Below are 57,671 nucleotides of genomic sequence, written 5' to 3' on the forward strand. Positions count from 1 at the left end.
GAAAAATAAAACGCTTATTGATGCTTCTGTAAAATATCAATTTAAAATATAAGAATAAGATTAATATGTCTGAATCCGCACTAATCCCATTAAGTGATATACAACAGAATTTAATTCAAATCATACAATTGCTAAAAAAGGTATATTTTACAATTAACTATTGTTCTGATTTTATAGATGTAAAACATGCTGTGCAGAGACATGTTATTGAAGCTGGAAAATACATTATTATTTGCCAAAATAGCATCGCTGAAAAATTTTCTGACTTTACCTATACTGATATATCAGAAGTCAAAAATGATTTTGATTTATCCCTCCAAAACTTCAATGATCTGTCTCTCATAGAGTCACAAGATATTTTTAAGATTGAAAGAATTCACAAAAATATTTCAAACATCAACATTTTGATGGATCGATGCGCGATTAACTGTAAATTTTGCAAAGAATTAGGCACGCGACCTTATGTTAAACTTCTTGCCCAAGCGATGACTGAAATAATGGAACTAGAAAATTTCTATATTTATCCCATCAGTAAAGATTTAGTACCTGAATATCTTCAAAATTTTGATTTTAAAAGTGATCGCTTTCAATATAATGCAAAATAAATCACCTAAAGCAAAGAGCCAGACATCACATTACTCTTTGCTTTAGACTTCTGTTCTTTTATTCAGAGTATATTTTAACCCCGTTTTTTTACTTGCAAAAAACCTGTTGAGTTAAAACTTTGTATGGCTAAGTGCATAACGGCGACAATGATCTAAATAACTGGCTTCATGAATACTAATCAACTCTACGATGCTACGCCATAACCAAAAAGGTGCATCAATACTTTTTGCTTCAGTACGTTTCAATTCACTGATCCATGATTTTCGTGTTGTATCATCCATTTGACGAACATGCGCACGCCCCACAACAAAGGCAAGATAAAATGCCAAATCTTTGGCTTCTTGTTCATTCATTCCTTCTATTTCAAGTTTTAAATCTTGAGGTAAAAGCTCTCGAACAACCAAAGATTTATCCATAAAACGAATGGCTTGCATACGCTCACCTAAATGTGGTGATAAATGTCGCGCACCTTCAACGACACGCTTGGCATTGTCCTTTGGCATTTGCACATCTGAATAACGAGGCGCCAATGCGGTTGTGCCCTCTTTTAAATCCATTAGGCAAAGCCCCTGACCTTTCACCACATGATCATCAACATCAACCAACACTGCATAGCGTAAACGTCCAAGTGAACTACAGCCTTTGACCCAATAAGCAGCATCTAAAACCGTGACATCACTTTTTTGATTACGACTTTCAAGCATGGTGACGAGATCAATCACTTCAGGTTTTTGAAATACTGATGCAATTTCTTTTTGTTCAACTTTGAGCAAAGGCCAAAACTTTCTACTTAAAGTGATTTTGGGGATTAAACCTTCTAAACGCTCTTCTGCTAAATTTCTCCATGTGCGATTCATTGCTGTTCTCATGACACTTTGAATGAGTAAAGGACGGCGTAACCTTTTCGAAGGTCGCCCCTTTACCTCTAAAGCATGAAGATAACCTGCATATAATGCTTCAATCATTTGTGCAGTCACAACACCTGGTAAATCTGAACTACGCACTGCTGTCGCTAAAGATAAACCTAAACGAATGATGTCATTGGCAGGGTTACCAATCACTGTTTGGTCTAAATCCCGAATTTCAATTTCGATCTCGCCTTCGGCATTAGCAACGGGTCCTAAATTTCCTGTATGACAATCGCCACAAATCCAAATGGCAGGTCCTTGTGGAATAGAGGAAATAGAAGCTGCTTTTAACCATTCATAATATTTTGCAGTATTGCCTCGTACATAAGCATGAATAGATCGTGCCATTTTTAAGTTACGACGTTCATTCAGTTCAGCTTGTCTAAATCTGGGTTGTTTAATTTCAGTATTTTGTTTTTTTGGCATGACTTTTGTTTGTTTTATCATAAGGTGAACGAAGTCTGCGCTTATTTTTAGCCAAAATAAAATGATGCGTGTATATTTAATGTTGCTGTTTTTTAAACATGTTTTACTTACAGTTCTTCATCTAAATACATCGCCAAGTACTTTTTAAGCAATATAAAATAGGCTTCACTCAACACACCATTTTTGTGAAATTTTCTGTGAGCTTTTTTGTGAAAATCGATCGTGAATAATCTACAACAGCTTTTTCAAAACTTTAAGTCAAATTCAATTTTGATTTATTGCCTACAAATTTTTATTGTGCTGAGTGGTACTACGCTTGGGCTTTATTTTTTAGGTTTTGAAAAACTCATTGTTCCGATTACCTTAGGTGCAATCGCAACTGCACTCACGGACTTTGATGATCGATTAAGTATACGACTACGGAATTTGGGCTACGTCTGCATTCTCTTTTTTAGTGTCAGCAGTATTTTAGAATTTCTTTATCCTTATAAGCTATTATTTCTGACTTATTTATCCTTGTCTAGTGGTGCTTTTATTCTGATGGGCGCACTTGGACAACGCTATGCCACCATATCTTTTGGTACAGTTTTACTGTCTATTTATACGATGTTTGGTTTAGGTGAATATCAAGAATGGTATCAACAACCGAGCTATTTTGTGATGGGGACGTTGTGGTACGGTTTAAGCTCCATTGTTTTTTACTTGCTTAAACCAACTCAAGCCATACAAGACAATTTGGCGCAAAGCTATCTAGCCATGAGTCAATTACTACTCAGTAAAGCACGACTTTTTGATCCTGATAATACTGACAATGTTGAACAACTTTTATATGAATTATCCTTACAAAATAGTTTGGTCGTACAACAATTAAATATCACAAAATCTTCATTGCTTACTCGATTAAAAGCTTCTCGTGCCAATCAAAAAACCATTTACTGGCTCAATTTATACTTTTTAGCACAAGATATTCATGAACAAGCGACTTCAAACTATCTACATTATGAAAATATTCAGAAAAATTTTAGTCGTACCGATTTAATTTACCGAATTCAAAAAAATGTTCGATTGCAGGCGATCAATTGCCAAAAACTTGCCGAAGCAATTTTGCGACAACAAAACTTCCAAGCCAATCTAGAAAACACCACCGTTTTAAATCATTTAGAAAACTCAATGCGAGAATGGATTCAAAAGAATCCTCATAATTTAGAAGTGAAAAACTTACTGTTGGTGCTTAAAAATCTAAAAAATGTAGAAGAACAATTTAGCAATTTAAGTATCGAACAAGATAACTATCAGCAAAGTTATAGTAAACATCAAGATAATCTAAATCTCTTAGATGATGACATTCATGGTATTCAAGATTTATGGCTGAAAGTAAAACAGCATTTAAGCGCTGAATCTGCTTTATTCCGCCATGCTGTGCGTATTTCTTTTGTCTTTGCCGTTGGCTATGCCTTGTCTTTACTGCCTTTTGCAAAGAATGGGTATTGGATTTTATTGACTAGTTTATTTGTCTGCCAAATTAGTTATTTTGCAACCAAAAGTCGATTAAAACTGAGAACTTTAGGCACCGTTTTAGGCGTTATTTTAGGGATTCCTATCCTTTATTTTGTGCCAAGTATTGAAGGACAATTAGTTTTAATCGTTATTTGTGGTGTGTCGTTTTTCTATTTACGTTCAAAAAAATATGCCATGGCAACCCTGATGGCAACATTAATGGTTTTACTGATCTTTAACTTAAAAGGTTCAGGCTATGCCATCATTTTACCGAGGATCATAGATACCCTTTTAGGCTGTTTAATTGCATGGTTCGCGGTCAGTTTTATTTGGCCAGATTGGAATTTTCGGAATATCTCGAATAATATCCGTAAAAGTAGCCAAGCAACATTGGATTATTTTGATGCGATTGTTGAGCAATATCAACAGGGCAAAAACAATAGTGTAGATTATCGTAAAGCTAGACGCTTTGCACATAATGCCCAAATTGAACTTTCGAATATGATTTCAAGTTTGAGTACCGAGCCAAACCCAAATCAGACGTTAATTCACAATGCTTTCCGCTATTTGGTTTATAGCCATAGCCAATTGAGTTATGTTTCTGCTTTGGGTAGCCATCGTGAATTGATTCATGATACTCAGGTTTTAGATTTAATGTTGTGGTGTCAACAAACCTTAAATGATGCTCTCATTCACTCTAAACCCTTAGATCAAACACTCATTCAACAGAAATTAAATGAAATTCAATTCATCAGTACACAAGATGATTTATCCGATAATCTTTTATTGGCTTTAAAACAAATTAGCTTATTATTAGAAACATTGCCTGAACTGTTAAAACTTAAAAATACATTATTAGAATTAGAGATTAAATAAACTTCGAATCCACCTAAAAGAGCATATAAAATGCAATTCATTCATAAAATTTTCATCAGTAGTATCTTTATTTTAGCAACTAATTCAACTTTTGCTGATGCTCAATTCAATACCAATATGCAGCAATTTCTAGAATGTAAAAAGACACTTAAAGACTATTATGACCTCGGTTTTGAATTTGAAGATGACTTAAAAAAGAATGGTTGGATAAAATCAGATAGCAATTTACTTTCATATACTTTCAAAAGCAAAGTGCCTATAGAAGTATATGGCATGAAAACCAATGAAATGGTTTTAACTCTTGGAGGTATGTTAGCTACGGTCAAAAATCAGGATACAAAAGCACTAGCAAAAAAATACGGCATTCAACAAAGTCCGATGTTTCAAAATGCTCCTTATTTTTCAGGCGAAAAAATTGTTAAAACTGATCAAGCAAATGCTAAAGCAGAAAAATCATTTCGTAAAATGACCTTGGCGGAATCAAATCCATTAGCAGAAGATGGCGATCATAAGACTTATATTGGCTGTGTTTATATTTCAGAGTTTGAACAAAAAGAGCAAGAAGCTAAAATGAAAGCATGGCTAGAATAATGATTTAGATCAGATATTCATTCGACTTTTTATCTTTTTAAGCTACACTCGATATTCATTCTCATTTACTGAAGTGACCATGAATATTCAAACTTTACGTGCTGTTGGTTTTTTAGAAGGTCTGTCTTTTTTACTTCTTTTGTTTATTGCAATGCCAATGAAATATATGTGGGGTAATCCTATTTTAGTGAAATATGTCGGTATGGGGCACGGCGTACTTTTTGTTGCTTTTTTAGCTGTTTTATTTGTGGTTTGTGAAAAACAAAAATGGTCACTTAACATGTTTGTTTTAGGCTTAATCGCTTCAATCATGCCTTTTGGACCATTTGTTTTTGATCATAAACTTAAGAAATTAGAACAATCGAAAGTTGAGGCTTAACCTCTTTTTTTGATTACTGATGGTGATGATTCTGTTCAATAACCATTTTGTATCAAGATGATAAAAACGACTAGGATCTGTTGAAATGGAAAGAATGCTTTCCATTTCAACACTCATATAGGATAGTTGTTTTAGATGAAATTAATATTCAATTAAAACTCTCCTCTCAACTTTCTGCCTTGCATAATCTTATTCAACATCATCCGTGGAAAACTAAACCACAAGGCAATTAAAGCAACACAAGACAAGCTAAACGCCCATAAATGGAAATGTTCATACAGTACACGAACCAATTCAATAACAAAGAAGAAACTCAACATCATCAATACTGAAACTGCTGCAGCAACTGTTCCTTTAGAGACTTCAGAAGACATTAAAGCAAAGCGATAAAGAACAGAAAAGCTAATCCCCTCACCAAAACTTATCAAAGTCATACCTATAATCAGACAATGGAGGAAATAATCTTTCCAAACCATTCCTAACAATAGAATGAGTGTGCCAATCAACATCAAAGGAAGACCCATTAATACAGTTTTGCCCAATGCCCATTTATCAATGACTTTGATCAGTACGATATTACCCACAATCAAACCACCTAAAACTGGAAATTGCGCCAAGCCATATTGCATACTACTTAAGCCCAATTCTTCCACTAACATGACTGGAGAGATTGCGATCCAAAGCATCAATGGCATTGCCACCATGGGTAGCCCAAAGGTCATGCCCAAGAAGGTTTTATTTTTAAAAACCTGCTTAAAGTCATCCCAGATATAGCTAAAAGGTTGCTTACGGGCTTTCACCTTGTAATCTGGCATTTTGGCTTTTAGACCAAACCAACTTAGGAAAGCCAGAAAAGCGATACCGATAAAGCCCCAGTGCCATGACACATGATCAATTAAGAATGCACCCAGTACAGGACCCAATAAAGGAGCAAGCAAGGAAATATTTGCCATGAGTGCCATCACTTTAATGGCATCACGTTCTTCAAATGTTTCTTGTATCGCCGCATAACCTACTGCTGAAATAACAGATAAACCAAAGCCTTGTAAAAATCTAAGGGTTAAAAAACTTTCGATATTATCTGTGAGTAAAATGAGTAAGCAGGTCAGAATAAAAAAAATGACACCTGCCAATAAAACTTTTTTTCGTCCGATCCGATCGGATATTGGTCCAAGTAACCATGCAACACATGCGCCTCCAAGTAAATAAAAAGACATGGAAGATGGTGCCCAAGAACTACTCACACCAAACTCTTTGGTAATTGCAAGCATCGCAGGTTGGACTAAATCATTACCGATATAGACTGAAAATTCGAACAATACCAAGGCTAATGGGAACATTAACGTGGCACGGCTCAATGTTGTTGTTTGAACATTTTGCGCGAGTTTTGACATTATTTTCTACATATCATTATTGGCTTATCCAGCTGAACACTATTTTTAGGGAGATAAGCGTCAGCCCAATGACAAGCACTGAGAAATTTAAATTAAGTTTAGAAAATGCGTTACTTAAAACGACTTTAAACACCGTATTCACAAGGTGTCTAGAGAAAATAAAATGAATATGTGAGATTTTTATCACTCAGTCCAAGCACACCCACTAGGCTAAGTTTGATTAGTTTAACACAGTGGCTTTTTCAGGAGAAGTTGAATGTTTTTCACTCTTTAGTTATTCTAAAATCTCAAAAACGAAGGGTTGAAGAATAAATGAAAAATATGAATCCTCAAGTCATGCTCATTCTTGGTATTGTTCTGTTTATTATCGGCGGTGGTTTGTATTGGCAAAGTTCAGCACCAAACATCAGTGCAGACGACCAAGCTCGCTGTGAACAACTGGTTCAAAAGAAATATGGTGAGAACTCAAGTTCAATTATAGCCAGTTGTAAAACTGATGTTGGTTTTATCGCAATGATGGACTCTCAAGCCAATGGTGTAACCTCTGCTGAAGATGCTGCAAAAGCGATTAGTTCTGCCAATAATAAAGAAGTCGGAACCAGTACACTGGGTAAATTCTTAATGGGTCTTTGCTTCGGTATCGGTATTGCTTTTATCTTTAAAGGAATTGCTGGAATACGTAATAAATCGATAAGTGGTTAATTTAAATATCCTTAGAATAACAATTAAATATCCTTAGAATAACAACATGTTCAAATCCACATGTTGTTATTCTAAATTGAGCTTAACCATAAAAATGTTGTTTTAAATTAAAGCTATATTCAGTGAGATATTGCTGTAATTTTTCCAAATCATTGGTCGGCTCAATTGTTCTTTGATTCAAGGCTTCAATTTTATCATTCAACAATTTAAGGATATATTGCTGTTCAGATTCAGATACTTGAGCTTTTTCTTTTTGTTGCTTTTTAATTTCTAAATAATCTTGCGCCCAATGACGTAATGGATCTTTTATCTCTATTTGCTCAAACAATTGGGTAATAAGTAATTCAGGCATGATCTGCTGTGATGCTAACTCTGCTGACATGAGTCCACGAATTGAATAGAATACTTTTTTATAGGTAAAGTTATCAGCAGTTTGCATGACATGCATACCACCTTTTGCCAATGATAAATAATGATAATACAAAGCTTTATAGTCTATACGTTCAAGTAACCCATCACTGAATTTATCCCATTCAGGAAATTCATTGAAATAGACAATGTAAGCCCGTACCCATTCCAAAACTGTTGGGTTACTTTTTGCGAGTAAGCCAAACATTTTATTTAAATCAAAAGAAACGAAGTCAAAATCACCCTCCATGATTTCGATCAAATCACGGTATTTTCTATAATCATAATATTGAGCTTTTGATGGCAAATGAAAGCCTCTCACATCGTAATCACTATCTGGACTTGCCATACCCCATAAACGGCTACCACTTTCAATATAAAAAAGTGGAATATCGTCTCTTTCTTTAAATAAATTTTGGATTTCTTGTTGGATGTTCATTTTTGTTCACATTTTGTTGGTTTTACAAATTTTATATCATTAATTTTTTGAATCTTTTGGATTTTCTTTAAATTTAAGCTAATTACTTTTATCTCAAAACCATTCCCTACAATTAAAATATTTATTATTATATTCCCAAAATAAAAAACGCATCAAATCTGATACGTTTTAAATAGAGTCTAAGCTATAAAATTCAAATATAAACAATTAATTAAGAGCACAATTTGGTTTGGAAGTTTTTGGTGTTTTTCCCACGTGTACATTGATATTCCTTTTGCACATCTATACGTTTCCAATCACCAGCTACATTTTTAAAACGGTAAACACTACGAATAGAGCGAACAGAATCATCCATTAACCCTGTTTCAGTGACTTTCACCTCTGCTGCTGTTGGTGATTCTACCTGATTAAAATATTGACGAATTTCAACCGTCGATAAATTTTTACGCAAATCACTGCGCTCATTCAAAACTTGTGCTAAAGGCGTTTCAGAACCGCCAACCTTATTCATCAAATTTTGCGTTGTACTACAACCTACCAATAAGCCGATACTAAGTGCCGATAAAGAGAGTAAACGTAACATTTTTTTAAATCCCCAAAATAAAAACTGATATCACAAATGATGCTATGCCTTGGCAAGTTACACAATTGAAAGCATGTAAAAGTTCAATAAATTATATTAAATTACTTTTAGAATCCTTTTGGAAAGCAAACTTTAACCAATAAAAACTAATCATAATTAATCCAATAGAAACAATTTCCATATCCTTTGTTACAGCATAAATCATGGGTAAATATGCAAGAAATATAATCACTCTAGCTACTTTCCTAAATTTTATGTCCTCTTTGAATTTGTAAATAATAGACATCCAGCTCACAACAACAAAACTTAAAAAAATGCCATAAACCCATTGACCATGTGTATTAAAAAATCCATTTTTTTCAAAAATCTCTGGCTCAATGCTAAACATAAATAATAAGTACAAAATACCTAAGGTCAAAAATACCGTGAGTGGCAAATAGCGAAATAATTGTCGAATTACGAGGTCTGCATCTTCACGACCTTGTTTCACTTTTTTATCTATTAATTTCATTATTATAAAAAAACGCATTATTATTAATGCGTTTTTATCACAGGCCGTATTTTTTAACAATGCTTATAAATCAAACAACTTCCCAGGATTCATAATCCCGTTTGGATCGAATACTTTTTTCAAAGCTTTCATATATTCAATTTCTTCAGCAGAACGGGTATATCCCAAATATGGTTTTTTGGTCATTCCCACGCCATGCTCAGCAGAAATCGAACCATCATATTTTTCTACAATTTCAAATACATTCTTATTTACGACCTGACATTTTTCAAAGAATTCATCTTTAGAAAGATTGGCAGGTTTTAGAATATTTAAATGCAAGTTTCCGTCACCAATGTGACCAAACCAGCAAATTTCAAAATCAGGATAATTCGTTTCCACAATTGCATCAATTTCTTTAATAAATGCAGGAACATGAGTAATTAATACTGAAATATCATTTTTATACGGTGTGAATGGTGCAATCGTTTCAGAAATATCTTCACGTAAACGCCATAAGCTTTTCACTTGTTCTAAGCTTTGGCTCATCACCCCATCAAGTACCCAACCTTGTTCCATGCAATGCTCAAAGATTTCCATCGCAGCATCCATAATTGGTTCATACGGCGCTTCAAACTCAAGCAAGACATAGAATGGGCATTCAGTTTCAAATGGACGTTGCACATGACCACGATCTAACACTTTTTTCATTGCAAGTTCACCAAAGAACTCAAATGCAGTTAAATCAATTTTGTTTTGGAATGCATGTAATACAGGCATAATTGAATCAAAATCAGGTACACCTAAAACCAAAACTTGTAAATCATGCGGTTGACGTTCAAGTTTAATTTCAGCTTCGGTCACTAAACCTAAAGTCCCCTCGCCACCAATAAACAAATGTTGCATTGCATAGCCAGTAGCATTTTTAATCATGCCTTTATTTAAACGCAGAACATCACCCTTACCAGTCACAACGGTTAAGCCCAGTACCCAATTACGCGTCATACCATATTTAATGACTTTAATACCGCCGGCATTGGTACCAATATTCCCGCCCATTTGCGATGAACCTGATGATGCAAAATCAACTGGATAATACATACCCTGCTCTTCTGCATAGTTTTGCAACTGTTCAGTCACAACACCTGCCTGAATACGTACCATACGATCGGCTGGATAGAACTCAATAATTTGGTTCATTTTATCCATGCTAATCACAATTTCGCCATTCGCTGCAACTGCACCTGCGGATAAACCTGTACGACCACCCGATGGGGTAATTGCGACATTAAATTGATTGGCAAGTTTTACAATCGCTTGCACTTGCTCAGTGCTCGATGGAAAAACAATCACAGATGGGTTCGGATCGAAATGCTTAGTATGGTCTTTACCCCAATTCTCTAAGCTATCTGCATCGGTTTTGATGCGGCTTTCACCGACAATTTCTGTCAATTGGGTCAATAATTCAGGTGCTATCGTTACTGGAGCATTCATCGTTCTGCGGACCTAGCAAGAAATAAATTAGTAATATTCGGGACTACTGCATGTTTCATGTCTGAATGGTGCTTGAGGAAATGTACGCTTTTATTTCCAAAGCTAAAATCGGGTAATCATCCAGTTATACAATATTTTAGCGATAAATTAGCGCTGAATAAAGCATATAACAGGCATGCAATATTTACACTCCGTGTTTAAAGACGCAATATTTTGCGTATTTTTTCGACAAAATAGTGTTCATGCAATTTATCAATATAGCTTATAAGAAATCGAGGACAAAATATCCACTCTCACCGTCATAAACGAAATATCTATAGACCCATGTCTATGGTATCATATTGCGACTAAATTTGGCCTTTGTAGCGGAGCCGTAATGAGCCAACATCTTTCACTACCTAAAGATAAAATTCGTTTCTTGTTGTTAGAAGGCGTTCATCAGAATGCAATCGACACTTTAAATGCTGCTGGATATACCAACATCGATTCCCGTAAAACTGCGCTTGAAGGTGAAGCGTTGAAAGAAGCGGTTAAAGATGCTCACTTCATCGGTATTCGTTCCCGTACTCAATTGACTGAAGAAGTATTTGAAGCTGCGAACAAACTGATTGCGGTGGGATGTTTCTGTATCGGAACAAACCAAGTGAACTTAAATGCTGCCATGATTCGTGGTATTCCAGTATTTAACGCACCTTATTCAAATACACGTTCAGTTGCTGAGCTTGTACTTGCTGAAGCAATTTTACTGCTTCGTGGTGTACCGGCTAAATCTGCTTCAACACATCGTGGTGGTTGGAACAAATCTGCAGTAGGTTCATTTGAAACTCGTGGTAAAACTTTAGGTATCGTGGGTTACGGCTCAATCGGTTCTCAACTTTCTGTTCTTGCAGAAAGCTTAGGCATGCACGTTATTTATTATGATGCTGTCACTAAACTTCCTATGGGTAATGCACGTCAAGTGGGTTCTATGGGTGAGTTATTAGCAAATGCTGATGTGGTTACTTTGCATGTTCCAGATGTACCTTCTACACGTAATTTCTTTGGCAAAGCTCAATTTGCACAAATGAAAGAAGGTTCAATCTTCATCAATGCTGCACGTGGTACATGTGTGATCATTGAAGACCTTGCTGATGCAATCAAAGCAGGTCACATTGCAGGTGCTGCAGTTGATGTATTCCCGAAAGAACCTAAAGCAAACGGTGAAGAATTTGTTTCTCCACTTCGTGGTTTAGACAACGTGATTTTAACACCTCACGTTGGCGGTTCTACAATGGAAGCACAAGCAAACATCGGTTTAGAAGTTGCTGAGAAATTCGTTGCTTACTCAGACAAAGGTATGACTTTATCTGCAGTCAACTTCCCTGAAATCGCATTGCCATTGACTGAAGGTAAACACCGTTTACTTCACATTCATAAAAATGTGCCAGGCGTACTTTCTAAAATCAACAATTTGTTCGCTGAACATGGTATCAACATCTCTGGTCAATCTTTAATGACCAAAGGTGATGTTGGCTACTTAGTGATGGATGTTGATGCAACCGCATCTAAAGAAGCTTTAGATACCTTGCATGAAGTTGAAGGCACAATCCGCGTACGTGTATTGTTCTAAGCTATAAAAGCGATTCAAAAAACCACAGTTTTATAACTGTGGTTTTTTTATTGTTTGGTTGAAAACTGTTACTATTTACGCACTCATCAAAATTGTATTTAGTCACATGCTAAATCTTAAAAGTCCGTCTTATTTACAAGCAACTATTCTGCTTTTCATTGCCATGGTGAGTGTGCAAAGTAGCGGATCTCTCGCCAAAGTTCTGTTTGATCATTTCCCAGTATTAATTGTCTCTGCGATGCGGTTATTTCTCGGTGCAATCATTCTGGCTATTATTTTTAGAATTTGGCAAATCAATTTTAAATTGGTGAAATGGTCTTCGATTATTGCTTATGGTGTCGCTCTTGCAGGGATGAATGCTTTATTTTATTTATCAATAGAGCGTTTACCTTTAGGTATTGCGGTTTCATTTGAATTTATTGGACCACTGAGCGTTGCTTTATATTACGCACGACAGAAATTTGATTTTGTTTGGGTCGGACTTGCCATTTTAGGCTTGGTTTTACTGTTCCCTTTTGATCAAGCAGCTGAATCTTTAGATCCAATTGGGATTGCATTTGCACTTGCCGCAGGTGCTTGTTGGGCAATGTATATTGTTGCAGGACAAAGACCTTCTGGCATTTCAGGAAATCATACTGTCTGTTTAGGTATGTTTGTTGGGATGTTGTGTTTAATGCCAATTGCTGTTTTTTCTGGACTGTCTTTTGCTGTTTTTGAACCTTCAAATTTAATCTATTTTATTGCGCTTGCTATTCTTGCCAGTGCCTTACCTTTTACTTTAGAAATCATTGCTTTAAGAAATTTAACCGCTTTAAGTTTTGGAACACTCATGAGTTTAGAGCCTGCTATTGCTGCATTCTCAGGTTTTATATTTTTAGGTGAACAATTACTTTGGACTCAATGGCTGGCTTTAGCCACCATTATTTGTGCATCTATTGGTTGTACTTATACGACACAAAAAGCGAAGAAAAAAGCAGAAGATTTTTAGAAAAAAACCACCTTGAAAGGTGGTTTTTTATTTTCACTCTGGCATTTGATACAAGCTATAATCCCATGGAATTTCAATTACTTGATTTTCACTAAGTAATTCATTGGGAATTCCTGGTGTTCTTGTACTACTGTAATCACCATTCATCGAATCAAAAACGATAAAATCTTGAGGATTTACATTAGGTAAAACAATTGGCACAGTTTCGTTTTCATCCATATTAATCTTTCGATCAAAACTCAATGGTAAATTAGGATCATAATTACCCTTCAACCATTCATCTAGTAAAGCAGCTGGAATAATAAACACTCTAACTGAACATGCTTCGATTCCAACACTACATTTTAATTGTAGATTTTTAACTGAATTTCCAATGATTGTTTTCTGACTCAGTTGTATCTCTATTTTATTTCCATTCACTTTAAAAGTATTACCTGAATATTGTACCCATACTCCATTTTCTTGGCTTGGAAGTGAGTTTGCATTCCAATTTAAATTTACCTCTCCATCTAAATAATAAACTTGACCTGATGCTCGAGCATACAAGGTAATATTATTATCAGCTTTTACATCACACCCTACAGATGAACCATCAGCTAATTTGCACTGAATAAGATAAGGAATACTTTTCGTTGTTAAGTCAATCATTACATCATCGAAAGCACCTGAATTAGCAGTACCTTGATAGATCACAACTTGGGAACCTTGAACAACATAACTTGAAGCAGTCCATTTTTTTGATGTTCCGTTTGAACCACTAATGACAGTTCCACCTTCTTTAGAAATGGACTTATATTCTTGTTCATCATTTATTACGGAACAATCTGAAAAAGTATGATCAGGTAAGCGACAACGTATAAAGTTCTTAGACTTTGGTGCTCCTAATTGGATCGTAACTTGATCACCATTTGTTCCTGAACTAGCGACACCTTGTAATAAACCATTTGTCGCTGTCCAATCAACTTTAGAAATTTGATCATTTTTCGGTAAGCCAATATTGCCACTAAACATTAATCCTGATTCAGATATCCCACCATTTAACTTAAAGGCTAAACGAGAATTATCTTTATATTGAATTGTAAAACGGATATCACAACGAATTGGAATGTCGCCAGAGATACATTTTACAAAAGCACTACCACCTTCATTTAAATAAACAGGTTGATCCCAATTCCATGTAGAAAAGTGCTTAATTGTTGCTTGTACAGCTAAACCCGTTTTAGAGTCTTTTTCAGCAACAACTTTACCTGTACCTTCTTCAATCCATAATCCATCAATTTCTGAAAAATGCCACATTGGAATTACACTATCAATTCCTAAAGGTTTATTTTGTAAACTTGTAAAAGGCAAATCCATTTTAATATCCGCAGTTTTACCTGTTGCAAGTTGCAATTTATTTCCTTGAGCATCAAAAAATTCTGCAGTAATCATACCCGCACTAATCAATTGAACAATATTACCTTTTGCGTCTCTAGCAAAACCATTCGCTGGCATTGCATTAAGATCTGTACCAGTAATATCCCAAGGTGTCACTTTAACGATGACCTGACCCTTTGCTGTTACACCAGTAGATTCAATTACAAAGGAATTTTCAGCAAAAGTGATTGTTGCTCCTAAAGACATCGCAGATATGGTCTGAGTATCTTCAATATGAGAAATTAAAAGTGTATTTTTTACTGCAAGCAAAGAAGCTTGAACTGAATTTAAATCCTTAACATCAACTACAGTTGATTGAGTAATAAATCCATCTTTTTCAAAAGTAACAACCACTTTTGTTGTATTTTGAGCCAATGTTAAATTCAAATTCGCTTGACCATTTTGGTCAGTCGTTGCTGTTTGGCCTTGAATTGTCACTTTTGCATTAGGAAGTAAAGTTCCATCAGAACTTTGGATTAATGCTGAAACCTTTTGAGTTACCGCGACACCTTGTTTCACTGTAATTTTTTGCGTTGTAGCACTTATTTGCCCAGCTAAATCCGTTACGCTCAGTTTAACGACATATTTTCCAGCATTGGTATAAGTATGCTCTGTCGTCTGACCAGTGCCTTGGCTACCATCACCAAAATCCCATGCATAAACGCTAATTGCGTTCCCTTCTTTTGCTTTATAAACACTACTTTTACTTGCATCAAATTTGACAACTTCACCTGTGCTTGGTGCACTTGGCGTATAAATAAAATCTGCTGTCGGTTTGCAGGCAACTAAAAACAGGCTTAAAAATGCGAAAATCAACCATTTTATATAGTTTTCTGTTTTCATCATTTATACCTTTTTTATTAAGTGTTTTAATTATGTGACAAGAGTCACATTTTAAATTGTACTGTTTATTATTTATTAACAATTGGCTTTAAATTACAAAATGTCATCAAAATATTCAGGTTTATTTAATTATCCTTTACAGGAAAGCTTTATTAAGTGTAATAAAAAAGCTTCCTCAAATCTCTTCAAGAAAGCTTTTTTAGAGTTTAGTAGTATTAGTACTCTATCGATGCTGCTTCTATATGTTGATTTTGTTTGGCTAAATCTAGATATTTACTCGCAGTTTTTTTATTTTTACGAACACCTAGACCGTCTTTATACGCCTTAAATAATTCAAAATAAGCATCAATATCACCTAAATCTGCGGCTTGTTTTAAAAACTCCACACTTTCTTTCGCATCAGCCTCAACCCCTGTTCCATCTCGGTAAATTTGAGCCAAGAGAAAATGGGCACGTGCTGAATGTGCATCTTTTGCTTGGTGCAACCATTTGAGCATATCTTCAATATTATTTAGACGTTGTTCATAAATCGCCATACATAACATTGCTTGAATATGCCCATTTTTTGCAGCTTCCATTAATAATGGAATATGTTGCGCATGTTCAATCGGCAATAACATGGACAATTCAAATTGCGCATCACGATGATGATTTTGTGCAGCGCGTTCCAACCATTGTAAGCCAAGTTGAGCATCTTTCTCAGTGCCCAAACCATGTCTTAAACATTGTGCAAAAGAATATTGCGCATCTTTATTACCTGCCAATGCTGCCTGTTGCATTAAAGTAAAAGCCTGTTGACGTAAAGCATTTTTCTCTGCTTCGTTGGTCGTAATATCACTTTGCTTTAATAGTTCCACTGCAACAATATAAGCTGACTCAACATGACCATTATTGGCCGCTTTTAAGAAAAATGCTTGCGCAATTTCACTTGAACCATCTTTGCTTTTTTGCTCTAACAAAGCACGAACATAGCATCCATAAGCATCGTTCTGCTCTTGTGCAATATGTGCATATTTAAATGCTTTTTCAAGTTCATCATTTTTCAAATAATGAAATGCCAATAAAGCACAGGCAAAAGAATCATTCGTTGCTAAGTTTTCAAGCTGACGTTGAACCTCATCTTGATTAAAACCTTCATATTGAACAAATAGTTTTAAACTTGATTGATATTGATGATTTAAATAATTATCGAGTAACAGTTGCTGTGATTTTTTTGCATCTTGATTTAATAAAGCTTCTGCATAAATATGAATTGCTTCAGGATGGTTCAATTGCACAGCTTGTTGTAAATGAACAAGACCTTGTTGTGAATTCAATGTCTCCACAATTCCTTTACGAGCAATATGAAATAGCTCTAAATGAGCCAAAGCATCATTTAATTTCGCTGCATGTTGAAAAAATAAAATGGCTGATTGGACATCCTGTGGAACATAATGCCCCAATAAATGCCATTGCCCTAAAAGCGTACTTGCTGCTGCATAATTTTGATTAGATGCTTGAACCAATAAATCGACACGTTTTTGTGCGTCTTCATCTGATTGGGCTTGCCTCTGCTGTTCAGATTGTAATACCCATTGAAACCCAGCTTCCGCATTTCCCAAGCTCGCTTGTTCCAATAAATCTCGCTGACTCTGTTCAGAATTTATTGTATTTAATACTGTCTTTGACATCCTATACACCTGAATAACTGTGTCATTTTTCTATGATTTACATTTTAATCTTACCTGAGTTTAAGCATACTGAAATAAAAATATTAAATGATTATTCATATATTTTTGAAATGCTAAATTCAACATTAGAAAATGCTACACTGAATTCGTTCATTTTATAACGCTCATCTATGCCAAACTCTCAATTGACTGCTGTTTTTTACATGGTTCTGTCCATGGTGGCTTATCAAATAAGTGCATCATTTGCCAAGCAATTATTTACAGTTCTTGATCCACTCACAGTCGTCACACTGAGGCTTTGTTTTGCATCTGTACTGATCATTTTAATGTTCCGCTCATGGCGCATTATTAAAAAATTACCTGAATTAAAGTGGAAAGATTTACTGTTCTATAGTGGTTCTGTGTGCTTAATGAATGTGTTGTTTTATGCCTCTTTAGGTCGGCTTCCACAAGGCATTGCTGTGGGTCTAGAATTCTTAGGTCCTTTGACCTTGGCGTTACTCTCCATCAAACAAAAAAGTGATTATATTTGGGTTTGTCTTGCCATTCTTGGTGTGGCGTTGATGGTGCCTTGGCAAGATGCAGCAGCACATCATTTTTCTTATTTAGGTGCAGCTTTTGCAATTGGTGCAGGTGTGTGTTGGGCAGTTTATATTTTCTATGGACAAAGAGTAGTCAGACAGAATATCGGGATGCATGCTCTAACCATTGCCATTGTATTATCTGCCCTAGTGATGTTGCCAATTAGCGCAATACACAACCCTACAGCATTAATACAGACTCAATATTGGGGTCAAACCTTACTCATTGCATTATTGGCTACAGCAATACCATACGCTTTAGATTTGATGGCATTAAAACGTTTAAGTAAATTAAGTTATGGCACATTGTCTAGTTTGTCGCCTGCTATTGGTGCTATTGCAGGAATGTTCCTATTAAAAGAGCATATTAGTTTTTGGCAAAGCATCGCCTTGGCGTGCATTATGCTTGCATCTATTGGTGTAACGGTTCGAGCAAGCAAACAAAAGAATCTGATTGCTGATTAAAGTAATCATCATAAAAAAGATGGTGTATTCACCATCTTTCAATCGACTATAATTTAAATGAAAAATTTGAGCTTTGGCCTTTAGATGAAAATACTAAGCAGTTTAAATTACACATTAGGTCAAGCTATCTTTGCTTGAAGCCTTATATTTTTTATATTCCTTTAAATACTGTTTTGCCAAAGATTTTTTTTTTTTATCTTCTAAAATTTTTCCTGCTTGCTGAAAAAAACCGTGCTCCTCTTCTTTTAAATGATGATGTACCGTTTCATTTAATTTTTTAGCCAGAACCAACCAGCTTGAATGGCTAAACTCTGTTTCAGTCAGTTGCTCTAATAACTCATCCATTTTGTGGTGTTCAGATAAAGCATGCCGAGTAATATTCAAACCCGAATCAGTCATCATTAAAGGAATATAAAAATAGCGATCTTCTGCAACCGCATGTGCATACAATTCATTTTTTAGTAATTCAAACAATTCACGACGTTCAGTTGTATCGCCTGATGTTTGCACTAATTTTTCAGAAAGATCACGTTGTACTTCATGGCTTTCACGTAAAGCTTCAAAAATATTCATCATGTTTTCCCTCTCATTTTATTGTTTAATGAATCGCTTGATCATTATCGCTACAGCTTGATATTAAATATGCAACACCTAAACGTCAGTCACTTCCTGCAATATTTTGTATAATAAACTTTAATATTAAGAATAATTTACATCAACATTTGATAACTCAATCGACAAATTAAAATGCTAACGAGAATAAGGAAAAGAATTCGAATAAAACCACTGCCATATTTCAGTGCCATTTTCACACCGAAAATTGAACCTGCAACATTGGCGACTGCCATCATTAATCCCAATTGGAACAACACATGACCTGTGGGAATAAAGAAACTCAGCGCTGCAAAATTGGTCATGAAATTACCAATTTTAGACAAAGCAGAAGCATGTAAAAAATCAACTTTTAAATAACGAATAAAATAAAAGATGAAGAAACTGCCTGTTCCTGGTCCAAAAATTCCATCATAGAATCCAATGAGTAGACCACCAATCCCTGCCAAAATCAGGACTTTTTTCGTAATTTCCTGCTGAACATGTACCTGACCAAATTGCTTTTTGGTAAAGGTATAAATTGCAATCACGATGAGCATGAATAAAACAAAAGGTCGAAGTACCGATTGTGGAATCATTGAGACACAAGCTGCGCCACCAAAAGAACTAATACATGCCGTCACCGCAATTACGGCAAGTAATTTCCATTGCAGTTTCACTTGACGTAGATATGAATAGGCAGCAGAGGCTGTTCCACAAATGGATGCCAATTTATTGGTACCAAAAACCGTTGCTGTTGGATAATTTGGCAATGCACCCATCAATGCAGGAATCTGAATCAATCCCCCTCCGCCCACAGCTGCATCAATTGCACCTGCACAAAAGGCAAAGAAAACCAAACTAAGGATGATATCAAATTCCATCATTTTTACTCTTCTATATCCATATATTTAGAGATTCAGTACCCGTTTTGGCACTAAGCGTTTTTTATCGGTAATTTCAGCTAAACCTAAACATTTTTCACCATCAAACACTAAAACTTGCGCTTCAGCATCATGATCAATATTGCTTTCCATGCCTCGACTGAAATACTCAGCACGGCCTTCTGGCACTTGAATTTGCGTGAAATGTTGAACTGGTGCAAAAGCGGGTAAAAGCAAAGCCTCTCGTTCTTGCTCAGTTAAACTTTCCAAATATTCAATGGTATAACTTGGAATCAGGTCAAAGTGACCTGTTTGAATCCGATGTAGATACGTTAAATGCCCAAAAGTACCTAACGCTTCAGCAATATCTTCACCTAGAACACGAATATAAGTCCCTTTGGAACAAGTGACATCTAAAGTGATACTGGTTTCAGTATAAGATAAAAGCTCAATCGCTAAAATCGTAATAGGACGCGCTTCACGTTCTATTTCTATACCTTTGCGTGCCAACTCATATAAAGGTCGACCATCTTTTTTTAGGGCAGAATACATTGGGGGGACTTGGTGAATATCACCTCGGAACTGAGCCAATACCTGCTCAATATTCTCTAGATTTAATTCAGGAACTGCCCCTTCAAGTAGAACATCACCTTCGGTATCACCTGTTGTTGTGCTATTGCCTAATTGGATGGTGGTTTGATAACGCTTAACCGAATCTAAAAGGTAATGCGAAAATTTAGTCGCCTCCCCTAAACAAATCGGCAATAGACCTGAAGCCAATGGATCAAGTGCACCCGTATGCCCTGCTTTTTGTGCCCGAAATAACCAACGTACTCTTTGTAAAGCACCATTTGAACTGACACCCAAAGGTTTATTCAATAAAAAAACGCCACTAAGTGGGCGACGAATGATTTTCTGCGCTTTATTGGTCATTCATTGAAAGGTATATGAAATATTGAGTGCTATCTTATCAAATCCACTTGTCCATTTTTACAATTTTCACATGTGAATTTTATATTTTTATGTCAGATTGTTTTTTGCACAAAAATAAAATAAAGCAAGGAAACAATAACATTATGCAAAGTTTGCACAAAAAACATATTTGGATGATTGTCAGTGCAATTATTCTGGTTGTATTGACACTTATTCTTTGGCTAAAACCACAAAATCAAAATACATCTGTCCAAGCAGATAGCTCAAATACAAATGCAGTCGATCATGTTGCTGATTCAGCTATTTCTGCTAGCCAAGCTCAATCATTTGCCAGTAAAAGCCAGCAAGATATTCAAATTAACTGCCAAATTCGTTTAGACAATGCAAACCATTTAATTGTCAATGAACAAACCAAAGACTGTTTTGAGTTTTTCATGACGCAATATGGCGAAAAAACCATAGATCAAATTAAAACTGATTTTGTGACTTATTCTAAAGCCAGTTATAAAGAGCCTTTGCTGTCCCAATTGACTGACTTATGGTCGCGTTACATACAATACCGTGGACAAATGGGGGATATGCAAGCACCGAATGTGAGTAAAGATGATCCGAAATATTATCGTACCATTTTAACCAATATGAAGAATTTACGTAAAAAATTCTTTTCAAATTATGAAATTGAAGGTTTATTTGGTCAAGAGGATACTTATAACGACTACACCTTAGATCGTATGGATGTGATGGATGATAAGAATTTATCCGCGGAAGAGAAAGCCAAAAAATTAAAAGAGTTGTTTAATAATTTACCTGAAGATTGGAAAGAGAATTTACAACAACTTTCGCAACTTGAAGATTTAAGAAAACTCACTGCTGAGATTAAAGCACGTGGTGGTTCGGGTGAAGAATTACGTCAAATGCGTACCAACCTTGTTGGCCCTGAAGCGACTCAACGTTTAGAAAACTTAGACGTACAGCGTAATGACTGGAAGCAACGTGTTGATCAATATCTATCAGATCGTGATGGCATCATGAAAAGCTCAATGAGTGATTCTGCAAAACAAAGTGCTGTTGAACAATTACGCACTCAACAATTCAATAACCCACAAGACAAACTACGCGTACAAACTTTTGAAACAGTACATGATCAAGGAGGAAAATTACCATACGGCAATTAAGATAATGAAATAAACAACATTCATAAGTAATGGAAAATACATGATGAAAAAAACAAAAAATCTGATCGCTTTAGCAGTATTCACAACCCTAGCATTAGGATTGGGCACTCAAACACAAGCTTCAAAAGGTATTTTACAAATTAAGGAAACTGTAAAATCTGATTATGCTAAAACCAAATATCCGATTGTGATGACACATGGTTGGCTAGGTTGGTCGCGTATTGGAAATGATAGTTTTAATATCGACTATTGGTTCCAAATTTTACCTGATATGGCACGTAATGGCGCAACCGTGTTTGCTGCACAACTTTCTCCTACCAACACCACTGAAATTCGTGGAGAGCAACTCCTTGCGCAAGTTGAAGATGTCATCGCCATTACAGGGAAAGATAAAGTTAATTTAATTGGTCATAGTCATGGAGGACCAACTGTCCGTTATGTCGCTGCGATTAAACCTGCCTATGTTGCATCCGTTACAGGCGTTGGAGGCACATTCCGTGGCTCTAAAGTCGCCGATGATATTCAGAATAATAAAGGTACACGTACCTTTATGAATATTTTGGGTGATTATATTGTTGCACCCTTGATTTCTTGGGCACAAGGCAATCCTGATTTACCCAATGATTTTGATGCATCTATGAAATCACTCAGTGAAGTTGGCTCAGCCGATTTTAATCGTCGTTTTCCAACCACTGCATTGGCTTCAAATTGCAATCAAAGTGGGGCTAAAGTAGATCAAGGAATTTACTATTACTCTTGGGGTGGAACAGCTCAGACGACAAACTTACTGGATATTGATACGATTTTGATGCAATTAGGACCTTTTTCCTACGGCAACAAAGACAATGATGGCATGGTTGCCCGTTGCAGTACGCATCTTGGGCAAGTCATTCGAGACAACTACAATCTGAACCATACCGACCTTGCCAATATGATGTTTGGTTTAAAAGGCTTATTCGCTCAAGATCCTGTTGCTCTGTTTCGTCAACATGCCAATCGCTTAAAACTGGAAGGTTTATAAATCTTTTAAAATAAAATAAGTTCATACCTTGAGCTTATTTTTTAAATTTTGTCGTCATAAATACTTTTCAACAGTCACATAAAAGCTCAATTGAATAGAATATAAAATTTTTCAACTCAACCCGATAGCTAAGTAAAATAAAAGGATAAAGCATGAAGCTTAAAAATATAGCCATTAGTTTAACGTTATTATCAGCATTTACTGCAAGCCCAGTATTTGCCTCTAATCTTCAATCAGTCAAAAGTAGCAGTGTAACTTCTGACTATGCAAAAACTAAATATCCCATTGTATTTAACCACGGCATGTTTGGTTTCACCCGCCTTGGACCTACCAGCTTTGGTGTGGATTATTTTTATCAAATTCTGCCTGATTTAGCACGTAATGGAGCAACTGTCTTCGCCACCCAAGTTTCTCCACTTGAGACCACTGAACTTCGTGGCGAGCAACTTTTACAACAAGTCGATGAAGTGCTTGCGATCACGGGTAGTCCAAAAGTCAATTTGATTGGTCATAGCCATGGCGGCCCAACCATTCGTTATATTGAAATTGTCGCACCACAAAAAGTCGCTTCTTTAACGGCTGTCGCAGGCACAATCAAAGGCTCTAAAGTTGCCGATGATATTCTTAATAATACGGCGCTCAGTGTTATTTTCACGGTTGTGGGACAATATATTCTTGCACCTGCAATCGCACTCTTAGAAGGGAATCCAAATTTACCAGTAAGCTTGGAGCACTCTCTACAAAGTATTAGTGAAAAGGGTTCTGCTGAATTTAATGCAAAATATCCAAGTGCGGCAATCCCCACTGACTGTGGCAATGGACAAAAAATTACCAGCAATGGTGTCTATCATTATTCTTGGACAGGTACTTCACAAGTCACCAATATTTTTGATGTCGTTGATAGCGCTATTTCACAACTTGCTCCACTCTCTTATAAAAATAGAGACAATGATGGTTTAGTCAGTCGTTGTAATACACATTTAGGACAAGTCATTCGTGATAATTATGATCAAAGTCATTTGGATGAGGTCAACCAACTTTTAGGCTTACGTGGTTTATTCGCTCCTGATCCAGTCTCTCAATATCGCCAACAAGCCAATCGTTTAAAATTAGATGGTCTATAATTCAAATAAATATCAATCAGCTCATACCTTGAGCTGATTTTTTATAAATCAATGAGTATGCTACTTCATACTTTCTAATTTATCATTTGGGTTAAGCATAAAATATTAAGGCTTATGCACAATTTTAAATATCAATGTATCTTAAACATCTTGCATGACACGAATAAAAGACTTCTTAAATTTTTTAATCAATTGATTGAAAATAAAACCTTATTACATGATTTTTCATCTTTATTACCTCAAATTAATGAAAGAATTTTATTTAAATATTTAATATAAAACTTTGTATTTCTAATTTCAAAAATAGAATAATTATCAAATAAAATACACATCGAAATAAAGAAACTTAAATAGTAATGTTAAACACCCTATAGCAAATATATTTCAGAAACACAATCAAAAAATAAATATTACACTTCTATTTCATATATTACAGGGCATATTAAAAATATATCATCTGTTTCATAGTCATGACCAAAACCATCTGAATAGAATCATAAATAAATTACACTCAAAAATAATATATATAACTCAAATTTTGTTTATACTTCTCACAAACACACTAAATATTTGAAACAATAGAGTTATCTTTTTAATAAGATTCAACCTCATATTACATTACATTTACACCTTACCATTCATCATTAATTTGGTTATTTTTTATTCTTTTTTTAGATTTTCTATATAATGAACTAGACAATCGGATTTGTCATATTCAAATAAAAATTGAGAATCAATATGAAAAAGAAAATAGTTTTATCCAGTCTACTCAGTGTTTCAGCGCTATTCTGTGTTACCGCACAAGCATCTGTTATTACACAAGTAAAAGCCAATTATGTCACATCAGATTATGCAAAAACAAAATACCCTTTGGTTCTTGCACATGGCATGGCTGGTTTTTCTCGTATTGGAACAGATACTTTTGGTGTAGATTATTGGTACCAAATTGTTCCCGATTTGGCTCGAAATGGCGGAAATGTCTGGACAACCCGTGTTTCACCTTTTAACTCAACTGAAGTTCGTGGCGAACAACTTTTACAACAAGTGAATGAAATATTAGCCATTACTGGACAACCGAAAGTAAACTTAATTGGTCATAGCCATGGTGGACCGACGATCCGTTATGTTGGTGGCGTTATTCCTGAAAAAATTGCCTCTATGACTGCTATTGCCTCACCACAAAAGGGTTCACCGATTGCGGACTTAATTTTAAAAGCTGAAGGAACACCTCTTCAAGGACCACTTATAGCCGTCGTTAATTTGCTTTCTTCTGCGATTGTCTGGGCACAAGGTTTAGATCAGAATGAATTCCCAAGTGATTCATTAGCAGGTGCAAAAAGTTTAAATACAGCAGGTGCAACTGATTTCAGTAAAAGGTTCCCACTTGGTGTCTCTGCCTCTAGCTGTGGAGAAGGTGCATATCAAGAAAAAGGCATTTATATGTACTCATTCCTTGGGAATAGAAAATTAACCAATATTTTTGATCTAGATTCAGCAATGCTACTGACAGGCGCACTGATTAATGGCGATAGTGATGGTCTCGTGCCTAAATGCAGCGGGAAGTTTGGTAAAACCATTCGTGATGACTATGCTTGGAACCATTTTGATGAAGTCAATCAAGTCTTAGGTTTACGCGGATTATTTTCTCAAGACCCTGTTCAGGTTTATCGTGAACATGCCAACCGTTTAAAACTTCAAGGTTTATAAAATAACAGATCAATATAAGCATAAAAAATGCGCCTTAAGGCGCATTTTTTTCTCGTAGAAAAACTTAAAATTAAGCTTTAACTTTACGAGCTGGTAATTTTTCACGGATACGTGCAGCTTTACCAGACAATTCGCGTAGGTAATAAAGTTTAGCACGACGAACATCACCACGACGTTTCACTTCAACTTTAGCAACGATTGGAGAATGTGTTTGGAAAACACGTTCAACACCAACACCGCTAGAAATTTTGCGAACTGTGAACGCAGAGTTCAAGCCACGGTTTTTCTTCGCAATCACAACACCTTCAAAAGCCTGAAGACGTTCACGATCACCCTCTTTTACTTTTACAGAAACAATAACAGTATCACCTGGTGAAAATTCAGGAAGATCTGTTCTTAACTGTGCATTTTCAATAATTTGAACTAAAGGATGCTTACCGCTCATGTGGGTATCTCCGATATGTGCGAGTCAGAAGAGGTCTAATCATCGCGGGGTATAGAGGCTAAGCGCATACACCCGATTATCTTTCTCTTTATTGTTGACCATCTCAACCAATAAAGAGCCTATTAAAGAATACTTAAATTAAATTTAAGTATTGGTATCTTTTAGCCATTTTTTTTGCAGTTTTGTCAGCTCTACTTTTTCCACCAACTCTGGGCGGCGCTCAAGTGTACGCTGATAACGCTGTAAAAAACGCCATTTTTCAATATTTGCATGATGACCTGATTTTAATACATCAGGCACATCCAAACCTTCAAAATGATCGGGCTTAGTATATTGTGGGCAATCTAATAGACCATCCACAAATGAGTCTTGCACGGCGGATTGTTCATCTGACATGACATTCGGAAGTCTCCGAATAATACTGTCCAATAAAACCATCGCAGGAAGCTCGCCACCTGATAATACGTAATCCCCAATTGACCATTCCTGATCAACATATTGCTGGATCAAACGCTCATCAACACCTTCATAACGACCACACAATACAATCAACCCATCATATTCGACAAATTTCTGTACTGCAGTTTCGTTTAAGGTTTTCCCTTGCGGGGACATATACACCACAGGAACCTGAACACAACCTGCTTGCTTTGCAAGCTTTTTGGCATGATGAATCGCTTTTGACAGAGGTTCTGCCATCATCACCATACCCGGACCACCACCAAATGGACGTTCATCCACTCTTTTGTAGTTGCCCTCAGCATAATCACGAGGATTGATACAAGTTACTTGTACAATGTCACGCTTTGCTGCACGCCCGCTAATACCGTAGGCTGTAATCGCTTCAAACATTTCAGGAAAAAGCGTAATGACTGCAAAAAACATCGCAGACTCCTCTATTTTCCTGCTGCGTTCATCCTAAAAGGATTAATAATCCACGCCCCAATTCACGTAGATACGACCAGCTTCTAGATCAACTTTTTGCACCACATCTTTATGCCATGGAATCATGCGCTCTTCAGCATCAATACTGTCTGGTGTAGCGTGTACCACCATCACATCATTGGCACCTGTCTCAAACATTTCATGGATTTTACCGAGATTTACTTCTTGTTCAGCATCGTCTAGACCTAATACGATTAAGCCTTTCAAATCTGTCCAGTAAAACTCATCCATTCCTGCTTTCGGAAGTTGTGATTTTGAAATCCAGACATTGACGCCAACTAAACCATCTGCTGCAGTGCGATCACTCACATCTTTCAGCGAAACAACCAAGCCTTTGCCATGCGGTTTCCAACGTTTTACATCTATTGTTTGCCAACCTGCTTTGGTTTCAATGTACCAAGGCAAATAGTCAAAGATGTTGCTCATAGGTTCTGTATTGGAATAAACCCAGAGCCACCCATTTAATCCATATGCTGAACGTAACTGTCCAATCTGAATACGATCTTCGGGAACATTCTGTGTTGGTGTCATGGGCAATCTACTACCTAATTTGCAAAAATTATGCAGTAGCTGCAGCTTTCTTAGCTTGAGCAGCTAAAGAAGCAACACGTTCAGACGGTTGAGCGCCTTGAGAAACCCAATGAGCAAAACGATCAGCATCTAAACGAAGTTTTTCTGCTTTACCTTGTGCTGTAGGGTTAAAGAAACCAATACGTTCGATGAAACGACCGTCACGCGCATTGCGGCTATCAGTAACAATAACTTGATAGAAAGGACGTTTTTTAGCACCACCGCGTGCTAGACGAATTACAACCATGATAGAACCTTATAGTTTTTACGGATTATCCATGAACCGACCATCGGAACATTTCAAACCCCTTTCATAGAGGGCAATATTTTACGTTATCTTTCTTCCGAAAGAAAGGTCAATTTTTGTTTATCCACAAATTTGAATTTTATTTACCATCCCAATTTGAGGTGGCTGATGGTACACATGGCGTACCTAAATTTTTATCAGTACCCTTTATCCAACAACGCTCTCCACGAAAATTTAGAACAATATGACCATCGCTAAATTGCGCAGAAGAATTAATAGGCTCAGCAGTTAATACCCATCTATTAGAACCTAATGGCATTACTGTCTGTTGAATACCAGCTGCATTCAACCAATTAATATTAACATTATAAAGTTTCGTACTATCTAAAGGATAACCTGTGGCTAATCCCAAATCATTTAACGATGCACCTTCCAAAGTAAAGTTTGCAATTTTATAGCGCTGAATCTGAGCTGCTAATTCAACCATTGTTACTTGCATATCAACACGCTTTGTTCTACGTACATACTCCTGATACGACGGATAAGCTATAGTAGCCAATATTCCAATTATGACCACAACAATCATCATTTCTATTAACGTAAAGCCATGACGAATATTTACCATGCTTCAGCCCCTATACAGTTATAGCCCATTGTCGTTCCCATTTTTTTACACCGCAGCCCTGTACTACTGAATATATAACTATAATTTTTACTATCAGTAGATAAAGCTCGAATAAAATAATCCTGACCAGCAGCAGCTGCATCAGATAATGACTTACTTGGGTCTGTACCATCCTTTACATCAATATTATATTTAATAGATGTTCCAGTTGCACCTAAAGGCACAACTGTTGGGTTTGGACTTAAATTAAATCCAATATAATTAAAATTACGGCTTTTACTATGCTCAAGTAAAGTTGCTATACGTTGTACTTCTTGTTGCGCTTGAGCAGCAGTAGATCGACGTACAAAACTCTGATAACTCGGTATAGCAATTGCTGCAAAAATTGCAACAATTACTACAACGACCATTAGTTCAATTAACGTGAAGCCAAAAGCGCGTTTTAAATTTCCATTCATATCTGCGCTCCTTTATCGACTACTATATTCATACCAACGCTGAGGAACCAAACAAATATGACTTGCGCCTGTTGAAACAATGCCATCTTTAACAGCTGCACCACGGTTACCTGTAGCAACACAATAGTTTTTGTTGTTCGTACCATCATCTGGTTTTGGACCATCCTTATCCTTACATTGATTTGGATCTGTTATTGGGTCACAAACCTTAGTACATTTATCTGGGTCGGTTGCTGGGTTACATTTTTTATCATCTACAATAGGTGGAACTTGAATACCTGGTCCCACACTACAGCCATCGCTAGAAGTACATTCAGGAGGATTACTACCTGTAACTTTCACACATTGACCAAATGGCATACAAAACTGACTCAAAAAGCTTTCACCTTTTACACCAGCTCCACAGTCACCTGATAAGCCATCTTTACTACCATCAAAAGTTGTAACCAACATTCTGCCATTTAATACTACAGGGGTTGCAAATACTTTTGCACTCTGAGGTTTTTGTGATCTAAATCTAAAATACCAACCATTTCCTGTATAGGGTGCAACCAATGTTGTATTATCATTTCTATTGGTTTGAGTAACCTCTCCTAAATTGGATAATATCAAAGGTGCTGTCAATTTAGGGGTATAAGTTGAAGTAAATAAATCACGTGCTGTTACGTCTTTATCATAAATATTATAAACCGCATCATAATCACGCCCAGTTGTTCCTATAGTATAATCAACCAACGGATTACTTCTATTGCCACTACCTATTGAAATCACAGCAAAAGTATTCCCTGTATAATCATAAATAGAAAATGCAGGCATCTCATAAAAACGTGGACTTGTTCCACCCGTATTATTATGTAAGTTTAAAAGCATTTTAGGTGCTTTAGCAAAAGCGCCCAATGTTTTTGCATTATTATCTAAATCAATACGGAAGAGTTGCCCACCCAAATCACCAAAATATAGGTGATCTACAAGACCATCACTATTACGATCTTCAGCACGAATTTCACTTACTACACTATATTGTAAATTAACATCTTTAGTGCTAATTACACCTGAAGTAGTAGTTGCAGAAGAAGTTGCTGTTGCATTAGCACTTGCCCACCAGAGTAAATCACCTGTGTCGGCATCAAACATATAGACGCCACCACCTTTTTTATTGGTCTGATTATAGCCATTACCTTCATATCCAGCATACGGCCCTTTTATTGTTCCTGTACGTGCATCACCATCATCACCACCTGCATCATACCCTCCCCCAACAAACATAACTCGCTTCCGAGAACTCCCCCACCTCACCCAAGCAATTGTTGGCTTAGACCAGCTTTGCCCCATATATTGCAATTGAGTAAAGGTTTTACTAGAACCGCCGTAATATACTTTTTGATCTGCGGGTGATATTTGAAACTTCAACTTAGGATCATTCATGTTACCTAGATCAAGCGCATAATAACTACGCCCCCCCATGCGCAAACCACCATAGGCTAGTTGCGTACCTTGTTGATAATCTGTACCTGTACCAACAGTCAATGCACCATCGTTATCAACAACATACTCAGTATAAGTCGTCCAAGGGCCATCCACCCCATAAAACAAGTTATTTGTCCCGCCAGTAGTTGTCTTATACTCTAAAAATGCTTGTTTTTGATTCTCCACCATTTCATTGGGTGCAAAAGCAAATTTTTCTTTACCAGTAACTGCATCAACTACATGTAACAAGCCTTGTGTTGTTCCAAACAACACATAATCTTCTCTGCTCTCTGAAGCCAATACATTATTTTTATACGTGATAGTTCCCTTATTTGTTAATAGAATAGGAGATGAATGCATTACTGCACCTACTTGACGTAATTCTGGAGCAGTTGCTAAGTTTATCGAGCTAGGATTTGAGGCATCAACGTTATACCCTAACAAAGACATTAGATAGCCTCTATTCGCATCATTTTTATAATTAATATCTGTTAAATCTGTGGATTTAACTTGTCTAAGAGTTGTGCTATTTCCAAATGTAGCCGATGTTCCAGATCCACTAATTGTACGATTTGTCAATAATTTACGATTATCGGTATTCGCAGTGGTTCGTAATTCAAGTTGTGACTTAGCACCACCAATTAAAGCAAATTTTTTACTACCTACCGTATTTTCATCCGCATCTTTATTTGCATCAATAACAGTTTTAGCCCATAAATCATAGTTATCGACAATTCGCCCTTTGGAATCTGTAATTGAATTATTGTATTTATCTTTCAACACACCTAAAACAACATTATATTTTTTTAAATTACCAGACCAGAGTTGATAAGTTTTATCGGGTGTGGGATTAAATTGAGGGTAATATGCCTCTGTTTGTAAAACTGATGGATTTAAACTATCCCGTGCAATAGTTGGCGAACCTGTAGTTACTGCGGGGATATCAGTTGATAAACTATTAATAAAATTATTTACACTATTCACAACATCCTGAGAGCTTGAACCTGAATACCAGCCCCCTTCACCACGAATCCCCCATTCAGCGGCAGCTTTTTGAATTGTGTCAATGCTTCCTAAAGCAAGTAAATTATCTTCTTGATTTTTCTTTGGATCGTATGAACTTAAATTAGAAAATCCATTACCAAAACCAACCACTGCTGTTTTAATCTTAACTCCAGCTGGATTGGATGTATCTAATAGTTTTTGATTAAATGCTAATGCACAACTTGTAGCGATTTGTGACGAACCATTACCAGCTTGTTCTGTACATGAAAAACTAGAACTATTTAGTGCATTTTTCATTGCTTTCGCTTGATCATGTTGCCCTGATGGTGCTCCATCAGTTAATACATAAATCCCCTGCCCACTACATTTTTTTACTGCCTCAGTTTGACTTAATGATGCTGGCATTTCATATAGACTTCCAGCTACATTCTTTGTAGTTGTTGTATAATTAAATCCATGTGCATCATCAGAGCTACGTACAACATTTCCTTTAAAGTTGTAACATGTACCTGACTGATTTGACGTACTATTATTATTTTTCAATTTCACTGTACATTGAGCTTGAGTATATGCCGACAAATCTAAAGGTAAGAAATTAAACGGTCTTGCTGCAGTATTTGAATTGCTTGAACCTGGCCATTCTGTACACTGCCCTGAAGTATTCCAAGTATTACATTGCGTATAGTAAGTTGTAGATCCCGATGTGTAGCTAAAATAAACTTGTGCACCACTTCCAGAGGTGAAGTTAGTCAACTCCCCATCATTGAAAGTTTTCGTTCCCATTAAATATGCTGCAGCTTCAGCATATGCATTTCCAGTTGGAGTCCCCCCTCGTGCATATAATTTATTTGCGACTGCATCTAATAAAACTGCTCTATGTTTTCTTGTAATACCATTCATTACAACATCGTCACCTAATTTACGAGCAGGAACCAATACAAAACCATTACCTCCTATACCGTTAAATGAATATGCTGATAATCCAATAATTTTATCATCAGAAATAGCTGTAATACCCTTCGCACTATTGCCATTCAATAAATCAAACATTGCATCTTTTAGGCGCGTAATACGATCGTAATATCTATCTGTTTGTTTCTTTTTATAATAGTTAACTATAGCTCCTGATGTCGATGTGCTCATTTCAGCAGCATCAGCAGGTAAACTATCTATTTCTATAGAACAACTATTCGCTGAGGTTGTACCACTATCACCACATTTAAAGTACTTTATTGCACTTCCAGAACCAGTGCTTCGGTAGAAGTAAACATCATTTTTTACTGTGCAATAATAACGCGTATAAGTTGGTATTCCATTCGTAGAAACTATACTCCCACTATCGTAAACACTGGTTATCGATGAAGGAATATCACATGCTGATGCATCTCCCGTGAGCTGTGGAGCCCCCATACTTCCTGAGATATCAAACAGCATCATTAAAGTAATATCACCAGATTTTGCCTGTTGATATACATCAATATCACTGGCTTGAACAACACTACTCAAAACCATGCCTGTACCTAATGCCGAAACACAGACAGTTAGCAATTTAGGCTTCAAACTTCTAAAAAAATTCAATTTATTATTTTTAGTTTTCATCATCTGCACTCCCACTTAAGTGAAATCTTGGGTGATTGTGTACTCACTCACTTGTGTAGTGAAAGGCACATTTAAATTCGTTAAACAAGCAGTTATATCAATTTTTTGATCTGGTGTTAAAGTTGAAGTATCCTTATCATCTGGTGGTGTGACCTGACTCATTTTACCTTTTAAACAATCATTAATATCTGAACGAGACGCCTTCGATAGGCTCGGCATAATTGACACAGCAAAAATTTTGACTCGTTTAGCTTCTTCAATCTGCCCTTTTTGTGAATCACTTCCCCTAACACGATCAAAAAATGGGTTATCCAAACTGCTATCAGTTGGAAACTTCACAGAAATTTGAGTTAAAACTGCTTTTCGACCACTTGTGAACCAATTCGTAGATTGTGGAGAAGAGTCACAGTAGCCTCGAATCCCCAAACTATTATTAGTTAAGGATGGCGAGCCCTCTTTCCACTGCATTAAACTTGCTTGACGAATACTAAAAAATTGCGTTTGATCTCCACGAAAACAAAAAACTAATTCTTTATTTTTGTCATTTGCATTATTGATATAACCAAATAAACCTGCAGGGCTTAAACTATATGCTAGATCTGCTGGATTTTCTGACTTAAAAAGTGCGGCATCGGAGCTTTGAGTCAAAAGTTGTTGTACTTGACTATTGGTTGCAATACTTAAGGAAACCATACTTTGGCGAATTGCCAATGTTCCAATAATTGTCATAGCAACAAGAAAAATCAAAACAACAATTAACGTTGCACCTGCTTGAGATTTTTTCATTCGCCACGCTCCCCAATTGCATTACGTAGCGCAATTGTTTGTGAAATTACCTGCCTAATATATTTGGGCGCACCTGTTGTTGGTTTTTTAACACTCACCGTTTGATCTAACACAACGAATGTTTGATCATCTTTTATTGATTTTGCATCATTTACAGATTGAAGTGAGCGTGCCAATATACCAAATTGAACTGATACAATTCTTGGATGTGGTGTTGCTGAAGTCATATAATCGTTAATTGACATATAACGTCGACCATTATCATTTTGAACTCCAAGTAAAATTCTTAAATGATCTACTCGCTTCATAATAATTTCACCTGCACCACCAAACCCTGTAATTGCTACAGGACTTCCTGTCTCAGGATAAGTTCCTGCATCACAAACCAAAGCTAGAGGTTGATTAGGCTCATTCGCACTTTTATTTACATCAACTCTTAAAAAATAACGCTGCACAACCATTTGACGTCCTGCGGCTACAGGGAAAGCTAGTTCATTACCTTCACAATCATAACCACCAACATATGTTGATATCGTTCCACGATTTTCAATTCTATATTGAGGCATATATTGTATAGTTAATTGATCACTCGCCTGATCCGAACCTCCTACTTTCACGTTGGAAAGCCCTGACCATGATGAAGATTCTGCACTGCGTGATAGAAAATTTAAACCTGCTGTCGTGCCGACAATCGTAGAACTTAAATTACTTACTTTTATAGGTGCCGCAGCAGTTCCAATATTTACAGAATTTACCGAAGATGTTAAAACCACTCCCCCTAAGACTGTCTGATCATCCATTACCGATTTCGTGCTATTTAAATTCATCAACCGTAAATCTTTGGTAATATAATTTAAGCCAAAATTTGCATTATCTTGAATATCTGATGTACCTTGTTGCATGGACAAGCTTTTTTGTCCTGTCAAAAAAAGTAATATTGCAGCAGCAGAAATAATTAATCCTAAAGTAAGGGACAACATCAATTCAATTAATGTGAAACCTTTTTGAATTATCATTTTAATAGGTCTCCATAATTATGCAGGTCGAATTATCACTATAGCCATTACCATTAGTACAATCCCCTGTCCCGGTCCCATCGGTAGCGCTTGAATCCCCCCAAGCTACATAGATACAACTTCTATTATTTGTATTTTGACAATCCATAATATTCATTGTCATGCCAAAAGTTGATGCTCGACTCACCACTTGAGACACATCAAAATCAGCTAAATCAGTATCTGAACAATTTACTGTTAAACAATTGGTCTTAAAAGTTTTCTGATTGGTAGCTGCACCTAATTCAGTTTTATAAACAGAAAAAGCATTACGATTTACTCGAATACGTTCAGCTAGATCACGTGCAATTGTGATTGCCTGTACACGAGACGTACTTTCAGAAGAGGCTTCTAATGCACGATATTGTAAAGCAACAAAGCCAAGTACGCCGATTGATAAGATTAATAAAGCAACGAGTATTTCCATCATACCAATACCACGCTGATGACTAAATGAGTGCATTAGCATGTCCCCTCTGTTGTTGGCTGAATTGTTCCCATACGTGAGATTGTAACAATCCTTGCATTCTTATCATTATTAATATAACTATTACATACAGTAAAAACGGTATCGTTATTGGCAGGAATCATACGTGTTGTATCACTTGGATCTTCAATAAAAACCCCACCTGAAATACCAAAAAAAATAGAATTAGTTGAACCTGTTTTTAAGATCGATTTACCAGATGGTATCCAATTTAATTGATTTACAGTATCAACGGTCTGACTTGTCGTTAATTTCACTTCCATCAGTCGTCGCTCAAGTACAGCAATTGAGCGTGCTTTATTTAAAACTGTAATTAAATCTTGACCACTTTTATTTAGATTTTGTTTATTTAGCATATTGCCAAAAGAAGGCGCAGCCATTGCAGCAATAATTCCAAGCACTGCAATTGTCACCATCAACTCAATTAAAGTAAATCCGTTATTCTTATTCACTATGCCCCCACAGCAATAAAACTTTACCCTATTAAAAATCATAACTCATTTTTTAACAAAACCAATACATGAAAGATAAAGGGTATAAAAAAGCAGATAACTGAATATTTCAGCTATCTGCTTATAATTACAAATATTATCTAAGCTTGCGTCACATGAATTCTTAACTCTTTCGGCAAACTAAATGTAATATTCTCTTCACGCCCACTTAACTCTTGAGGGTTTGTTGCTCCCCAATCTTGTAAGCGCTGTAACACTTGTTTAATTAAAATCTCTGGCGCTGAAGCGCCCGCAGTAACACCAATTTTAGCATCGCTTTTAAACCATTCTTTTTGCAGTTCATCTGCATTATCAACTAAATATGCATGTTTACCCATACGTTCCGCCAATTCACGTAAACGATTTGAATTGGAAGAGTTTGGAGAACCTACAACAAGTACAACATCACATTGATTGGCTAAATCTCTTACTGCATCTTGACGATTTTGCGTTGCATAACAAATATCGTCCTTACGAGGACCTTGAATTTTTGGAAATTTACTCCGTAAAGCATCAATCACTTTAGCTGTGTCATCAATCGATAACGTTGTTTGAGTTACAAATGCAACTTTATTTGAATTTTTAACCTGTAAAGATGCAACATCTTCCTCATCTTCGACCAAATAAATATGACCGCCTTTTTTCTTATCATATTGCCCCATTGTCCCTTCAACTTCGGGATGTCCTTCGTGGCCAATCAGAATTGCTTCCGTTCCCTCACGCGCATATTTAGTGACTTCAATATGTACTTTCGTCACTAAAGGACAAGTTGCATCAAAAACTTTTAAACCTCTACGCTCTGCTTCTTGTTGTACCGCTTTAGAGACTCCATGTGCACTAAAAATCACAATATTATCATCAGGTACTTCATCTAACTCTTCAACGAAGATCGCGCCGCGTTGACGTAAATCATCGACCACAAATTTATTATGTACAACTTCGTGGCGCACATAAATCGGTGGATTAAAACATTCAAGCGCACGATTGACGATCGCTATTGCACGGTCAACACCTGCACAAAAACCACGTGGATTAGCCAATACAATTTCCATAAATCCCTCAACGCTCGCTTAAATTTAGGGTCAACTTTTTGAAGAAAGATACAAACAAAACGCACATAGCTATTTTGTTTAATACCCGTCTACTCTAAAATAGAGAAGATATTTTATCATATCAGGAAAAATATCATGTCGGGTCTATTGTTTGTCGTTTCTGCTGCATCTGGAACAGGCAAAACATCTCTCGTTAAAGCCCTACTTGAGCGGGTCAGCAATTTACACGTTTCTGTTTCTCATACGACTCGCGGACAACGTCCTGGTGAACTTGATGGTGTACATTATCATTTCACATCCAAAGAAAATTTTCTTGGACAAGTTAACCAAGGTGGTTTTATTGAATTTGCTGAAGTTTTTGGCAACTTCTATGGAACAGCACAAGCAACGGTAAAAGAGCAATTAGCTAAAGGACATGACGTTTTACTTGAAATTGATTGGCAAGGTGCTGAGCAAGTTCGTAAACTTTTTCCTGAATCAAAGCAAATCTTCATTCTTCCACCGACACAATTTGATTTACGTCAACGTCTATCTAATCGTGGCACAGATTCTGTGGAAGTGATTGAGCATCGTTTAAGTTGTGCCGTCGAAGACATGCAACAATATGTTAATTTTGATTATATTATTATTAATGATGATTTTAACAAAGCCTTGCATGACCTTGAATCGGTGATTAATGCAAATCGTTTAACCTTAAATCAACAGGCAAATCGACATCAAGTGATGATTCAGAATCTTATCACGCCACAATCTTAATATACCGTCTGTATGAATAGTGCGATTAAAACTTGAGTCTCTAGTTAAAGCCTTTTATACTCCGCAGTCTATTTAAAAATTTTGAATTCAAACGAGAACTCTTATGGCACGCGTAACCGTTGAAGATTGTTTAGACCATGTAGACAACCGCTTTGAGCTTGTACTAGTGGCAAGCAAACGCGCGCGTCAACTCGCACGTCAAGGTATTGAACCAACTGTAGAATGGGACAATGATAAACCGACTGTCGTTGCTTTACGTGAAATTGCGTCTGGTCATGTTACTAAAGATATTTTGAAACAACGTGATCAAGATTACCAAACTTCTAGTTTAGATCTTGCACTTTCAGCAAATAGTTTAAGTCTTGATGGTTTTTCTTTCCAATAAGTTAAATCCTCAAAAAAAGCCTAGTTTTTATACTAGGCTTTTTTATTGCAATTTATTTTGATAACCATTCGACAAAATCCTCAAAATTTGTTAAAAAAAATAAAGAATATTTCTGCCAACAAATTGACAAGTGAAGCAATATGCTTTTCATTAAAGGATTGGGAAAAATAGTATCAAATCAGCGATTCAAAAGTAGGTGTTTTATGCCAGGCCAAACGGTCAGCCAAGCTAAGCAACAGCTTCATATTATTATCGACGCTTATTTAAAACCAAGCGAAGTCGAGAAAGTTCTTGCTGCCTGCGATTATGCCGACAATGCGCATGATGGTGTAACTCGAAAAAGTGGTGAACCCTATATTCTCCATCCTATTGCAGTGAGTTGTATTTTAGCGCATATGCGTTTGGATGCTGAAACACTCATGGCTGCACTGTTACATGATGTGATTGAAGACACTGATTTTAGTAAAGATGATATTACGACCAAATTCGGGCGAGTCGTCGCAGAACTGGTTGATGGTGTAACCAAACTAAGCCATTCAAGTGATAAAGAATATAACAAAGCAGCATCTTTCAGAAAAATTCTCCAAGCCACCCTACAAGACCCACGTGTCATTATTATTAAACTGGCTGATCGTTATCACAACATGACCACATTAGGCGCGTTACGACCTGATAAACGTGCCCGTATTGCCCAAGAAACCTTTGATATTTTTGTTCCGATGGCTCGTCTTGTCGGCATGAATGAAATGGCGGATAACCTCGAACATTTGTGTTATCAGAATCTTGATTTAGATATGTATAACAATGTTCAAGAGTCATTAGCACAAACCAAACCTGAGCGCTGTCAATACCAAACCATTTGGGAACAAAATTTAAGTGAATTATTGAACAATTATCATATTCAAGGTCGAATTAAGAAAAAGAATAACAATATTGAACTCCTTCGCCACTTCGTTAAAAATGAAATTGATCTACAAGAACTCACCCACAGTCACGCTTTTGAAATTATTTTACAAAGCATTGCAGATTGCGATCGTTTAATTGAAGCATTACGTGAAAATTTTCAAGTGCTACATTATGAAGATCATATTCGTCGCCCACTTCCAGGTGGTAATCAATCTTTAATGATTCGCCTTAAAGGTGAAAAGACCACCCTTTCATTAACCATTCAAACCGAACTGATGCGTAAAGCTGCGCGTTTTGGTGTAGTACTGGGTGAAAATGCTCCTCAAGCTTGTCGTTCTGCAATTCAAGCTTCTATGCAAAATCTAAATGCACTTGTCGGTGGCGATTGTGCAAAAACCACATTTAATGATTTATTAGATTATTTGCATCAAGAAAAAATCTGGGTTTATACACCTCACGGTAAACTACATGAATTGCCTCAAGGTGCAACGGTTGTCGATTTTGCCTATTCAGCTAGCTTATTCTTAGGCAACCATGCTGTAGGCGCTAAAATCGATGGAGAAATGAAGCCATTATCGACACCGCTCAGCAGTGGACAAGTTGTCGAGATTATTACTGATGTTTTAGCAACCCCAAATCCTGATTGGCTCAGCTTCATTAATACACAAAAAGCCCGACGAGCTTTACAAAATATACTGAAAGAACAAGATATTGATGAACAACGCCTAGTCGGACAGCAAGCTTTAAATCGTGCTTTAAAATTATTCAATCGCTCTGTAAATGATTTGTCTGAAGAAGATTGGACCGATTTATTAGAATGGCGTCATGTACAAAGCAAAGAAATGCTCTATGAACAAATTGCAGTGGGTGACTTACTACCGCAATTGGTGGCCAATCATTTATTTGCTCAAGATCAAACAGAAGAACAACTGACTTCAAATCGCCTCATTCAAGGGACAGATGGCGTAGATGTGAAGTATGCACACTGCTGTAATCCCGTGTTAGGTGACCCAATTCAAGGGCATTTATCACGTCGCGGTTTAATCGTACATCGCGCACGGTGCCATAACTTACTGCATGAACAACATCTTCATCCAGAAAATATCATGCCTTTAAATTGGACTTCAGAAGATGAAGATGACATCAATTTCACAGCATATTTAAGTATCGATCTTGTTCTAAATGATGAACAAATTTCCGAATTAATTTATTTATGTCGTAAATCAAAAACTGGGGTTGAATCTGTTCGTACCCATGATGATAAAACTTACGTCAATATTGTGGTAAATAACCGTAAACAAATTGCGCAAATTATTCGTGAATTACGTATGCATTATGGTTTTCCACGAATCACTCGCTTAAATATGCCTATTGCAATCAATGAAGTATCAAAAGCCTGTTAATCTAATTAACCGATAGGACTTTCATGAAAAGTATTCATCCTTTATGATGAATTGAGATGAAATAAGGAGAAATTGATGTCCCGCCAAGTGATTCATACTGAAAATGCCCCTGCTGCAATCGGAACTTATTCTCAAGCTATTCTTGTTAAAGATACTTTATATCTTTCTGGTCAAATTGGTTTAGATCCATATAGCATGGAATTGGTTGTTGGCATTGAAGCCCAAATTCGACGTGTTTTTGATAATGTAAAAGCGGTATGTGAAGCTGCTGGTGGTACATTAGCCGATATTGTAAAGCTCAATATATTTTTAACTGACCTTTCTCACTTCCAATTGGTCAACCAAATTATGGGTGAATACTTTGCTCAACCTTATCCTGCTCGTGCAGCGCTTGGTGTAGCAAGTTTACCAAAAGATGCTTTGGTTGAAATGGATGGTATTGTGGTGATTAGCCAATAAAATGCATCATTCATAAAAATCAGCAACTTAGATTCAAAATTAAATACCACCGATCAGGTGGTGTTTTTTTATTCAAAAAGCCAATCAATATAAGTTAAAATTTAAATGAAACTTATTGACAAGTGATAACAATTATCACTAATATCAACTATCGCATTTAATACTGTGGTTCATTCTCATGTACGTTTGCTTGTGCCGTGGCATTACAGATCAAGATATTAAAGACGCCGTTGCAAATGGCGCTGAAAGCTATCGTGAAATTCGTGATCTACTTGACCTAGGCACGTGTTGTGGTCGCTGTGCTCCAGAAGCACGTAGCATCATTAATGATGAACTGTCCGACATTGCGGCTCGTATTTCTTTTGCAGCCTAAATCCTATTTAAAACGCTTAAAATAACGATAACATTTTCGATGATCTTCGGATCATTCTCCTCCCCCGCTTCGACTCAGAGCGGGTTATTTTTTTAAATCCTTCATTCTTATTGTTTTTGATTGCGATTTTCATTTGCCGTTCAATAAACTACTCGCCAGACAAAACGGACTTGGTTACTATATGAGGTATAGATTGCCTTAAAAAGTCATTAGGGCAGAAATTGTTAATGGAGCTTTTACAATGAAAGGCAATCGTGATGTAATTAATCAACTCAATCAAGTGCTGTATCATCATTTGACTGCAATCAACCAATACTTTTTACATTCTCGTATGTTTAATGATTGGGGCGTTGAAAAATTGGGTTCGGCTGAATATAAAGAATCCATTCGCCAAATGAAGCATGCCGATAAAATTATTGAACGCGTTTTATTCCTAGAGGGCTTACCGAATTTACAACATTTAGGCAAATTGTATATTGGTCAGCATACGGTTGAAGTCTTAAATTGTGATATTCGTAAAGTGAAAGAGAATATTGAAGCGATTAAAGCAGCAGTTGAATTGGCTGAACAAAATCTAGATTATGTGACCCGTGATTTGGTTCAAGAAATTTTAGAGAAAGAAGAAGAATACTGGGATTGGTTAACCACTCAGCTTGACCTCGTAGAAAATGTCGGCATTGAGAATTACATTCAAAGCCAAATGTAATAGGTATACATAAAAAATCCCCCAATTACGGGGGTTTTTTATTAGGTAGTATTTTTATTTAACGCATGTTCTTTGGCTCTTCTTCATGTATTGCTTCCAAACTATCCAATACATCTTGATAGGTATTTTCTTGACCATGTAAGGTTTTTAAAATCCAAAGTTGATGCTCAGCTTCAGCTTTACGACCATTAAATGCTAAAACTTGCGCATATTTATATAGATCATATTTTGATGCTAAATTGGCAACCATTCGCCCCATATGCACTAATTCAGCATCTGAAAGCTTTGTCGTAGGATTAAAACCAATCCACCAAACGCGCTCTTTAAACTGTGTCAGCACCCAAATATCTTCATTCATTATCTCTTGCTGTGACTGGCTCAAAGGTGCAGTTTTACCTGCTAAAACACTTTGTTCACGGTATAAGTTATAATCACGATAAATCATTGCTGTTAAAATCACACCCACAATGAGTAGTGTTCCAATAATCCAAGGACTCATTATCTTTGAAGGAAGTTTTGGATATTGCGCTTGAATAATGCCCAATAAAAAACCCATGGGTAATAAGAAATAAGCATAATGAATTGGATATTCCAACATTGCATGAATTAAAATGGCGCAAACCATCAATGTTGCAATAATTGACTCTGTATCTCTTACGCCTTTATTTAGCCAAAATAACCAACAACCTAAATACGCAATAATTATTAAACCAATGGGAATGCCATTCCACACCAATAAATCTAAAATGACATTGTGTGCACTTTTATACCATTCATGCGATGGATAGAGATCAAAGACAGCGATTTGCGCCATTCCTGTTTGGTTCCAGCCATAACCGAACCAAGGATGCTCTGAAAGTGCCACCAAGACTTGTAACCACATATCAAAACGTAAATAACCTGATGAAGCTCTCTCTACCACTGAAGCTGTTTCAGCAATTTGCTGATTTGAGACTGATTCAATCAAATGGTTCAAATAGGGTAAGAAACTAATGATTGTAATAAACACAGCAACCCAAGACAATAATTGAATAAAACTGAAGCGTTTTTGTTCTTTGAATTGTTTGATACCAAAATACACCAAGATAAAAAGGCACACTACCCATGAAGTACGAGACTGGGTTAAAGCAATAGTAAAAATAAAAATAAGTGACATTGGAACTAAAACTAAATTTGGAGCAATTCTTTTTTCATAAAAATAGAGACAAGCCAATAAGCCCATGCTTAGAAAAGTAGCTAGATTATTAGGTTGTGCAAAATTAGCATAAGGGCGATTGCCTTTTAAAATATTTATATAAGGCGAAAAATAAGAGCTAAGCTGTAACCATTGCAAAATAGCGATTAAACTTGAAATTAAGCCTATAAAAATAAGTAATATACTCAAAGCTCTAAATACTTTATCTCGTCCTTCATTTAAAGATAAATTATACCCAGCAATAATCATCAACCAAAACATTGCAATATATGCAGTACAGAGTAATGCATTGCTGATATAAATCACTTGTCCAAAGCCCCATTGCAACAATGGAATCAATAAGATGGGTAAAGCGATCAATTGCGGTTTTGGAATTTTAATTTGCTGATTTAATAAAGTGGCTAATAAAGCCAAAGCAGCTAAAAAAGTCAGTACTTCACTACCAAAAGTTGTCCACGGTGTTTTATGGAATGGAAGAAGCCATGCTGCACTAAGGAGCATCACTGAAAGATAGAGAAAGTAGGCTTTCATGAGTCAGGAAAATAAGAGAACTGCGGTGATTATACACGCAGTTCTCTTATTTTAATTTACATCAATAAAGTTGAATTATTTCCATGGTCTTAAATCTACAATTTCAACCACTCCAGCTTTTTCTTTATTGATTAAAACAACCATATCAATTGAATGTGTCTGTAAAGGCAACCATGCTGTTGCCTGAGGAAATTTTGCTAAAATTTTATTCACATCATTCTGATCATTAAACTGAATTAATATATCTAACTTTTGGCATCTTTTCTGAATCTCGCCTTTAGCTAAATCCAGAGGCTGATATAATTCAGGACGTTGAGCTAACGATACCCCTTTAAATATTTCTTGCATCATTAATTCATTTTTTTCTTTATTATTCTCAATATTTTTTACAGCGACATATTCTGGTTTTAAAAATGGTGAAGATTGATATTCAGGCTTGGCTTTAATAATGTGACTACGATCAATTTCATTATTCTTCACAAGCTCAAAACGATCAACATTAAATACAAGCCATGCAGGGCGTGCCTGAGCAATACTATAAATACCATAACCCAATGCAATCATCTGTAAAAATATAATCACCATTAAATCAAATTTTAATGATTTTTTCCCTTCTTTATAAACAAACCAACCTAGAATGGGCCCAATAACAACATCAATCGCAAGCATCATTAAAAAAATATGTGTAACACCCAATGCTTTATTAATGGGTGATGGATACCAAAAAACAAATACAATAATAATTGCAAGTAATGCTACAAACAACGAAACAGAGAGGTGCGTTAAAAGAAATCTATTTTTTGCATTAATCACGAACTACGTCATCCCAATATCTAATTCACATTTTAAATACTTTATTATCTGCAAGCAGCAGGTACATATTTTGCTTGAATTGTACCTAAAGTTGCTCCTGTCATACCATACTGAATCGCTATTTTTTGGGTTTGAGACGAACAAGCCCAATCTACTGTCCCATTACCACCATTTTTCAATGCTGTTTCCAAACTGACAATTTGAGCCTGATTTATACGAATAAATGGGCTCAGAATCAAAGTATTTTCGGTCGCTGCTATCCCAATAAAACTTGCATTAAAACTTACAGTTATTTCACCTGTTTGATCATTCACCAAAACACTTTCTACATATTTACTTTGCGCACCATGATTATTCACTTGCTTATTCCAAGATGTAGCAACAACTTGTAAATCTAATGGTGTAATAATAGCTTCTGCTGCTATAGAGGTTTTAGCACTACCCGCTAAATTTAATCCTTCAACAACTCTTGTCCTTATCACATAATCTTGATATGCAGGTAAAGTTATAGCAGCTAGAATACCAATAATTGCCATCACCACCATTAATTCAATTAGCGTAAAACCACGACTCATTTCAGCCTCTAACCTTATAATCATTATTTATTACGTATTATTGTATTTGATTTATACAGCATCATTTTATAAAAAAAATTCGAGTAAAACTTTGTCACATATTCACTTTTTTTGTTAAATGGCTAATTTAAAAAACAAAAAAAGCAACCCTGAGGCTGCTTTTTCTTTAGTTTAAATTAACGACACTGTGATGGTGCATATTTAGCTAATAAAGTACCTGTCGCAGCACCCGTTAAACCTTGAGCCGTTGCATTTGCATTAGATACAGATGTACAAGCCCAATCTACAGAACCAGTAGTACCAGCAGCTAAAGCAGCAGCTAAAGTTACTGGTGTATCACCTGAAAAAACGTATGGAGATAATAAAAGTGTATCTTCACCATCAGCTATACCAACAATATCATGACGGTAATCTACAGTAACAACTCCAGTACCGTCACCAACTAATACAGATTCAACATATTTTGATTGAGCACCTTTATCATCAGATTGTGCATTCCAAGTATCACGAACAACTGTTAGATCTGCAAGGGTAGCCGTACCAGCAATTTGTTTTTGAATATCCCCAGCAATTGTTAAACCTTCTGTAATACGCGAACGAATTGTGTAATCTTGGTAAGCAGGAAGTGCGATCGCAGCCAAAATACCGATAATCGCAACAACGATCATTAACTCAATAAGGGTGAAACCCTTTTGAACTGATTTCATAACATTCTCCAATTTTTTAAATTTTTTTATAGCTTTTCAGCGATTTTAAAAGAGATAAATAACTTTTATTTAAAAGATTTTTATCTACTAGAACACTGTACATTTTAGGGAGAATGTAATGCTTTACAAGAATTAAATTTCAACATGTACTTTTTAGTAATTTCATGTAAAAAAGTGACTTTTTTTGTCACTTAATATTCAACTCAATTTAAAATAATCGGCTTATTTGTTAATTCATTCTCAGTATCTTCAACTTTATGGTCATAAAATTGGTTTAAAATCTCGCCAATTTCAATCACACCTTGTATTACCGCTTGTCGGTAATTTTTATGCTTTAATTCTTCAATCATCACATTACAAATATCTTGCCATACTTGTTGCGTAGTTGCTTTATGAATTCCTCGATCAACCACAATATCGACTGTTTGCTCACACAAATTCAAATAAAGCAAAACACCACTATTATATTCAGTGTCCCAAACACCCAACTCTGCAAATAACTGTTGCGCACGTAAACGTGCATTTTGATGATATGCCTGCGAACACGGAATATGACCTTCTATCACTACTTGTATTTCACCGACATGGCCTTGTTCAGCTTGTGTTACAGCTTGAACAATTTGATGTTGATCTTGTTTGTTAAAATAGCGTTTAGATGCAGGTAAGTATAAAAAATGCTTAAACCAACGTTTTAAACTCGGTTGAATATGCTCGTGTAATTTCGGCTCTGTGACAATTGCCGTTGTATCTGTTTTTGTTACCATGAGCCTGATGCCCCTCCCCCACCAAAACCACCGCCACCACCGCTATAACCTCCGCCACCACCAAATCCTCCACCGCTTCCACCACCACGACCACCGCCTGATAGAAACATTTGGAAAATAAGCTGGGCAACAGACGTGATCAACAGAAAGAATATTCCAAAACCTAGAACCAAGCTCATGACAATACCTGAGCCATAGATCAACCCTGCAGCAAATGCAGTAACCCCTGCTACAGAAGCACTTAAACGATTACCGAGGATAAAAGATCCAACAATACCTGCAATTAATATAAAGAGTGCTGTACTTAAAGTCTTTTCTTTCGCTTGTTGTTCATGTAAAGCTTGTGCTTGTTTTTCTTTTAAAGCTTCGGCAGCCTGTTGAGCAATTTCGGGATCTTGATTTAAAATTCGCTCAATTTCGGTCACACCTGCCAGTATGCCTTGTCCATACTGTGCTTGTTTAAAATAAGGTGAAATCTGATTTCTAATAATTTGGTTGACCAAAATATCAGGTAAAACACCTTCCAAGCCATATCCTGTCGCAATATGAATTCGATGGTCATTTACTGCAACAGCAATAAGTAAGCCATTATCTTGCTTTGCTGAACCCAATTTCCATTGTTCTGCAATCCTCATCGCAAAATCAAAAATACTTTCTTGCCCTGTAGTCGGTACAATTACCACAGCAATTTGAGCTTTGCCTTGATTATAGAGATGACGAATTTGTTGTTCTAATTTCTGTTTATCATCTGCAGATAAAACATTTGCTTGATCAATAACAGGTGAGTTTAACGTTGGCAATTGACGAATGGATTCGCCATCCGCCATATCATTGGCAACTTTTGGTTGTTGTACTGTAGGTGCTTGAGCTGTATTTCCTTTATTTGCATCAGAAGAAGCAGTTCCTTGCTGATTTACCGAAGTTTGCCCATTATTTTTTGGTCCTAAAACATTCGGAATATTCAGTGGATTTTGCTGTTGATTGAGTACCTTACCCATCACAACTACATCTTCACTCTCATCTGAAGCAGTTGCGACTTCTGCCCAAGCTACTGATTGAAAAGCAACAATCCATGCAAATAAAAGCATCAGGATGATTGCTTTCATTCTGCTTAAAACTGATATGTTGCTTGAATCAAGCATACTCAACCTCAACTTTATAAAAGCCAAATCATTTATGATTAATTAAAGTTCACTGTCGGCACTTTTTCAGCACCACTTTCTGCACTAAAGTTTGGTTTTGGTTTCATGCCAATCACTTTTGCAGTCATGGCTTGAGGGAATTGACGAACATAAGTATTGTAATCTTGAACCGTTGTAATATAACGATTTCGTGCAACGCCTATACGGTTTTCTGTACCTTCGAGCTGGACTTGTAAATCTTTAAATTGCTCATTGGCTTTCAAATCTGGGTAATTTTCAGTAACGGACAAAAGGCGTGATAATGCACTGGTCATTTGAGACTGTGCTTCTTGATATTTCTTAAATAGCTCTGGGTTTTCTAATACTTCTTTATCAACTTTAAGACCTGCCACATTTGAGCGTGCTTCAGTCACTTCGGTTAGAACTTTTTCTTCATGTGTCGCATAACCCTTTACAACATTCACAAGGTTTGGCACTAAATCTGCACGACGTTGATATTGGTTTTGCACTTCTGACCAAGATGCGATTACTGCTTCATCTTTTGCTTGTAAAGTATTATAGCCACAGCCTGAAAATGTCAGCGTACTTGCAAGAGTGATAGCGACCAAGCCTTTTTTAATCATATTCATGAATATAAACCTCAAGTATTTATTTGTATTTGTTAATTTAAAAACATTTTAAACAGAATTTTTAGAAGTTTTGTTTGATTTCTGATATTAACATCAAAAACATATTGTTTATCAATGCATCAAGTAGAACAAAAAACTTAAACATAATTACATTGAGAAAAAAACATACGTCTTAACATTTACTCTCTATAAGTAAAGCACCCAGATCAATAAAAAAGATTCAAAATTATCGTTTTCATTTTATTGATTAGAAATAAGTAATATAAGAATTAAAGCACAACTATCTAATATTTAAAACTTAGATTAAACATGTGGATAATTCAAAACTTATCCACAAAAAAGCCACCCGAAGGTGGCTTTTTTTATTTCTTAGCATCAACAATGATGCTTATTCATCTTTGCGCTCAGGCAAATCTTTAACTGCCTCAGCGATCAGACCAAACATATAGTTACCATACGCATTGGTTTTATCATAATGGAAACGCAAACGCGGCGTAACACGTGTCTTGATACGACGACCAAGTTCATGACGTAAGAAACCAGCTGCATTATTCAATACATCTAATGTTTCTTTGTTTGCCACTTCACTCTGATCATCACCCAATTCACGTCCCATTACAGTGACATAAACTTCTGCATAACCTAAGTCTGGACTAACTTTCACCGCAGAGATGGTCACAAGACCACCTAAGCGTGGATCTTTCAGCTCTTGACGAATCAGTTCTGACAACTCACGTTGCACAGTATCGCCCATACGCTTAAGACGCTGACTACCCGCCATTAAAGACTCCGTTTAATCAGTTGAACATCATATACTTCGATTTTATCAAGCACTTTGATGTCTTTATAACCTTTAACCGCAAGACCACATTCCATACCCGCACGAACTTCGTCAACCACTTCTTTATAACGACGAAGAGATTCAAGTTCGCCTTGGAACACAACCACGTCATCACGTAATACGCGAATCGGTTTATTACGATGTAGCATACCTTCAAGAACCATACAGCCCGCAGCTGCACCAAATTTACTTGAGTGGAATACTTCACGTACTTGCGCAACACCCAGAATTGTTTCACGATGTTCAGGAGCAAGCTTACCGCTCATGGCTGCTTTCACATCATCAATTAATTCATAAATAACGCTGTAGTAACGAATATCCATGCCATCAGCATCAGCTTTTTGACGACCTGTTGTATCCGCACGAACGTTAAAGCCGAGCAGAACTGCTTCAGAAGATTCTGCAAGTGTAACGTCAGACTCAGTGATTGCACCAACACCTGAACCGATGACACGTACACGAACTTCATCTGTAGATAATGCAGACAATGCAACAGTCAATGCTTCCAACGTACCACGTACATCAGTTTTCAACACAACGTTCACATAAGGCACATCTTTCTTGCCCATAGACGCCATGATATTTTCAAGACGCATTGCACTTTGACGCTCTAAACGTTGTTCACGTTCACGAGCAATACGTGCATCAGCAACTTCACGGGCTTTTTTCTCATCATTTACAACAAGAACTTCATCACCCGCCATTGGCGCTTCTGGAAGACCTAAAATTTCAACTGGAATTGAAGGACCTGCAGATTTAATACGTTGACCATTTTCATCAGTGATTGCACGAACACGACCATAAGATCCGCCTGCAAGGACTAAGTCACCCACTTTTAATGTACCGTTTTGTACAAGGATAGAAGCAACTGCACCACGATCTTTATCGACACGTGATTCAATAACAACACCTTGTGCAGCACCTTCTTCAGATGCTTTCAATTCTAACAATTCAGCTTGAATTGAAATCAAATCTAGAAGCTCATCAATACCTTGACCAGAATGTGCAGAAACCATGGCTACAGGTACATCACCGCCCCACTGTTCAGGCACAATTTCTTTAACGGTCAATTCATTCAATACGCGATCTGGATCAGCAGATTCTTTATCCATTTTGTTGATAGCAACAATAATTGGAGTACCCGCAGCACGTGCATGATCAATTGCTTCAGCTGTTTGTGGCATCACACCATCATCTGCTGCAACAACCAATACCACGATGTCTGTTGCTTTCGCACCACGTGAACGCATTGCAGTAAATGCAGCATGCCCAGGTGTATCTAGGAAAGTAATAATACCTTTCTCAGTTTCAACGTGATAAGCACCAATATGCTGTGTAATACCGCCCGCTTCGCCTTGTGCAACTTTCGCACGACGAATACGGTCAAGAAGCGATGTTTTACCATGGTCAACGTGACCCATGATTGTTACCACTGGAGGACGAGTCGTTTGAGCACCACGCGCTTCTTCAGCTGCTTCAAGTAAGTTATCTTCTGCTTGCGTATCAGATACAAGAACTGGGTTATGACCCATTTCTTCTACAACTAACGCTGCAACCGATTGTTCAATCGCTTGGTTCTGAGTAACCAATTCGCCCATTTTCATGAGTGATTTAATAACTTCACGAACTTTAATCGCCATTTTCGCTGCAAGATCAGCAACAACAATCGTTTCACCAATTTCAACATCATAAACTTGTTTTTTAACTGGTTTTTCAAATCCATGCTTGTTTGCTTGGCTTGTTTTTAAACCACGTTTATGCTGGTTTTGACTGAAAGATTGCTCTTCTTGACCACGACGTCCACCTTTTTTCGGTGCACGTGTACTTGGCGTATTCGTACCACGTTTAATTTCACGATCTTCTTTCGCAAATGAATCTTCATAAGCCTGACCAACAAGACCAGCAGCTAATGGAGAGTCATCAACAACACGAATCACAGGCGCAGTTTCATCACCTGAGTATTTGGTTGCCATTTGACGCATTTGCTCAAGCGTACGTTGTTGAGCTTCCTCAGCAGATTTACGACGAGCTGCTTCTTCAGTCGCTTTTAACTTCGCTGATTCTGCTTCACGTATACGTTTTTGCTCAGGTGTTTCAATCGTTTTAACTGTAGCTTTGGTAATCGTCTTGTTCGTTGAACGACGTTTTACAACAACTTCAGCTTTTTGCGTTACTTTTGCAGTTTCTTTCTTCTGCGCAGCACGCATTGCATCTAAAGTTGCTTTTGCTTTGTTTTCTGGTTGTTCAGTTTTCTTTCCATCACCAGTTTCACGTGCTTTTAAGTCAGCAAGTGTTCTGGTTTGAGTTTCAGCTTTTGCAAGTGCTTCAGCTTTCATCTGTTCTGGATTCGGTTTCGTAAACGTATGCTTCTTGCGAACTTCCACGTTAATGGTTTTTGCCTTACCAGAAGTACTTGCCACTTTAGCAGTACTTGTTGTTTTACGTTTCAACGTGATTTTTCCTGCATCCCCATCGCCTTGACCATGAATTTTCTTCAAATGATCGACAAGGGTACTTTGCTGTTCCGTAGAGATTTTGTCATCAGCTTTTTGCTGCGGTAGACCTGCATTACGCACTTGATCTAAAAGCTTTTCAACTGGAAGCCCTACGCTGACTGCTAACTCTTGAATTGACTTATCCGTCATGTATTACCTCCTAGTTAAACCATGATTCACGTGCTTTCATAATAAGTTGACCTGCTTTTTCCGCGCCTAAACCTTCAATATCAGAGATATCGTCAGTTGCTTGGTCAGCTAAATCATCTACAGTGACTACACCGCGAGCGGCTAATGAATGAGCGATCTCTGAAGTCATTCCTTCCATTGCTAGAAGTTCTTCACTTGGATCTTGAATATTTTCTTGCTGTTTTAACGCATCTGCTAAAGCAGCTTCTTTCGCACGACTTTGCAACATTTCAACAAGTTCTGCATCCAATTCGATTTCATCGAATGTTTCTGCAGGAACATAAGCCACTTCTTCTAAAGAAGTAAAGCCCATTTCTACCAATGCCATTGCTAAATCTTCTTCAATATCTAAACGTTCTACGAACATATCTAAATATTGTTGTGCTTCACTTTGTTGACGAGCACGATATTCATCTTCAAGCATCATATCGAGTTTATAACCCGTTAATTCCGATGCAAGACGAACATTTTGACCTTGTGAACCAATGGCACGAGCCAACTGATCACTGGTCGCAAAGATAATATCTGCTGTACGTGCATCTTCATCAATCACAATACCCGATACATCAGCTGGCTCTAAAGCACTTGCGATATATTGAGCAGGATCATCCGACCACACCACAACATCAATACGCTCACCATTTAACTCTGATTGTACTGCTTGGATACGTGTACCACGCATACCAATACAAGCACCAACAGGATCAATACGATGATCGTTGGTTTTCACGGCTATTTTAGCACGAACACCTGGTTGACGCGCAGCTGCTTTAATTTCAATGATTTCTTCAGAAATTTCAGGAATTTCCTTTTTCATTAAAGCAATCAACATGTCTGGTTTAGCACGTGACAATTGTAATTGTGCACCACGACCTTCACGATTTACGTTGAAAAGGATCGCATTCATGCGTTGTTTAGGGCGAAGGATTTCTTTAGGAATCATTTCTTCACGTGCTAAATACGCTTCTGCATTATCACCTAAGTCAATGATAAAGCCATCTTTGGTTTGTTTTTTAACTTCACCATAGACAAGCTCACCGACTTTAGATTCATAAGCATCTGCAATTAACGCACGTTCAGCTTCACGAATTTTTTGAACAATCACTTGCTTTGCAATTTGCGCTGCAATACGACCAAACTCAATGGATGGTACTTCAAGCTCGCGCACATCACCAATTGACCATTGTTCTGGGTTTAAATCAGAAATAGCGTCTTGGCAAGCTGGCATTTCATGATCTTCGTCTGCAACGACTGTCCACTGACGGAATGTTCTATATTCGCCAGTTTTACGATCAATTTCCACGCGAAGCTCAGCTTCTTCAGAATTTGTGCCTTCGTAGAATTTTTTCTTCGTTGCAGCCACTAAAGCTTGTTCAAGTGCTTCGAAGATCGCTTCACGACTAACACCTTTTTCATTACTAACCGTCTCTGCAACGGTAAGAATTTCACGGCCCATAAGTCACCTACTATTCAAATTCTTATCAATTAAATTTAGTCTTGATAGATCAAATTTGCTTTATCTATATTGTTGCTATCGATTTCTAGTACTTGTTGCTTCTCAACTTCAACTTGAATCAATTCATTTGCAACGTCTACAGCAATTAACCTCGCTTGGAACTTACGACGATTTTCAACCGCAGAAATTAAGCGTAAAGCCACTTGCTGACCGATAAAAGCTTGCATTTGTTCAAGTTTGAAAAAGGGACGATCCCAACCAGGAGATGAGACTTCTAGGGAGTATTCACCAGAAATTGGGTCATGCACATCCATCATTGCCCCAACCTGTTGAGTCACACGTACACAGTCCTGTACGCCAATACCACGACCCAATTCGTCTTCACCATCTTCAGTTATAACAGGTGTTGCATTCTCATCGATAGGTTTGTCGATAAAAATACGTAACAGAGAACGCTTACCTTGAGGAATAAATTCGATTCCCCAAAGCTCCACATCACAGGCTTGCACTGCAGGAGTGATTAAGTCTTGAAGTGCTTGAGTTTTACTTGATAGCTTCATTTACTCTCGTCATTTTTGTGCGATTTAATCGGTCACTGGACCGACACAGACCATACACGCCATAGTAGTAGTGAAACATGACACTTTAACTTTTCGCCGTATACGGCTCATATCGACACTACACGATAGCCAATAAAAAAGGGCGTAAACGCCCCTATTATTGCACAGAAAACTAAAGTCCACTGTGCAAAAAGGCCCACCTATCTGTGAGCCCTTTTAGAAACTTGGTAGCGGGAGCTGGATTTGAACCAACGACCTTCGGGTTATGAGCCCGACGAGCTACCAGACTGCTCCATCCCGCATCAACGTTGCAAAATTATATACAAAAAATAAATAAACTTCAATGAAATTTTTACTTTCCGTTTTGATTAAGTTGCACCCTAATCAAAATTGGTAGCGGGAGCTGGATTTGAACCAACGACCTTCGGGTTATGAGCCCGACGAGCTACCAGACTGCTCCATCCCGCAACAACATATACACTGCGTACACCAAAATTATCTGGTTAATAATCTTGGTGCGGAAGGGGGGACTTGAACCCCCACGCCCGAAGGCACTACCACCTCAAGGTAGCGTGTCTACCAATTCCACCACCACCGCAGCTTGTGTGGGGCATTCTATGCGCTTCATCAAAAAATTGAAAGAGAAAAATTCAATTATTCTGCTGTTTTTGGTGCAGTTGGTGAAGTTTCAGGCGAATTCGATTGAACAGGTGCAGTTGTGGTCTGCACTGTTTTCAAACCATATGCATCTGAAGTCTGTTTCTTGGCAAAAACAGCCAAACTTAAACTGGTGACAAAAAACAAAGCTGTCAGTATTGCAGTTAAGCGTGTCAGAAAACTTGCTGAGCCAGATGCACCAAATACCGTTGCCGCACTGCCACCACCGAAAGAAGCACCTGCATCTGCACCTTTACCGTGTTGTACAAGAATCAACACAATCATCAATACAGCTAAAATGATATGTACTACCAGCACAAAACTATGCATGCTGAACTCCTATTTATTTTGTTTTGCAAATGCTAGAGCAATTTGATGAAAAGATGTAGCATTTAATGACGCACCTCCAACCAATGCTCCATTAATATCAGCGCAAGCCGCCAACTCTACTGCATTCTCTGCTTTAACACTACCACCATATAAAATCGCAATACGATTTCCTTCTGGCGTAATTTGATTCAAACCTTCACGAATTTTCGCGTGCATGGTTTGTGCATCATCAGGAGATGCTGTTTTACCTGTACCTATCGCCCAAATTGGCTCATAAGCAATGATAATATTGTGCCACTGCTCTGCTTTTACAACAGAAGCGATATCACAAATTTGTTGCAAAACGATTTGTTCAGCTTGACCACTTTCACGTTGTTCTAGGCTTTCACCTACGCAGTAGATAATGGTCATATTGGCATTTAATGCATAATGAATTTTATCCGATAAAATTTGTGGATTATCACCAAAAATCTCACGACGTTCAGAATGACCGATTAATACAAACTGAATTCCACTATCAACGAGTAAATCTGCACTAACCTCTCCAGTATAAGCCCCTGTTCCAGCCATACGTGAAACATCCTGTGCAACTGTAGCAATTTTCACAGAAGCATCATCTAACTGTGTTTTAACTGAGAGTAAAGCAATTGATATTGGCGCTATACCGATATGACAATCGTGCTCAGAAACAACTTCTTGCAATAAGTGTTGTTTTAAATCTTGAATCAGTTGTTGCGCGTTAGCCTGCATTGGGTTCATTTTCCAATTGCCGACAACCCAAGGAATAATAGTCGAACCCGACATACATCTAACCTTTTATCGAAAATGCGCACATTCTACACGGAATTTATTCATTCACAGAATATTTTATATAAGCACATTGTTTTTTAGATGGAATGAAAAACAGAGTAAATCTATGAGTAGGTCAATAATCGACACTATAATTACAATTAGTTCATGTTATTGATGAAATATCCTTCAACATAAAGTACTTTAATTATGGATATTTTTGCTCAGAGCCGTATAATTTTCAGATTCCAATTATAAAATAAATTTAAGGTGTATTGGGGATGTCTACGCAACAAAATTCACCACGTTTTTCAGGTTATATTCGTCGCTTGGTTGACGAAGGGCTTTTATCAACTCAACAAATGCAAGATGCGATCGAAAAAGCAAAAAAAAATAAAATCAATACGGTTGCTTATCTTGTAGAAACTTTAAACATAAAGCCTTTAGCAATCGCAGAAATGATTTCGATTGAATTTGGGGAACCACTTTTCGATTTAGATGCTTATGATCCTCAGCTTTTCCCTAAAGAAATTGTGGATAACAGCCTATTTAGCAAACATGATGTACTTCCATTGGTTCATCGTGGCAATATTCTTTATGTGGCAACCAGCGATCCAACCCATATTGAAGCATTAGATGCCATTCGCTTTAACAGCAAATTAAATATTGAACCGATTATTGTTGAACACGATAAATTAAAAAAAATATTACAAAAGTATTTTACAGCAGAAGAAAATTTTGATTTCGGTGATGATGATTTTGATGTTGACATCATGACCACAGATGATCCTATTTCTGAAGAAAGCGAGGATTCCCAATCTGCTGAAGAAGAAGCACCAATTGTTAAATATATCAATAAGCTTTTAATCGATGCCATTCGTATGGGGGCTTCAGATCTGCATTTTGAGCCTTACGAAAAATCTTATCGTGTTCGTTATCGTGTAGATGGAGTATTACGTCAAATTACCAATCCTCCTTTACAGTTGGCAAATCGTTTAGCCTCACGTTTAAAAGTGATGTCTCAAATGGATATTTCTGAAAAACGTGTTCCACAAGATGGGCGTATTAAACTTAAAATCTCAAAAACTAAAGCGATTGATTTTCGTGTGAACTCACTCCCCACCCTTTTTGGTGAAAAGCTCGTTTTACGTATTTTAGATCCATCCAGTGCGATGTTGGGGATTGATGCCTTAGGTTATGAACCTGCGCAAAAGCAATTATTTATGGATGCCTTGGACAAACCTCAAGGAATGCTCCTTATTACAGGTCCAACAGGTTCAGGGAAAACCGTATCCCTATATACAGGTTTAAACATTCTCAATACTGAGAGTTCAAATATTTCGACCGCTGAAGATCCCGTCGAGATTAACTTAGAAGGTATTAACCAAGTCAACGTGAATCAGAAAGTTGGATTAACCTTCTCAGCCGCATTAAAGTCATTTTTACGCCAAGATCCTGATATTATTATGGTCGGGGAGATTCGAGACTTAGAAACTGCTGAGATCGCAATCAAAGCAGCACAAACAGGTCATATGGTTTTATCAACACTACACACCAACAGTGCTCCAGAGACATTAACGCGACTCAGAAATATGGGCGTGCCGTCATTTAACATTGCAACCTCAGTTAATTTGGTGATTGCACAGCGACTAGCACGTCGATTATGTGGTCATTGTAAAGTTCCAGTTGATATTCCAAAGCAAAGTCTGTTAGAAATGGGCTTTACTGAACAGGATTTAGCCAATCCTGAATTACAGATATTTCAACCAGTCGGCTGTAGTGAATGTCGAGAAGGCTATAAAGGTCGTGTTGGTATTTATGAGGTGATGAAAGTAACACCAGAAATTTCTAAAATTATTATGGAAGATGGCAATGCATTACAAATTGCAGCGGCATCTGAAAGATCGGGGTTTAATAATCTGAGACGTTCTGGATTAATCAAAGTCATTAATGGGTTAACGTCATTGCAAGAAATTAA

At 36.8% G+C, this 57,671-nt stretch carries 55 protein-coding genes and 3 tRNA genes (1 of these 58 cut by a window edge); 19 read left to right on the forward strand and 39 right to left on the reverse strand.

Annotated elements, in window-relative coordinates:
* Positions 1 to 65: 65 nt before the first annotated feature.
* Entirely contained in the window at positions 66 to 605 is a 540-nt protein-coding gene (locus tag B9T35_RS01120) for a hypothetical protein (protein WP_086189293.1), read from the forward strand.
* Positions 606 to 716: 111 nt separating this feature from the next.
* Here B9T35_RS01120 and B9T35_RS01125 read toward each other — a convergent pair whose 3' ends face one another.
* Positions 717 to 1,940: a DUF2252 family protein gene (locus B9T35_RS01125; protein ID WP_086189526.1), complete on the reverse strand. Its 1,224-nt coding sequence runs from the start codon at positions 1,938 to 1,940 to the stop codon at positions 717 to 719.
* 222 nt (positions 1,941 to 2,162) lie between these two features.
* Between B9T35_RS01125 and yccS the strand changes: the two genes are divergently transcribed.
* The 3 genes from yccS to B9T35_RS01140 all read left to right on the forward strand — a co-directional run bounded on the left by yccS (position 2,163) and on the right by B9T35_RS01140 (position 5,283).
* Entirely contained in the window at positions 2,163 to 4,313 is a 2,151-nt protein-coding gene (gene yccS, locus B9T35_RS01130; protein ID WP_086189294.1) for a YccS family putative transporter, read from the forward strand.
* 30 nt (positions 4,314 to 4,343) lie between these two features.
* Entirely contained in the window at positions 4,344 to 4,904 is a 561-nt protein-coding gene (locus tag B9T35_RS01135; RefSeq protein WP_086189295.1) for a hypothetical protein, read from the forward strand.
* Between the two features lie 79 nt (positions 4,905 to 4,983).
* On the forward strand, positions 4,984 to 5,283 hold the full coding sequence (locus tag B9T35_RS01140) for a DUF3817 domain-containing protein (protein ID WP_086189296.1): 300 nt from the start codon (positions 4,984 to 4,986) through the stop codon (positions 5,281 to 5,283).
* Between the two features lie 152 nt (positions 5,284 to 5,435).
* On the opposite strand, the gene B9T35_RS01145 is transcribed toward B9T35_RS01140, so the two are convergent.
* Positions 5,436 to 6,677, reverse strand: coding sequence for an MFS transporter (locus tag B9T35_RS01145; protein WP_086189297.1), 1,242 nt, complete (start codon positions 6,675 to 6,677; stop codon positions 5,436 to 5,438).
* A 312-nt stretch (positions 6,678 to 6,989) separates the two neighbouring features.
* Here B9T35_RS01145 and B9T35_RS01150 point away from each other — a divergent pair, with 312 nt between their 5' ends.
* Entirely contained in the window at positions 6,990 to 7,379 is a 390-nt protein-coding gene (locus tag B9T35_RS01150) for a hypothetical protein (RefSeq protein WP_086189298.1), read from the forward strand.
* Positions 7,380 to 7,461: 82 nt separating this feature from the next.
* On the opposite strand, the gene B9T35_RS01155 is transcribed toward B9T35_RS01150, so the two are convergent.
* The 4 genes from B9T35_RS01155 to B9T35_RS01170 all read right to left on the reverse strand — a co-directional run bounded on the left by B9T35_RS01155 (position 7,462) and on the right by B9T35_RS01170 (position 10,793).
* Entirely contained in the window at positions 7,462 to 8,226 is a 765-nt protein-coding gene (locus B9T35_RS01155; RefSeq protein WP_086189299.1) for a DNA polymerase beta superfamily protein, read from the reverse strand.
* A gap of 211 nt (positions 8,227 to 8,437) precedes the next feature.
* Positions 8,438 to 8,809: a hypothetical protein gene (locus B9T35_RS01160; RefSeq protein WP_086189300.1), complete on the reverse strand. Its 372-nt coding sequence runs from the start codon at positions 8,807 to 8,809 to the stop codon at positions 8,438 to 8,440.
* 91 nt (positions 8,810 to 8,900) lie between these two features.
* Entirely contained in the window at positions 8,901 to 9,380 is a 480-nt protein-coding gene (locus B9T35_RS01165; RefSeq protein WP_213033341.1) for a hypothetical protein, read from the reverse strand.
* 3 nt (positions 9,381 to 9,383) lie between these two features.
* Complete coding sequence (locus B9T35_RS01170; RefSeq protein WP_086189302.1) at positions 9,384 to 10,793, reverse strand: FAD-binding oxidoreductase; 1,410 nt, start codon at positions 10,791 to 10,793, stop codon at positions 9,384 to 9,386.
* A 376-nt stretch (positions 10,794 to 11,169) separates the two neighbouring features.
* On the opposite strand from B9T35_RS01170, the gene serA reads away from it, so the two are divergent.
* Positions 11,170 to 12,402 carry a phosphoglycerate dehydrogenase gene (gene serA / locus B9T35_RS01175; protein WP_086189303.1) on the forward strand — a complete coding sequence of 411 codons (1,233 nt, stop codon included), beginning with the start codon at positions 11,170 to 11,172 and terminating at the stop codon, positions 12,400 to 12,402.
* A 106-nt stretch (positions 12,403 to 12,508) separates the two neighbouring features.
* Positions 12,509 to 13,390 carry an EamA family transporter gene (locus B9T35_RS01180; RefSeq protein ID WP_086189304.1) on the forward strand — a complete coding sequence of 294 codons (882 nt, stop codon included), beginning with the start codon at positions 12,509 to 12,511 and terminating at the stop codon, positions 13,388 to 13,390.
* Positions 13,391 to 13,423: 33 nt separating this feature from the next.
* Here B9T35_RS01180 and B9T35_RS01185 read toward each other — a convergent pair whose 3' ends face one another.
* A complete protein-coding gene (locus B9T35_RS01185) occupies positions 13,424 to 15,649 on the reverse strand; it encodes a PKD domain-containing protein (protein WP_171264189.1) in 2,226 nt (741 codons plus the stop codon).
* A gap of 215 nt (positions 15,650 to 15,864) precedes the next feature.
* A complete protein-coding gene (locus tag B9T35_RS01190) occupies positions 15,865 to 17,319 on the reverse strand; it encodes a tetratricopeptide repeat protein (RefSeq protein ID WP_086189306.1) in 1,455 nt (484 codons plus the stop codon).
* A 170-nt stretch (positions 17,320 to 17,489) separates the two neighbouring features.
* On the opposite strand from B9T35_RS01190, the gene B9T35_RS01195 reads away from it, so the two are divergent.
* Positions 17,490 to 18,365: an EamA family transporter gene (locus B9T35_RS01195; RefSeq protein ID WP_086189307.1), complete on the forward strand. Its 876-nt coding sequence runs from the start codon at positions 17,490 to 17,492 to the stop codon at positions 18,363 to 18,365.
* A 114-nt stretch (positions 18,366 to 18,479) separates the two neighbouring features.
* Here the strand turns inward: B9T35_RS01195 and B9T35_RS01200 are convergent, their stop codons facing one another.
* The 3 genes from B9T35_RS01200 to truB form a co-directional block, all read right to left on the reverse strand.
* A complete protein-coding gene (locus tag B9T35_RS01200; RefSeq protein ID WP_171264190.1) occupies positions 18,480 to 18,941 on the reverse strand; it encodes a hemerythrin domain-containing protein in 462 nt (153 codons plus the stop codon).
* A 134-nt stretch (positions 18,942 to 19,075) separates the two neighbouring features.
* Positions 19,076 to 19,840 carry a sulfite exporter TauE/SafE family protein gene (locus B9T35_RS01205; RefSeq protein ID WP_086189308.1) on the reverse strand — a complete coding sequence of 255 codons (765 nt, stop codon included), beginning with the start codon at positions 19,838 to 19,840 and terminating at the stop codon, positions 19,076 to 19,078.
* A gap of 27 nt (positions 19,841 to 19,867) precedes the next feature.
* The gene (gene truB / locus B9T35_RS01210; protein WP_086189309.1) at positions 19,868 to 20,773 is read right to left on the reverse strand and encodes a tRNA pseudouridine(55) synthase TruB; all 906 of its coding nucleotides are present in this window, start codon (positions 20,771 to 20,773) and stop codon (positions 19,868 to 19,870) included.
* 143 nt (positions 20,774 to 20,916) lie between these two features.
* Between truB and B9T35_RS01215 the strand changes: the two genes are divergently transcribed.
* The 4 genes from B9T35_RS01215 to B9T35_RS01230 all read left to right on the forward strand — a co-directional run bounded on the left by B9T35_RS01215 (position 20,917) and on the right by B9T35_RS01230 (position 25,800).
* Complete coding sequence (locus B9T35_RS01215; protein WP_086189310.1) at positions 20,917 to 21,948, forward strand: lipase secretion chaperone; 1,032 nt, start codon at positions 20,917 to 20,919, stop codon at positions 21,946 to 21,948.
* A 40-nt stretch (positions 21,949 to 21,988) separates the two neighbouring features.
* The gene (locus B9T35_RS01220; protein ID WP_086189311.1) at positions 21,989 to 22,969 is read left to right on the forward strand and encodes an esterase/lipase family protein; all 981 of its coding nucleotides are present in this window, start codon (positions 21,989 to 21,991) and stop codon (positions 22,967 to 22,969) included.
* 152 nt (positions 22,970 to 23,121) lie between these two features.
* A complete protein-coding gene (locus tag B9T35_RS01225; protein ID WP_086189312.1) occupies positions 23,122 to 24,093 on the forward strand; it encodes an esterase/lipase family protein in 972 nt (323 codons plus the stop codon).
* A gap of 738 nt (positions 24,094 to 24,831) precedes the next feature.
* Positions 24,832 to 25,800, forward strand: a complete 969-nt coding sequence (locus B9T35_RS01230) for a lipase family alpha/beta hydrolase (protein ID WP_086189313.1) — start codon at positions 24,832 to 24,834, stop codon at positions 25,798 to 25,800.
* Positions 25,801 to 25,870: 70 nt separating this feature from the next.
* Here B9T35_RS01230 and rplS read toward each other — a convergent pair whose 3' ends face one another.
* The 12 genes from rplS to ispH all read right to left on the reverse strand — a co-directional run bounded on the left by rplS (position 25,871) and on the right by ispH (position 37,032).
* A complete protein-coding gene (rplS, locus tag B9T35_RS01235; RefSeq protein ID WP_086189314.1) occupies positions 25,871 to 26,245 on the reverse strand; it encodes a 50S ribosomal protein L19 in 375 nt (124 codons plus the stop codon).
* Positions 26,246 to 26,389: 144 nt separating this feature from the next.
* Complete coding sequence (trmD, locus tag B9T35_RS01240; protein WP_086189315.1) at positions 26,390 to 27,130, reverse strand: tRNA (guanosine(37)-N1)-methyltransferase TrmD; 741 nt, start codon at positions 27,128 to 27,130, stop codon at positions 26,390 to 26,392.
* Between the two features lie 42 nt (positions 27,131 to 27,172).
* Entirely contained in the window at positions 27,173 to 27,721 is a 549-nt protein-coding gene (gene rimM / locus B9T35_RS01245) for a ribosome maturation factor RimM (RefSeq protein ID WP_086189316.1), read from the reverse strand.
* A gap of 28 nt (positions 27,722 to 27,749) precedes the next feature.
* Positions 27,750 to 28,007, reverse strand: coding sequence for a 30S ribosomal protein S16 (gene rpsP, locus B9T35_RS01250; protein ID WP_086189317.1), 258 nt, complete (start codon positions 28,005 to 28,007; stop codon positions 27,750 to 27,752).
* Between the two features lie 139 nt (positions 28,008 to 28,146).
* Entirely contained in the window at positions 28,147 to 28,632 is a 486-nt protein-coding gene (locus B9T35_RS01255; protein ID WP_086189318.1) for a type IV pilin protein, read from the reverse strand.
* Positions 28,626 to 29,090, reverse strand: a complete 465-nt coding sequence (locus B9T35_RS01260) for a type IV pilin protein (protein WP_086189319.1) — start codon at positions 29,088 to 29,090, stop codon at positions 28,626 to 28,628. The genes B9T35_RS01255 and B9T35_RS01260 overlap by 7 nt, the downstream gene beginning before the upstream one ends.
* A gap of 12 nt (positions 29,091 to 29,102) precedes the next feature.
* Positions 29,103 to 33,161: a PilC/PilY family type IV pilus protein gene (locus B9T35_RS01265; protein ID WP_086189528.1), complete on the reverse strand. Its 4,059-nt coding sequence runs from the start codon at positions 33,159 to 33,161 to the stop codon at positions 29,103 to 29,105.
* Between the two features lie 15 nt (positions 33,162 to 33,176).
* On the reverse strand, positions 33,177 to 33,947 hold the full coding sequence (locus B9T35_RS01270; RefSeq protein ID WP_086189320.1) for a pilus assembly PilX family protein: 771 nt from the start codon (positions 33,945 to 33,947) through the stop codon (positions 33,177 to 33,179).
* Positions 33,944 to 34,963, reverse strand: a complete 1,020-nt coding sequence (locus tag B9T35_RS01275; RefSeq protein WP_086189321.1) for a PilW family protein — start codon at positions 34,961 to 34,963, stop codon at positions 33,944 to 33,946. The genes B9T35_RS01270 and B9T35_RS01275 overlap by 4 nt, the downstream gene beginning before the upstream one ends.
* A 1-nt stretch (position 34,964) precedes the next feature.
* A complete protein-coding gene (gene pilV, locus B9T35_RS01280; RefSeq protein WP_171264191.1) occupies positions 34,965 to 35,465 on the reverse strand; it encodes a type IV pilus modification protein PilV in 501 nt (166 codons plus the stop codon).
* Positions 35,465 to 35,941 carry a type II secretion system protein gene (locus tag B9T35_RS01285; protein ID WP_086189323.1) on the reverse strand — a complete coding sequence of 159 codons (477 nt, stop codon included), beginning with the start codon at positions 35,939 to 35,941 and terminating at the stop codon, positions 35,465 to 35,467. The genes pilV and B9T35_RS01285 overlap by 1 nt, the downstream gene beginning before the upstream one ends.
* 140 nt (positions 35,942 to 36,081) lie before the next feature.
* Positions 36,082 to 37,032, reverse strand: a complete 951-nt coding sequence (gene ispH / locus B9T35_RS01290) for a 4-hydroxy-3-methylbut-2-enyl diphosphate reductase (RefSeq protein ID WP_086189324.1) — start codon at positions 37,030 to 37,032, stop codon at positions 36,082 to 36,084.
* 135 nt (positions 37,033 to 37,167) lie between these two features.
* On the opposite strand from ispH, the gene gmk reads away from it, so the two are divergent.
* From gmk to bfr, 6 genes are all read left to right on the forward strand, one after another.
* Positions 37,168 to 37,788, forward strand: coding sequence for a guanylate kinase (gmk, locus tag B9T35_RS01295; RefSeq protein WP_086189325.1), 621 nt, complete (start codon positions 37,168 to 37,170; stop codon positions 37,786 to 37,788).
* Positions 37,789 to 37,891: 103 nt separating this feature from the next.
* Positions 37,892 to 38,173, forward strand: a complete 282-nt coding sequence (rpoZ, locus tag B9T35_RS01300) for a DNA-directed RNA polymerase subunit omega (RefSeq protein ID WP_086189326.1) — start codon at positions 37,892 to 37,894, stop codon at positions 38,171 to 38,173.
* Between the two features lie 203 nt (positions 38,174 to 38,376).
* Positions 38,377 to 40,482, forward strand: a complete 2,106-nt coding sequence (locus tag B9T35_RS01305; protein WP_086189327.1) for a RelA/SpoT family protein — start codon at positions 38,377 to 38,379, stop codon at positions 40,480 to 40,482.
* A 75-nt stretch (positions 40,483 to 40,557) separates the two neighbouring features.
* A complete protein-coding gene (locus B9T35_RS01310) occupies positions 40,558 to 40,941 on the forward strand; it encodes a RidA family protein (RefSeq protein WP_086189328.1) in 384 nt (127 codons plus the stop codon).
* A 178-nt stretch (positions 40,942 to 41,119) separates the two neighbouring features.
* Positions 41,120 to 41,314 (forward strand): bacterioferritin-associated ferredoxin, encoded by a 195-nt coding sequence (locus B9T35_RS01315; protein WP_086189329.1) that lies wholly within the window; start codon positions 41,120 to 41,122, stop codon positions 41,312 to 41,314.
* 241 nt (positions 41,315 to 41,555) lie between these two features.
* Positions 41,556 to 42,020, forward strand: a complete 465-nt coding sequence (bfr, locus tag B9T35_RS01320) for a heteropolymeric bacterioferritin subunit Bfr (RefSeq protein ID WP_086189330.1) — start codon at positions 41,556 to 41,558, stop codon at positions 42,018 to 42,020.
* A 58-nt stretch (positions 42,021 to 42,078) separates the two neighbouring features.
* Here bfr and B9T35_RS01325 read toward each other — a convergent pair whose 3' ends face one another.
* The 16 genes from B9T35_RS01325 to tpiA form a co-directional block, all read right to left on the reverse strand.
* On the reverse strand, positions 42,079 to 43,746 hold the full coding sequence (locus tag B9T35_RS01325) for a PglL family O-oligosaccharyltransferase (RefSeq protein WP_086189331.1): 1,668 nt from the start codon (positions 43,744 to 43,746) through the stop codon (positions 42,079 to 42,081).
* A 75-nt stretch (positions 43,747 to 43,821) separates the two neighbouring features.
* Positions 43,822 to 44,559 carry a TfpX/TfpZ family type IV pilin accessory protein gene (gene tfpZ / locus B9T35_RS01330; RefSeq protein ID WP_322853537.1) on the reverse strand — a complete coding sequence of 246 codons (738 nt, stop codon included), beginning with the start codon at positions 44,557 to 44,559 and terminating at the stop codon, positions 43,822 to 43,824.
* 44 nt (positions 44,560 to 44,603) lie between these two features.
* Entirely contained in the window at positions 44,604 to 45,134 is a 531-nt protein-coding gene (locus tag B9T35_RS01335) for a pilin (RefSeq protein WP_086189332.1), read from the reverse strand.
* 176 nt (positions 45,135 to 45,310) lie between these two features.
* Positions 45,311 to 45,841 (reverse strand): pilin, encoded by a 531-nt coding sequence (locus B9T35_RS01340; protein ID WP_086189333.1) that lies wholly within the window; start codon positions 45,839 to 45,841, stop codon positions 45,311 to 45,313.
* Positions 45,842 to 46,044: 203 nt separating this feature from the next.
* The gene (locus B9T35_RS01345) at positions 46,045 to 46,605 is read right to left on the reverse strand and encodes a TPM domain-containing protein (protein WP_086189334.1); all 561 of its coding nucleotides are present in this window, start codon (positions 46,603 to 46,605) and stop codon (positions 46,045 to 46,047) included.
* Positions 46,599 to 47,747, reverse strand: a complete 1,149-nt coding sequence (locus B9T35_RS01350) for a TPM domain-containing protein (RefSeq protein ID WP_086189335.1) — start codon at positions 47,745 to 47,747, stop codon at positions 46,599 to 46,601. Before B9T35_RS01350 ends, B9T35_RS01345 begins: the two co-directional genes overlap by 7 nt.
* 38 nt (positions 47,748 to 47,785) lie before the next feature.
* A complete protein-coding gene (locus B9T35_RS01355) occupies positions 47,786 to 48,376 on the reverse strand; it encodes a LemA family protein (RefSeq protein ID WP_086189336.1) in 591 nt (196 codons plus the stop codon).
* A 388-nt stretch (positions 48,377 to 48,764) separates the two neighbouring features.
* Complete coding sequence (locus tag B9T35_RS01360) at positions 48,765 to 49,157, reverse strand: ribosome-binding factor A (protein ID WP_086189337.1); 393 nt, start codon at positions 49,155 to 49,157, stop codon at positions 48,765 to 48,767.
* Positions 49,157 to 51,862, reverse strand: coding sequence for a translation initiation factor IF-2 (gene infB, locus B9T35_RS01365; RefSeq protein ID WP_086189338.1), 2,706 nt, complete (start codon positions 51,860 to 51,862; stop codon positions 49,157 to 49,159). The genes B9T35_RS01360 and infB overlap by 1 nt, the downstream gene beginning before the upstream one ends.
* 10 nt (positions 51,863 to 51,872) lie before the next feature.
* A complete protein-coding gene (gene nusA / locus B9T35_RS01370; protein WP_086189339.1) occupies positions 51,873 to 53,357 on the reverse strand; it encodes a transcription termination factor NusA in 1,485 nt (494 codons plus the stop codon).
* Positions 53,358 to 53,392: 35 nt separating this feature from the next.
* Positions 53,393 to 53,917 carry a ribosome maturation factor RimP gene (gene rimP, locus B9T35_RS01375; RefSeq protein ID WP_086189340.1) on the reverse strand — a complete coding sequence of 175 codons (525 nt, stop codon included), beginning with the start codon at positions 53,915 to 53,917 and terminating at the stop codon, positions 53,393 to 53,395.
* Positions 53,918 to 54,142: 225 nt separating this feature from the next.
* Positions 54,143 to 54,219, reverse strand: a tRNA-Met gene (locus B9T35_RS01380).
* Between the two features lie 89 nt (positions 54,220 to 54,308).
* A tRNA-Met gene (locus tag B9T35_RS01385) sits at positions 54,309 to 54,385 on the reverse strand.
* Between the two features lie 45 nt (positions 54,386 to 54,430).
* Positions 54,431 to 54,515, reverse strand: a tRNA-Leu gene (locus B9T35_RS01390).
* 56 nt (positions 54,516 to 54,571) lie between these two features.
* The gene (gene secG / locus B9T35_RS01395) at positions 54,572 to 54,904 is read right to left on the reverse strand and encodes a preprotein translocase subunit SecG (protein WP_086189341.1); all 333 of its coding nucleotides are present in this window, start codon (positions 54,902 to 54,904) and stop codon (positions 54,572 to 54,574) included.
* A gap of 9 nt (positions 54,905 to 54,913) precedes the next feature.
* Positions 54,914 to 55,708, reverse strand: coding sequence for a triose-phosphate isomerase (tpiA, locus tag B9T35_RS01400; protein WP_086189342.1), 795 nt, complete (start codon positions 55,706 to 55,708; stop codon positions 54,914 to 54,916).
* 266 nt (positions 55,709 to 55,974) lie between these two features.
* On the opposite strand from tpiA, the gene pilB reads away from it, so the two are divergent.
* Positions 55,975 to 57,671 carry the 5' portion of a type IV-A pilus assembly ATPase PilB gene (gene pilB, locus B9T35_RS01405; RefSeq protein ID WP_086189343.1) on the forward strand. Its footprint extends 19 nt past the window's final position, so the window shows 1,697 of its 1,716 coding nt (coding positions 1-1,697); its start codon is at positions 55,975 to 55,977; its stop codon lies off the right edge, out of view.

Source organism: Acinetobacter sp. ANC 3832 (assembly GCF_002135415.1).
In the GTDB taxonomy this organism is placed as follows: Bacteria; Pseudomonadota; Gammaproteobacteria; order Pseudomonadales; family Moraxellaceae; genus Acinetobacter.

What these genes read in the sequence shown, in the direction of transcription:
- B9T35_RS01120 (WP_086189293.1), top strand. Translation starts at nt 66, where the DNA reads ATGTCTGAATCCGCACTAATCCCATTAAGTGATATACAACAGAATTTA.
- B9T35_RS01125 (WP_086189526.1), bottom strand. Translation starts at nt 1,940, where the DNA reads ATGCCAAAAAAACAAAATACTGAAATTAAACAACCCAGATTTAGACAA.
- B9T35_RS01135 (WP_086189295.1), top strand. Translation starts at nt 4,344, where the DNA reads ATGCAATTCATTCATAAAATTTTCATCAGTAGTATCTTTATTTTAGCA.
- B9T35_RS01140 (WP_086189296.1), top strand. Translation starts at nt 4,984, where the DNA reads ATGAATATTCAAACTTTACGTGCTGTTGGTTTTTTAGAAGGTCTGTCT.
- B9T35_RS01145 (WP_086189297.1), bottom strand. Translation starts at nt 6,677, where the DNA reads ATGTCAAAACTCGCGCAAAATGTTCAAACAACAACATTGAGCCGTGCC.
- B9T35_RS01150 (WP_086189298.1), top strand. Translation starts at nt 6,990, where the DNA reads ATGAAAAATATGAATCCTCAAGTCATGCTCATTCTTGGTATTGTTCTG.
- B9T35_RS01155 (WP_086189299.1), bottom strand. Translation starts at nt 8,226, where the DNA reads ATGAACATCCAACAAGAAATCCAAAATTTATTTAAAGAAAGAGACGAT.
- B9T35_RS01160 (WP_086189300.1), bottom strand. Translation starts at nt 8,809, where the DNA reads ATGTTACGTTTACTCTCTTTATCGGCACTTAGTATCGGCTTATTGGTA.
- B9T35_RS01170 (WP_086189302.1), bottom strand. Translation starts at nt 10,793, where the DNA reads ATGAATGCTCCAGTAACGATAGCACCTGAATTATTGACCCAATTGACA.
- serA (WP_086189303.1), top strand. Translation starts at nt 11,170, where the DNA reads ATGAGCCAACATCTTTCACTACCTAAAGATAAAATTCGTTTCTTGTTG.
- B9T35_RS01180 (WP_086189304.1), top strand. Translation starts at nt 12,509, where the DNA reads ATGCTAAATCTTAAAAGTCCGTCTTATTTACAAGCAACTATTCTGCTT.
- B9T35_RS01185 (WP_171264189.1), bottom strand. Translation starts at nt 15,649, where the DNA reads ATGAAAACAGAAAACTATATAAAATGGTTGATTTTCGCATTTTTAAGC.
- B9T35_RS01190 (WP_086189306.1), bottom strand. Translation starts at nt 17,319, where the DNA reads ATGTCAAAGACAGTATTAAATACAATAAATTCTGAACAGAGTCAGCGA.
- B9T35_RS01195 (WP_086189307.1), top strand. Translation starts at nt 17,490, where the DNA reads ATGCCAAACTCTCAATTGACTGCTGTTTTTTACATGGTTCTGTCCATG.
- B9T35_RS01200 (WP_171264190.1), bottom strand. Translation starts at nt 18,941, where the DNA reads ATGATGAATATTTTTGAAGCTTTACGTGAAAGCCATGAAGTACAACGT.
- B9T35_RS01205 (WP_086189308.1), bottom strand. Translation starts at nt 19,840, where the DNA reads ATGGAATTTGATATCATCCTTAGTTTGGTTTTCTTTGCCTTTTGTGCA.
- truB (WP_086189309.1), bottom strand. Translation starts at nt 20,773, where the DNA reads ATGACCAATAAAGCGCAGAAAATCATTCGTCGCCCACTTAGTGGCGTT.
- B9T35_RS01215 (WP_086189310.1), top strand. Translation starts at nt 20,917, where the DNA reads ATGCAAAGTTTGCACAAAAAACATATTTGGATGATTGTCAGTGCAATT.
- B9T35_RS01220 (WP_086189311.1), top strand. Translation starts at nt 21,989, where the DNA reads ATGATGAAAAAAACAAAAAATCTGATCGCTTTAGCAGTATTCACAACC.
- B9T35_RS01225 (WP_086189312.1), top strand. Translation starts at nt 23,122, where the DNA reads ATGAAGCTTAAAAATATAGCCATTAGTTTAACGTTATTATCAGCATTT.
- B9T35_RS01230 (WP_086189313.1), top strand. Translation starts at nt 24,832, where the DNA reads ATGAAAAAGAAAATAGTTTTATCCAGTCTACTCAGTGTTTCAGCGCTA.
- rplS (WP_086189314.1), bottom strand. Translation starts at nt 26,245, where the DNA reads ATGAGCGGTAAGCATCCTTTAGTTCAAATTATTGAAAATGCACAGTTA.
- trmD (WP_086189315.1), bottom strand. Translation starts at nt 27,130, where the DNA reads ATGTTTTTTGCAGTCATTACGCTTTTTCCTGAAATGTTTGAAGCGATT.
- rimM (WP_086189316.1), bottom strand. Translation starts at nt 27,721, where the DNA reads ATGACACCAACACAGAATGTTCCCGAAGATCGTATTCAGATTGGACAG.
- rpsP (WP_086189317.1), bottom strand. Translation starts at nt 28,007, where the DNA reads ATGGTTGTAATTCGTCTAGCACGCGGTGGTGCTAAAAAACGTCCTTTC.
- B9T35_RS01255 (WP_086189318.1), bottom strand. Translation starts at nt 28,632, where the DNA reads ATGGTAAATATTCGTCATGGCTTTACGTTAATAGAAATGATGATTGTT.
- B9T35_RS01260 (WP_086189319.1), bottom strand. Translation starts at nt 29,090, where the DNA reads ATGAATGGAAATTTAAAACGCGCTTTTGGCTTCACGTTAATTGAACTA.
- B9T35_RS01265 (WP_086189528.1), bottom strand. Translation starts at nt 33,161, where the DNA reads ATGAAAACTAAAAATAATAAATTGAATTTTTTTAGAAGTTTGAAGCCT.
- B9T35_RS01270 (WP_086189320.1), bottom strand. Translation starts at nt 33,947, where the DNA reads ATGAAAAAATCTCAAGCAGGTGCAACGTTAATTGTTGTTTTGATTTTT.
- B9T35_RS01275 (WP_086189321.1), bottom strand. Translation starts at nt 34,963, where the DNA reads ATGATAATTCAAAAAGGTTTCACATTAATTGAATTGATGTTGTCCCTT.
- pilV (WP_171264191.1), bottom strand. Translation starts at nt 35,465, where the DNA reads ATGCACTCATTTAGTCATCAGCGTGGTATTGGTATGATGGAAATACTC.
- ispH (WP_086189324.1), bottom strand. Translation starts at nt 37,032, where the DNA reads ATGGAAATTGTATTGGCTAATCCACGTGGTTTTTGTGCAGGTGTTGAC.
- gmk (WP_086189325.1), top strand. Translation starts at nt 37,168, where the DNA reads ATGTCGGGTCTATTGTTTGTCGTTTCTGCTGCATCTGGAACAGGCAAA.
- rpoZ (WP_086189326.1), top strand. Translation starts at nt 37,892, where the DNA reads ATGGCACGCGTAACCGTTGAAGATTGTTTAGACCATGTAGACAACCGC.
- B9T35_RS01305 (WP_086189327.1), top strand. Translation starts at nt 38,377, where the DNA reads ATGCCAGGCCAAACGGTCAGCCAAGCTAAGCAACAGCTTCATATTATT.
- B9T35_RS01310 (WP_086189328.1), top strand. Translation starts at nt 40,558, where the DNA reads ATGTCCCGCCAAGTGATTCATACTGAAAATGCCCCTGCTGCAATCGGA.
- B9T35_RS01315 (WP_086189329.1), top strand. Translation starts at nt 41,120, where the DNA reads ATGTACGTTTGCTTGTGCCGTGGCATTACAGATCAAGATATTAAAGAC.
- bfr (WP_086189330.1), top strand. Translation starts at nt 41,556, where the DNA reads ATGAAAGGCAATCGTGATGTAATTAATCAACTCAATCAAGTGCTGTAT.
- B9T35_RS01325 (WP_086189331.1), bottom strand. Translation starts at nt 43,746, where the DNA reads ATGAAAGCCTACTTTCTCTATCTTTCAGTGATGCTCCTTAGTGCAGCA.
- B9T35_RS01335 (WP_086189332.1), bottom strand. Translation starts at nt 45,134, where the DNA reads ATGAGTCGTGGTTTTACGCTAATTGAATTAATGGTGGTGATGGCAATT.
- B9T35_RS01340 (WP_086189333.1), bottom strand. Translation starts at nt 45,841, where the DNA reads ATGAAATCAGTTCAAAAGGGTTTCACCCTTATTGAGTTAATGATCGTT.
- B9T35_RS01345 (WP_086189334.1), bottom strand. Translation starts at nt 46,605, where the DNA reads ATGGTAACAAAAACAGATACAACGGCAATTGTCACAGAGCCGAAATTA.
- B9T35_RS01350 (WP_086189335.1), bottom strand. Translation starts at nt 47,747, where the DNA reads ATGCTTGATTCAAGCAACATATCAGTTTTAAGCAGAATGAAAGCAATC.
- B9T35_RS01355 (WP_086189336.1), bottom strand. Translation starts at nt 48,376, where the DNA reads ATGAATATGATTAAAAAAGGCTTGGTCGCTATCACTCTTGCAAGTACG.
- B9T35_RS01360 (WP_086189337.1), bottom strand. Translation starts at nt 49,157, where the DNA reads ATGGCGGGTAGTCAGCGTCTTAAGCGTATGGGCGATACTGTGCAACGT.
- infB (WP_086189338.1), bottom strand. Translation starts at nt 51,862, where the DNA reads ATGACGGATAAGTCAATTCAAGAGTTAGCAGTCAGCGTAGGGCTTCCA.
- nusA (WP_086189339.1), bottom strand. Translation starts at nt 53,357, where the DNA reads ATGGGCCGTGAAATTCTTACCGTTGCAGAGACGGTTAGTAATGAAAAA.
- rimP (WP_086189340.1), bottom strand. Translation starts at nt 53,917, where the DNA reads ATGAAGCTATCAAGTAAAACTCAAGCACTTCAAGACTTAATCACTCCT.
- secG (WP_086189341.1), bottom strand. Translation starts at nt 54,904, where the DNA reads ATGCATAGTTTTGTGCTGGTAGTACATATCATTTTAGCTGTATTGATG.
- tpiA (WP_086189342.1), bottom strand. Translation starts at nt 55,708, where the DNA reads ATGTCGGGTTCGACTATTATTCCTTGGGTTGTCGGCAATTGGAAAATG.